This is a genomic window from Nonomuraea sp. NPDC004186, assembly GCF_053603495.1.
This window is the reverse complement of the sequence record NZ_JBSGFQ010000070.1, coordinates 1-56,606: the sequence shown is the minus strand read 5'-3', so window position 1 is coordinate 56,606 and position 56,606 is coordinate 1. Positions and strand designations below refer to the sequence as shown.

Annotated in this window: 48 protein-coding genes (1 of these 48 running past the window's edge); 29 read left to right on the top strand and 19 right to left on the bottom strand. The window is 71.2% G+C overall.

Translation table 11 applies throughout. The features are described from left to right. The 4 genes in view from ACWEPL_RS41960 to argC are tightly spaced (each overlapping or abutting the next) and all read right to left on the bottom strand, a layout consistent with a single transcriptional unit that may run on beyond the window. Positions 1-221, bottom strand: partial view of an acetylornithine transaminase gene (locus ACWEPL_RS41960; protein ID WP_363971998.1) — the beginning only. It extends 946 nt beyond the left edge of the window; the window shows 221 of its 1,167 coding nt (coding positions 1-221); the start codon lies at positions 219-221; its stop codon lies off the left edge, out of view. Then, entirely contained in the window at positions 221-1,093 is an 873-nt protein-coding gene (argB, locus tag ACWEPL_RS41955; RefSeq protein ID WP_363972000.1) for an acetylglutamate kinase, read from the bottom strand. The genes ACWEPL_RS41960 and argB overlap by 1 nt, the downstream gene beginning before the upstream one ends. After that, a complete protein-coding gene (gene argJ, locus ACWEPL_RS41950; RefSeq protein ID WP_363972002.1) occupies positions 1,090-2,241 on the bottom strand; it encodes a bifunctional glutamate N-acetyltransferase/amino-acid acetyltransferase ArgJ in 1,152 nt (383 codons plus the stop codon). The genes argB and argJ overlap by 4 nt, the downstream gene beginning before the upstream one ends. Beyond that, positions 2,238-3,260 (bottom strand): N-acetyl-gamma-glutamyl-phosphate reductase, encoded by a 1,023-nt coding sequence (gene argC / locus ACWEPL_RS41945; RefSeq protein ID WP_452439470.1) that lies wholly within the window; start codon positions 3,258-3,260, stop codon positions 2,238-2,240. Before argC ends, argJ begins: the two co-directional genes overlap by 4 nt. 176 nt (positions 3,261-3,436) lie before the next feature. Here argC and ACWEPL_RS41940 point away from each other — a divergent pair, with 176 nt between their 5' ends. Continuing rightward, complete coding sequence (locus tag ACWEPL_RS41940) at positions 3,437-3,970, top strand: hypothetical protein (protein WP_452439469.1); 534 nt, start codon at positions 3,437-3,439, stop codon at positions 3,968-3,970. 4 nt (positions 3,971-3,974) lie between these two features. On the opposite strand, the gene ACWEPL_RS41935 is transcribed toward ACWEPL_RS41940, so the two are convergent. From ACWEPL_RS41935 to ACWEPL_RS41915, 5 genes are all read right to left on the bottom strand, one after another. Then, the gene (locus ACWEPL_RS41935) at positions 3,975-6,014 is read right to left on the bottom strand and encodes a bifunctional aldolase/short-chain dehydrogenase (RefSeq protein ID WP_452439468.1); all 2,040 of its coding nucleotides are present in this window, start codon (positions 6,012-6,014) and stop codon (positions 3,975-3,977) included. A 6-nt stretch (positions 6,015-6,020) separates the two neighbouring features. Further along, the gene (rhaI, locus tag ACWEPL_RS41930; RefSeq protein ID WP_363972008.1) at positions 6,021-7,178 is read right to left on the bottom strand and encodes an L-rhamnose isomerase; all 1,158 of its coding nucleotides are present in this window, start codon (positions 7,176-7,178) and stop codon (positions 6,021-6,023) included. A gap of 10 nt (positions 7,179-7,188) precedes the next feature. Continuing rightward, on the bottom strand, positions 7,189-7,506 hold the full coding sequence (locus ACWEPL_RS41925; RefSeq protein ID WP_185077046.1) for an L-rhamnose mutarotase: 318 nt from the start codon (positions 7,504-7,506) through the stop codon (positions 7,189-7,191). Positions 7,507-7,683: 177 nt separating this feature from the next. Next, a complete protein-coding gene (locus ACWEPL_RS41920; RefSeq protein ID WP_452439467.1) occupies positions 7,684-10,383 on the bottom strand; it encodes an exo-rhamnogalacturonan lyase family protein in 2,700 nt (899 codons plus the stop codon). A 128-nt stretch (positions 10,384-10,511) separates the two neighbouring features. Continuing rightward, complete coding sequence (locus tag ACWEPL_RS41915) at positions 10,512-12,440, bottom strand: beta-galactosidase (protein WP_363972014.1); 1,929 nt, start codon at positions 12,438-12,440, stop codon at positions 10,512-10,514. 351 nt (positions 12,441-12,791) lie between these two features. Between ACWEPL_RS41915 and ACWEPL_RS41910 the strand changes: the two genes are divergently transcribed. The 7 genes from ACWEPL_RS41910 to ACWEPL_RS41880 all read left to right on the top strand — a co-directional run bounded on the left by ACWEPL_RS41910 (position 12,792) and on the right by ACWEPL_RS41880 (position 20,943). Beyond that, positions 12,792-13,793, top strand: coding sequence for a LacI family DNA-binding transcriptional regulator (locus tag ACWEPL_RS41910; RefSeq protein WP_350727232.1), 1,002 nt, complete (start codon positions 12,792-12,794; stop codon positions 13,791-13,793). Continuing rightward, entirely contained in the window at positions 13,790-15,202 is a 1,413-nt protein-coding gene (locus ACWEPL_RS41905) for a rhamnulokinase (RefSeq protein WP_452439466.1), read from the top strand. The genes ACWEPL_RS41910 and ACWEPL_RS41905 overlap by 4 nt, the downstream gene beginning before the upstream one ends. Positions 15,203-15,274: 72 nt before the next feature. Continuing rightward, positions 15,275-18,502, top strand: coding sequence for a formate dehydrogenase (fdh, locus tag ACWEPL_RS41900; protein ID WP_452439465.1), 3,228 nt, complete (start codon positions 15,275-15,277; stop codon positions 18,500-18,502). Then, the gene (locus ACWEPL_RS41895) at positions 18,502-19,299 is read left to right on the top strand and encodes a 4Fe-4S dicluster domain-containing protein (protein ID WP_363972020.1); all 798 of its coding nucleotides are present in this window, start codon (positions 18,502-18,504) and stop codon (positions 19,297-19,299) included. The genes fdh and ACWEPL_RS41895 overlap by 1 nt, the downstream gene beginning before the upstream one ends. Next, on the top strand, positions 19,296-20,288 hold the full coding sequence (gene nrfD, locus ACWEPL_RS41890) for an NrfD/PsrC family molybdoenzyme membrane anchor subunit (protein ID WP_452439464.1): 993 nt from the start codon (positions 19,296-19,298) through the stop codon (positions 20,286-20,288). Before ACWEPL_RS41895 ends, nrfD begins: the two co-directional genes overlap by 4 nt. After that, on the top strand, positions 20,285-20,410 hold the full coding sequence (locus ACWEPL_RS41885) for a hypothetical protein (protein WP_355198530.1): 126 nt from the start codon (positions 20,285-20,287) through the stop codon (positions 20,408-20,410). Before nrfD ends, ACWEPL_RS41885 begins: the two co-directional genes overlap by 4 nt. Beyond that, complete coding sequence (locus tag ACWEPL_RS41880) at positions 20,407-20,943, top strand: NUDIX hydrolase family protein (protein WP_363972024.1); 537 nt, start codon at positions 20,407-20,409, stop codon at positions 20,941-20,943. The genes ACWEPL_RS41885 and ACWEPL_RS41880 overlap by 4 nt, the downstream gene beginning before the upstream one ends. On the opposite strand, the gene ACWEPL_RS41875 is transcribed toward ACWEPL_RS41880, so the two are convergent. Genes ACWEPL_RS41875 through ACWEPL_RS41865 form a run of 3 tightly spaced genes read right to left on the bottom strand, consistent with a single transcriptional unit; the run spans position 20,922 to position 24,409 of the window. Then, positions 20,922-22,523, bottom strand: coding sequence for an arylsulfatase (locus ACWEPL_RS41875; protein ID WP_452439463.1), 1,602 nt, complete (start codon positions 22,521-22,523; stop codon positions 20,922-20,924). The two genes, ACWEPL_RS41880 and ACWEPL_RS41875, sit on opposite strands and share 22 nt — an antisense overlap. A 58-nt stretch (positions 22,524-22,581) precedes the next feature. Beyond that, complete coding sequence (locus tag ACWEPL_RS41870) at positions 22,582-23,469, bottom strand: sulfotransferase family protein (protein WP_397370975.1); 888 nt, start codon at positions 23,467-23,469, stop codon at positions 22,582-22,584. A 55-nt stretch (positions 23,470-23,524) separates the two neighbouring features. Then, positions 23,525-24,409 carry a MurR/RpiR family transcriptional regulator gene (locus tag ACWEPL_RS41865; RefSeq protein WP_363972030.1) on the bottom strand — a complete coding sequence of 295 codons (885 nt, stop codon included), beginning with the start codon at positions 24,407-24,409 and terminating at the stop codon, positions 23,525-23,527. 85 nt (positions 24,410-24,494) lie between these two features. On the opposite strand from ACWEPL_RS41865, the gene ACWEPL_RS41860 reads away from it, so the two are divergent. From ACWEPL_RS41860 to ACWEPL_RS41825, 8 genes are read left to right on the top strand one after another with little or no spacing between them, the layout of a single operon-like run. Then, the gene (locus ACWEPL_RS41860; protein ID WP_452439462.1) at positions 24,495-26,048 is read left to right on the top strand and encodes an ABC transporter substrate-binding protein; all 1,554 of its coding nucleotides are present in this window, start codon (positions 24,495-24,497) and stop codon (positions 26,046-26,048) included. Continuing rightward, positions 26,048-27,001: an ABC transporter permease gene (locus ACWEPL_RS41855; RefSeq protein WP_452439461.1), complete on the top strand. Its 954-nt coding sequence runs from the start codon at positions 26,048-26,050 to the stop codon at positions 26,999-27,001. The genes ACWEPL_RS41860 and ACWEPL_RS41855 overlap by 1 nt, the downstream gene beginning before the upstream one ends. Beyond that, the gene (locus ACWEPL_RS41850; protein WP_355198520.1) at positions 26,998-27,810 is read left to right on the top strand and encodes an ABC transporter permease; all 813 of its coding nucleotides are present in this window, start codon (positions 26,998-27,000) and stop codon (positions 27,808-27,810) included. The genes ACWEPL_RS41855 and ACWEPL_RS41850 overlap by 4 nt, the downstream gene beginning before the upstream one ends. Further along, the gene (locus ACWEPL_RS41845; protein WP_397370972.1) at positions 27,807-28,970 is read left to right on the top strand and encodes an anhydro-N-acetylmuramic acid kinase; all 1,164 of its coding nucleotides are present in this window, start codon (positions 27,807-27,809) and stop codon (positions 28,968-28,970) included. Before ACWEPL_RS41850 ends, ACWEPL_RS41845 begins: the two co-directional genes overlap by 4 nt. Next, a complete protein-coding gene (locus tag ACWEPL_RS41840; protein ID WP_452439460.1) occupies positions 28,967-30,040 on the top strand; it encodes a serine hydrolase domain-containing protein in 1,074 nt (357 codons plus the stop codon). The genes ACWEPL_RS41845 and ACWEPL_RS41840 overlap by 4 nt, the downstream gene beginning before the upstream one ends. Further along, complete coding sequence (locus ACWEPL_RS41835; RefSeq protein WP_363972040.1) at positions 30,037-31,626, top strand: ABC transporter ATP-binding protein; 1,590 nt, start codon at positions 30,037-30,039, stop codon at positions 31,624-31,626. Before ACWEPL_RS41840 ends, ACWEPL_RS41835 begins: the two co-directional genes overlap by 4 nt. A 29-nt stretch (positions 31,627-31,655) precedes the next feature. Further along, positions 31,656-32,084, top strand: a complete 429-nt coding sequence (locus ACWEPL_RS41830; protein ID WP_452439459.1) for a winged helix-turn-helix transcriptional regulator — start codon at positions 31,656-31,658, stop codon at positions 32,082-32,084. Positions 32,085-32,109: 25 nt separating this feature from the next. Continuing rightward, positions 32,110-32,841: a carbon-nitrogen hydrolase family protein gene (locus ACWEPL_RS41825; protein WP_363972044.1), complete on the top strand. Its 732-nt coding sequence runs from the start codon at positions 32,110-32,112 to the stop codon at positions 32,839-32,841. Between the two features lie 24 nt (positions 32,842-32,865). Here ACWEPL_RS41825 and ACWEPL_RS41820 read toward each other — a convergent pair whose 3' ends face one another. Continuing rightward, positions 32,866-33,669, bottom strand: a complete 804-nt coding sequence (locus tag ACWEPL_RS41820; RefSeq protein ID WP_363972046.1) for an SDR family NAD(P)-dependent oxidoreductase — start codon at positions 33,667-33,669, stop codon at positions 32,866-32,868. Positions 33,670-33,740: 71 nt separating this feature from the next. Between ACWEPL_RS41820 and ACWEPL_RS41815 the strand changes: the two genes are divergently transcribed. Continuing rightward, a complete protein-coding gene (locus ACWEPL_RS41815; RefSeq protein WP_397370968.1) occupies positions 33,741-34,286 on the top strand; it encodes a TetR/AcrR family transcriptional regulator in 546 nt (181 codons plus the stop codon). On the opposite strand, the gene ACWEPL_RS41810 is transcribed toward ACWEPL_RS41815, so the two are convergent. After that, positions 34,271-37,969: a S8 family peptidase gene (locus tag ACWEPL_RS41810; protein ID WP_452439458.1), complete on the bottom strand. Its 3,699-nt coding sequence runs from the start codon at positions 37,967-37,969 to the stop codon at positions 34,271-34,273. The genes ACWEPL_RS41815 and ACWEPL_RS41810 overlap by 16 nt on opposite strands. A gap of 438 nt (positions 37,970-38,407) precedes the next feature. Here ACWEPL_RS41810 and ACWEPL_RS41805 point away from each other — a divergent pair, with 438 nt between their 5' ends. Beyond that, a complete protein-coding gene (locus tag ACWEPL_RS41805) occupies positions 38,408-41,395 on the top strand; it encodes an alpha-mannosidase (RefSeq protein ID WP_452439457.1) in 2,988 nt (995 codons plus the stop codon). On the opposite strand, the gene ACWEPL_RS41800 is transcribed toward ACWEPL_RS41805, so the two are convergent. Beyond that, complete coding sequence (locus tag ACWEPL_RS41800) at positions 41,392-42,564, bottom strand: ROK family transcriptional regulator (protein ID WP_452439456.1); 1,173 nt, start codon at positions 42,562-42,564, stop codon at positions 41,392-41,394. The two genes, ACWEPL_RS41805 and ACWEPL_RS41800, sit on opposite strands and share 4 nt — an antisense overlap. An 87-nt stretch (positions 42,565-42,651) precedes the next feature. On the opposite strand from ACWEPL_RS41800, the gene ACWEPL_RS41795 reads away from it, so the two are divergent. Genes ACWEPL_RS41795 through ACWEPL_RS41780 form a run of 4 tightly spaced genes read left to right on the top strand, consistent with a single transcriptional unit; the run spans position 42,652 to position 46,384 of the window. Next, complete coding sequence (locus tag ACWEPL_RS41795) at positions 42,652-44,010, top strand: extracellular solute-binding protein (protein WP_452439455.1); 1,359 nt, start codon at positions 42,652-42,654, stop codon at positions 44,008-44,010. Next, positions 44,007-44,921: a carbohydrate ABC transporter permease gene (locus ACWEPL_RS41790; RefSeq protein WP_363972058.1), complete on the top strand. Its 915-nt coding sequence runs from the start codon at positions 44,007-44,009 to the stop codon at positions 44,919-44,921. Before ACWEPL_RS41795 ends, ACWEPL_RS41790 begins: the two co-directional genes overlap by 4 nt. Further along, positions 44,918-45,739, top strand: coding sequence for a carbohydrate ABC transporter permease (locus ACWEPL_RS41785; protein WP_350727208.1), 822 nt, complete (start codon positions 44,918-44,920; stop codon positions 45,737-45,739). Before ACWEPL_RS41790 ends, ACWEPL_RS41785 begins: the two co-directional genes overlap by 4 nt. A gap of 39 nt (positions 45,740-45,778) precedes the next feature. Beyond that, complete coding sequence (locus tag ACWEPL_RS41780; RefSeq protein ID WP_363972061.1) at positions 45,779-46,384, top strand: VOC family protein; 606 nt, start codon at positions 45,779-45,781, stop codon at positions 46,382-46,384. 459 nt (positions 46,385-46,843) lie between these two features. Here ACWEPL_RS41780 and ACWEPL_RS41775 read toward each other — a convergent pair whose 3' ends face one another. Continuing rightward, positions 46,844-48,511, bottom strand: a complete 1,668-nt coding sequence (locus ACWEPL_RS41775; RefSeq protein ID WP_452439454.1) for an endo-1,4-beta-xylanase — start codon at positions 48,509-48,511, stop codon at positions 46,844-46,846. A gap of 208 nt (positions 48,512-48,719) precedes the next feature. Here ACWEPL_RS41775 and ACWEPL_RS41770 point away from each other — a divergent pair, with 208 nt between their 5' ends. The 5 genes from ACWEPL_RS41770 (at position 48,720) to ACWEPL_RS41750 (ending at position 53,691) form a co-directional block, all read left to right on the top strand. Further along, on the top strand, positions 48,720-49,226 hold the full coding sequence (locus ACWEPL_RS41770; RefSeq protein WP_363972064.1) for a cupin domain-containing protein: 507 nt from the start codon (positions 48,720-48,722) through the stop codon (positions 49,224-49,226). A gap of 89 nt (positions 49,227-49,315) precedes the next feature. After that, entirely contained in the window at positions 49,316-50,977 is a 1,662-nt protein-coding gene (locus ACWEPL_RS41765) for a class I adenylate-forming enzyme family protein (protein ID WP_452439453.1), read from the top strand. A 194-nt stretch (positions 50,978-51,171) separates the two neighbouring features. After that, positions 51,172-51,582 carry a hypothetical protein gene (locus tag ACWEPL_RS41760; RefSeq protein ID WP_452439452.1) on the top strand — a complete coding sequence of 137 codons (411 nt, stop codon included), beginning with the start codon at positions 51,172-51,174 and terminating at the stop codon, positions 51,580-51,582. Positions 51,583-51,603: 21 nt separating this feature from the next. Continuing rightward, the gene (locus tag ACWEPL_RS41755; RefSeq protein ID WP_225963469.1) at positions 51,604-51,957 is read left to right on the top strand and encodes a nuclear transport factor 2 family protein; all 354 of its coding nucleotides are present in this window, start codon (positions 51,604-51,606) and stop codon (positions 51,955-51,957) included. Positions 51,958-52,401: 444 nt separating this feature from the next. After that, the gene (locus tag ACWEPL_RS41750) at positions 52,402-53,691 is read left to right on the top strand and encodes an MFS transporter (RefSeq protein WP_363972071.1); all 1,290 of its coding nucleotides are present in this window, start codon (positions 52,402-52,404) and stop codon (positions 53,689-53,691) included. A gap of 1 nt (position 53,692) precedes the next feature. On the opposite strand, the gene ACWEPL_RS41745 is transcribed toward ACWEPL_RS41750, so the two are convergent. Continuing rightward, positions 53,693-54,433, bottom strand: coding sequence for a metallophosphoesterase family protein (locus ACWEPL_RS41745; protein WP_452439451.1), 741 nt, complete (start codon positions 54,431-54,433; stop codon positions 53,693-53,695). A gap of 81 nt (positions 54,434-54,514) precedes the next feature. On the opposite strand from ACWEPL_RS41745, the gene ACWEPL_RS41740 reads away from it, so the two are divergent. Further along, positions 54,515-55,117 carry a Uma2 family endonuclease gene (locus tag ACWEPL_RS41740; RefSeq protein ID WP_350727200.1) on the top strand — a complete coding sequence of 201 codons (603 nt, stop codon included), beginning with the start codon at positions 54,515-54,517 and terminating at the stop codon, positions 55,115-55,117. Positions 55,118-55,123: 6 nt separating this feature from the next. Here the strand turns inward: ACWEPL_RS41740 and ACWEPL_RS41735 are convergent, their stop codons facing one another. Then, positions 55,124-55,357, bottom strand: coding sequence for a hypothetical protein (locus ACWEPL_RS41735; protein ID WP_449896212.1), 234 nt, complete (start codon positions 55,355-55,357; stop codon positions 55,124-55,126). Between the two features lie 24 nt (positions 55,358-55,381). On the opposite strand from ACWEPL_RS41735, the gene ACWEPL_RS41730 reads away from it, so the two are divergent. Then, on the top strand, positions 55,382-55,795 hold the full coding sequence (locus ACWEPL_RS41730; RefSeq protein WP_452439450.1) for a Uma2 family endonuclease: 414 nt from the start codon (positions 55,382-55,384) through the stop codon (positions 55,793-55,795). A gap of 43 nt (positions 55,796-55,838) precedes the next feature. On the opposite strand, the gene ACWEPL_RS41725 is transcribed toward ACWEPL_RS41730, so the two are convergent. After that, on the bottom strand, positions 55,839-56,606 hold a 768-nt coding region (locus tag ACWEPL_RS41725; protein ID WP_452439449.1), incomplete at its 5' end, for a phenylalanine--tRNA ligase subunit beta-related protein.

The following is a 56,606-nucleotide window of genomic DNA, read 5'->3' as shown; positions in this document are numbered from 1 at the left end:
AGGTTGCTGGTGTGCGCGATCGTGGCGACCTGCTTGGAGACGGCCTCGACCAGGGCGGGGTGGGCGTGACCGAGCGAGCTGGTCGCGATGCCGCCGATGAAGTCGAGGTATTCGTTGCCGTCCACGTCCCAGACGCGAGTGCCCTCGCCTCGTGCCAGCGCCACCGGCGGCACGCCGTAGTTGGGCATGAAGGCCGTCTCGAACCTCTTGTACAGGCTCATCAGGGCATCACCATCGTTCCGATTCCCTCATTGGTGAATATTTCCAGCAGCAGTGAGTGCGGCACGCGGCCGTCGAGCACGTGAGCCTGCGGGACGCCGCCCTGGACCGCCGTCAGGCAGGCCTCCATCTTGGGGACCATGCCGCTGGACAGCGTCGGCATCAGCGTCTCGAGCTCGTCGGCGTCGAGCTGGTCGATCACGTCGGTGTCGTCGGGCCAGTTGGCGTACAGGCCCTCGACGTCGGTGAGGACGATCAGCTTCTGCGCCTCGAGCGCCACGGCCAGCGCGGCCGCGGCGGTGTCGGCGTTCACGTTGTAGATCTGCCCGTCGTCCCCGCGCGCCACGCTGGAGATGACCGGGATGCGGCCGTTGTCGATCAGGGCCCGCACCGCGCCCGGCTCGACCTTGATGATCTCGCCGACCTGGCCGATGTCCACCGGCTCGCCGTCCACGATCGCGTGCTTGCGCACGGCCGTGAACAGGTGGGCGTCCTCGCCGGACATGCCGACGGCGAACGGGCCGTGCCGGTTGACCAGGCCCACGATGTCGCGGTTGACCTGGCCGACCAGGACCATCCTGACGACCTCCATGGCCTCCGGCGTGGTGACCCGCAGCCCGGCGGTGAACGTCGACTCGATGCCCAGCCTGGCGAGCGCGCTGCTGATCTGCGGGCCGCCGCCGTGCACGACGACCGGGCGCAGGCCCGCGTGCTGCAGGAAGACGACGTCCTCGGCGAAGCCCGCCTTGAGCGACTCGTCGGTCATGGCGTTGCCGCCGTACTTGATGACGACGGTCGCGCCGTGGAAGCGGGTCAGCCAGGGCAGCGCCTCGATCAGCGACTCGGCCTTGGCCTGCGCGCTGAGGGACCTCACGAGGAGTACGCCGAGTTCTCGTGGACGTATTCGGCCGTCAGGTCCGTGGTGTGCACCGTCGCGGTGTGCGGGCCGGCCGACAGGTCGATCGTGATCGTCACGTCCCTGGGGCGCATGTCCACCTTGGAGCGGTCGTCGCCGACCGCGCCGCCGCGGCAGATCCAGATGCCGTTGATGGCCACGTTCAGGCGGTCGGGCTCGAACACCGCGTCGGTGGTGCCGACGGCGGCCAGGACGCGGCCCCAGTTGGGGTCCTCGCCGTGGATGGCGCATTTGAGCAGGTTGGAACGCGAGACCGCGCGGCCGACCTTGACCGCGTCGGCCTCCGAGTCGGCGCCGACGACCTCGATGGCGATGGCCTTGGAGGCGCCCTCGGCGTCGACCAGGAGCTGCCTGGCCAGGTCGGCGCAGACCTCGTGGACCTTCTGCTCGAACTCGGCGAGGTCCGGCTTGACGCCGGCGGCGCCGCTGGACAGCAGGAGCACGGTGTCGTTGGTGGACATGCAGCCGTCGGTGTCGAGGCGGTCGAACGTCCTGGCCGTGGCCTTGCGCAGCGCGGCGTCGAGCTCCTCGACGGTGAGGTCGGCGTCCGTGGTGATCACGCACAGCATCGTGGCCAGGGAGGGGGCGAGCATGCCCGCGCCCTTGGCCATGCCGCCGACCATGTATCCGCTGCCCCGCCGGAACGAGATCTTGGAGACGGTGTCCGTGGTGCGGATGGCGTCGGCGGCGGCCAGGCCGCCGTCGCGGGAGAGCTGGCCGGCGGCGGTCTCGACGCCTCCCAGCAGCGCGTCCATCGGCAGCCGCTCGCCGATCAGGCCGGTGGAGCAGACCGCGACCTCGCCCGCGGAGTCCTGGAGCACCTCGGCCACCTTCTCGGCGGTGGCGTGGGTGTCCTGGAAGCCCTCGGGGCCGGTGCAGGCGTTGGCGCCGCCGGAGTTGAGCACGACCGCTCGCAGCCGCCCGCCGGACAGAACCTGCTGCGACCACAGCACAGGGGCGGCCTTCACGCGGTTGGCGGTGAAGACGCCCGCGGCGGCCCTGCTGGGCCCGTCGTTGACGACGAGGGCCAGGTCACGGGCGCCGCCGGACTTGATCCCGGCGGCGATGCCCGCGGCCCGAAAACCGAGTGGTGCAGTTACGCTCAAGGTGCGACTCCTGTCAGGGGAAGGCCGAGCTCTTCTGGGAGGCCGAGTGCGAGGTTCACGCTCTGGACGGCACCTCCGGCTGTGCCCTTGGTGAGGTTGTCGATGGCGATGACGGCGACCACGCGGCCCGCGCGTTCGTCGAGCGTCACCTGCAGGGCGGCGGTGTTGGCGCCGTAGGTCATGGAGGTGGCCGGCCACGTGCCCTCGGGCAGGAGCTTGACGAACGGCTCCTCCTTCAGCGCGATCTCGTACGCCGTCCGCAGCGCCTCCTTGGTGAGGCCGGGCGCGGCCGGGGCGCTGCAGGTGGCGAGGATGCCGCGGCTCATGGGCGCCAGCGTCGGGGTGAAAGAGACGCGGACCGGGGCGCCGGCGACGGCCGACAGGCCCTGCTCCATCTCGGGAGTGTGCCGGTGGACGCCGCCCACGCCGTACGCGCTGACCGAGCCCATGACCTCGCTGCCGAGCAGGTTGGGCTTGAGCGACTTGCCGGCGCCGCTGGTGCCGCTGGCGGCCACCACGACCACGTCCGGCTCGGCCAGGCCCGCGGCGAACGCGGGCGACAGGGCCAGCAGGACGGAGGTCGGGTAGCAGCCGGGGACCGCGATGCGGGTGGCCGTCCGCAGGACCTCCCGCTGGCCGGGCAGCTCGGGCAGGCCGTAGGGCCAGGATCCGGCGTGCTCGCCGCCGTAGAACTCCTGCCAGGCGGCCGGGTCGGTGAGCCGGTGGTCGGCGCCGCAGTCGACGACGATCGTCTCCGTGCCGAGCTGGGCGGCGACGGCGGCCGAGTGGCCGTGCGGCAGTGCGAGGAAGACGACGTCATGCCCGGCCAGCGTGTCGGCGACGGTGTCCTCGATGATCCGGTCGGCCAGTTGCGGCAGGTGAGGCTGGTGGGCGCCCAGGTGGTTGCCCGCGCTGGACGCCGCGGTGAGCGCGCCGATCTCGAACTCGGGGTGCCCGAGCAGGAGGCGGAGCAACTCTCCTCCCGCGTAGCCGCTGGCCCCCGCGACCGCTGCCCTCATTCCGCCCTCTCTCCTGCATATTCATGCATCATTGCTCATGACCTTACTGTGAAGATAATGCACTTCACGGGATGGACATGCAAGCTGGAGGCGTCCAGATGACCACATGGTGAGACGGTGAGTGTTCCCAGTGGGCTGCAGGTGAATGCCAAGCCGGGGTGGCGACGATGGGGCACATGAGCGACTTCATGCCCGATATCCAGTTCGTCACCCCTGGTGGGAGGGATCCGGGGCGGCTCGGGCGGATCGTCCTCGTGCTGCTCTGGCTGACGGTGTGCCTGGCGCCGGTGGCGTTCGCGATCGGCGATCTGGAGCTGGCCACAGGGCGGGCCGGCACGCCGGGGACGCTGCGGGTGGCCTCGTGCGAGGCGCTGGGCCAGGGTCGCTACGACTGCCAGGGGATCTTCACTCCCGACTCCGGCGGCAGCGCCGTGGCGGTGGACGCCTCGCCGGACTCCGAGGCGGGCGACATGACGCGGGCCCAGCTCACGCCGGAAGGCGACCGCGCGGTCCCGGCCGGGACGAAGGGGGTCCTGGCGGCCTTGACGTTGCCGGCGGTCGGGTTCGGAGGGCTGGGGTTCCTGCCGTACGTGATCATGTACTGGGCGGGCGCGCGCAGGGGGCGGCGGGCCGCCGTGGCCGGGGGTTTCCTGGTCACGGCGGCCGGAATGGCGCTGACGCTGATCGGGATGGTGGCGGCCTACTCCTGAGCGGTCAGCGCAGGAAGGCGGCGGCCACGCCCGCGTCCACCGGGATGTGCAGGCCCGTGGTGTGGGTGAGGTCGTTGCCGGTGAGGGCGAAGACGGCGGCGGCCACGTGCTCGGGCAGGACCTCGCGCTTGAGCAGGGTCCGCTGGGCGTAGAACTCGCCGAGCTTCTCCTCCTCCACGCCGTAGACGGCCGCGCGGTTGGCGCCCCAGCCGGAGGCGAAGATGCCGGAGCCGCGTACGACGCCGTCGGGGTTGATCCCGTTGACGCGGATGCCGTGCGTGCCCAGCTCGGCCGCCAGCAGCCGGACCTGGTGCGCCTGGTCGGCCTTGGCCGCGCCGTAGGCGACGTTGTTCGGGCCGGCGAAGACGGCGTTCTTGGAGGAGATGTAGACGATGTCGCCGCCCAGCCCCTGGTCGATCAGGACCCGGGCCGTCTCGCGCGCCACCAGGAACGATCCCCTGGCCATCACGTCGTGCTGCAGGTCCCAGTCGTCGAGGGTGGTCTCCAGCAGCGCGCGGGACAGCGACAGGCCGGCGTTGTTGACGACCAGGTCCACGCCGCCGAAGGCCAGCACGCCCGCGCGTACCGCCGCGGCGACCTGCTCCTCCGAGGTGACGTCCACGGCGACCGCCACCGCGACGTCGGACACCCGGTACGCGGCCGCGCCGATCTCGGCGGCGACCTTCTCCGCGGCGGCCACGTCGCGGTCGGCGACCACCACGCAGGCGCCCTCGGCGGCCAGGCGGCGGGCGGTGGCCGCGCCGATGCCCGAGCCGCCGCCGGTCACCAGCGCGACGCGGGTGGCCAGGGGCTTCGGCTTGGGCATGCGGCGGAGCTTGGCCTCCTCCAGCTCCCAGTACTCGATCCGGAACTTCTCCGACTCGGGGATGGGCGCGTACGTGGAGACGGACTCGGCCCCGCGCATGACGTTGATGGCGTTGACGTAGAACTCGCCGGCCACGCGGGCGGTCTGCTTGTCCTTGCCGAACGAGAACATGCCGACGCCCGGCACCAGCACGATCGCCGGGTCCGCGCCGCGCATGGGCGGCGAGTCCGGGGTGGCGTTGCGGTCGTAGTAGGCGGTGTAGTCGGCGCGGTAGGCGGTGTGCAGCTCGCGCAGCCGTTCGACGGCCTGCTCCAGGGACGCGTCCGGCGGCAGGTCGAGCACCAGCGGCGCGACCTTGGTCCGCAGGAAGTGGTCGGGGCAGGACGTGCCCAGCGCCGCCAGGCGCGGGTGCTCGGCGCGGGAGACGAAGTCCAGCACCTCGGGCGTGTCGGTGTAGTGGCCGACGACGCGGAGGTCGGTGGAGGCCAGGCCGCGGATGTGCGGGAACAGCGCGGCGGCCCGCGCGTGCCGCTCGGCCTCCGGCAGCGTCTCGTAGATCACCGAGCCGAACGGGTCGGGGCGGCCGTGCTCGGCCAGGTACGCCTCCGCGGCGCGGATGATCTCCAGCGAGCGGGACTCGCACTCCTGCGCCGTGGCGCCCCAGGCGGTGATGCCGTGGCCGCCGAGGATGCAGCCGATGGCCTGCGGGTTGGCCTCCTTGATGGCGGCGATGTCCAGGCCGAGCTGGAAGCCGGGCCGCCGCCACGGCACCCACACCACGCGGTCGCCGAAGACGCGCCTGGTCAGCTCCTCGCCGTCGGCCGCGGTCGCGAGCGCGATCCCGGCGTCGGGGTGCAGGTGGTCGACGTGCGCGGCCTCGACCAGGCCGTGCATGGCGGTGTCGATCGACGGCGCGGCGCCGCCCTTGCCGTGCAGGCAGTAGTCGAACGCGGCGACCATCTCGTCCTCGCGCTCCACGCCCGGGTAGACGTTCACGAGCGCGCGCAGGAGGTCCAGGCGGAGCACGGCGAGCCCGGACTCCTTCAGCGTGCCCAGGTCGCCGCCCGAGCCCTTGACCCAGAGGAGTTCGACGTCCTCGCCGGTGACCGGGTCGGGCGCCGCACCCTTGGCCGAGGTGTTGCCGCCCGCGTAGTTAGTGTTACGCGGGTCGGCGCCCAGCCGGTGCGAGCGCTCCAGCAGTTCCTTAACGACTTCCATGGTTGGTCAGGCCCCCCAGCCGGCCTGGTTGCCGCCGACACGCTCGGTGGCGATCTTCTCGAAATATCCGGACTTGGCGTACGCGGTCATCGGGTCGGGCGCCAGCCCCGACTCCTCCCGCAGCTCGGCGAGCAGCGGCCGCACGTCGGTGTTGTAGGCGTCCATGAACACGGCGTTCGCGCCCAGCACGTCGCCCTCGGACTGGGCGGCGGCCAGCGCCTCCCGGTCCACCAGCAGCGCCTTGGCGGTGGCCTCCTGGACGTTCATGACCGAGCGGATCTGACCCGGGATCTTGGGCTCGATGTTGTGGCACTGGTCGAGCATGAACGCCACGCCGGCCTCGGGGTCGAGCCCGCCGCCGCGGACCACCTCGAACATGATGCGGAACAGCTGGAACGGGTCCGCCGCCCCCACCATCAGGTCGTCGTCGGCGTAGAAGCGCGAGTTGAAGTCGAACCCGCCGAGCTTGCCCTCGCGCAGCAGGAACGCCACGATGAACTCGATGTTGGTGCCCGGCGCGTGGTGGCCGGTGTCCACCACGACCTGCGCCTTGGGGCCGAGCTTGACGCAGTGGGCGTACGCGGTGCCCCAGTCGGGCACGTCGGTGGCGTAGAAGGCGGGCTCGAAGAGCTTGTACTCCAGCAGGAAGCGCTGGCCCTCGCCGAGCCGGTCGTACACCTGCGCCAGGGACTCGGCCAGGCGGTCCTGGCGGGCCCTGATGTCGTCCTGGCCCGGGTAGTTGATGCCGTCCGAGAACCACAGCTTGAGCGTGTCGGAGCCGGTGGCGTCCATGATGTCCACGCACTCGAGCAGGTGGTCGGTGGCCTTGCGGCGCACCCGCGCGTCCGGGTTGGTGACGCTGCCCAGCATGTAGTCGTCGTCCTGGAAGACGTTGGAGTTGATGGCTCCGATGCCCACGCCCAGCTCGCGGGCGTGCCTGGCCAGGTCGGCGTAGTCGTCCACCTTGTCCCACGGGATGTGCAGGGCGACCGTGGGGGCGATCCCGGTGTAGGCGTGCACCTGGGCGGCGTCGGCGAGCTTCTCGTACGGGTCGCGCGGCACCCCCTTCTGTGCGAACACCTTGAACCGCGTGCCGCTGTTGCCGTAGGCCCAGGACGGCGTCTCGATGTGCTGCGCCCGCAGCGCGGCCTTGATGTCAGTCATTACTCCCCGATCAATCCAGGTGGAACACTTCGTCCAGCGGGTGCATGCCCTCGTCGGGCCGCCCGTCGAGGCTCTCGAAGAACGGCGCCATCTCGGCCTGCCAGCGGGCGTTGACCTCGGTCTCGGCCATGGCCTTCCTGGCCGCCTCGAAGTCCTCGGTCTCCAGGTAGCCCACGAGGAGGCCGTCGTCTTTGAGGAAGAGCGAGTAGTTGTGCCAGCCGGTACGCGCGAGCGCCTCTCGCATCTCCGGCCAGACGTCTCGGTGGCGTTCGCGGTACTCCGCCAGCCGCTCTGGGCGGACTTTCAGCAGGAAGCAGACGCGTTGCACTGACACTCCCTTCAAAACGTTTTAATCCTTCGTGCAGGAAACTATGATTCCTGGTGCTCGCTGTCAATGCGCTCCCACCCACGGAACCCGCGGGGTGATCGCGCAGCTACACTGACACGTTTTAATCCCCGGCCCCGCCCGCCGCCCGGCAGCGAACCACCGGGCGGCGTGGCGTGGTCAGGTGGGGAGTTTGTCGCCGACGAGGGCCAGGTTCTGGATGGCCGCCAGACCGTACAATGCCGTGGTGTTGGTGGAGACCCAGGCCGCCTCGTCCGTCGGGTTGAGGGTCGTCGTGACCTTCTCCGACTTCCACGGCAGGTCCGGCGCGTAGCCGTCCCCCGTGGCGAACTCCGTCCACGCCCGGGCGGCGAGGTCGTCGCGCCGGAGCCGGACCGACGCGTACGCCGTGAGCCGGGAGTGCCCCTGCTTGAGGATGAGGTTGCCGAAGTTCGCGCCCGTCTCGGCGGCCTGCTCGGCCTTGGTGGCGTTGAACAGGCGGCAGTACTGGAGCCAGGCCCGCTCGAAGTCCGGCATGTCCACCAGGTCGATGAGCTCGGCGCAGATCTCGACCTGGCCGAACATGGCCGACAGATGGGACACCGCGACCTTGCGCGCGGCCGGGGCGAACTCGCCGGTGCTGAGGTTGTAGAGGCCCTCGCCGGTGACGAAGCCGTTGGGCATGGCGGCGATGGTGCGCATGGTGGCCTTGAGCTTCTTCTCGGCCACCGGGTCCCCGCCGCGTTCCCATTCGGTCAGCCAGGCGGCGGCCAGGCCGCTCCAGTCGGTGCCCAGCCCGATCGCGAGGGCCGACGGATCCGGCGTGTACGGCTCCGTGCGGATCTTGCGGAGCGGGTCGATGGCCAGGAACGTCTTGTCGGAGTCCACCAGGGCCCGCATGAGGTCGCCGGTGCGCTCGTCGGCGGTCAGGAAGTAGAAGATGCGCCGGTAGACCGCGGTCGAGATGCGCTGCTGCTTGGCGCTGCACCCCCAGTGCTGCACGTTGTGCCGGCTGCCGAGCCCGGCCCAGGGCCCGAGGTGGTAGACGTCCACCTCGCCGGTGTGCCGGGTCATCGCCTCGGCGAAGCGGAACACGTCGGCGCGCCCCGAGCGCAGGTACGCGTACCAGAGCCACAGGTCGGGCGAGAGCTCCGAGTTGTCCCAGGCGTAACCGCCGACGTCGTAGCGCCACACGTGCCGGTCCTCGTCGAACGTGTGCATGATGTCGCCGTAGTCCCAGAACCCGTACCAGTGCCGCTGCTCGACCTGCTTGCGGTAGTAGTCGAAGAGGAAGTCGAGGCGGTCCTCGATGGTCTTCCTGCCGGGCGTCGACCGGTCGACGGGGCTGAACAGGCCGCCGAAGACCTTGGCGGAGGCCAGGTGCGCGGGCGGCGCGACGATCAGCGGCGGCGTCCGGACGGCGTCGGCCATCGCCCCGAACCGGGCGGCGTCCGGGGTGGCGGCCAGCGCCCAGAAGGTCAGCTCGCTCGTACGCGCGATCCCGAGCGGCGTGCCGAAGCCGGGCTCGTAGTCCTCGTACGTGATGTTGAGGCCCTCGATCTGCTCCGGGTAGGTGTCCTGGCCCATGCCGTCGTGGTAGAAGCGGGTGTCCATCGGCCCGGCCTCCGGCGACCAGAGCCAGACGGTGACCTCGGCCTCCTCCGACGCGGCCCCGCGGATGTCGAGCTGGGTGGGATGCCGCTGCCAGAAGTCCCGCAGGCCGAACGCGAACCCGCCGCTCGTCCCGCCCACGTACCCGAGCCCGGAGGCCCGCCGGCCCTGGTCGACGGCGACCCAGCCGTACCCCTTCTTGGTGCGCTTCTTGAGCGTGAAGCCCTCGGAGGACAGCTGGGCGAGGGAGTAGTCGCCCCAGTCGGGGATGAGCTGGACGCGGCTGCTGACCCGCGTGTCCCAGGTGGCGATGTCCGGCAGCCGCCGGCCCTCCACCTGCGCCTTCCGCACGGCCGCGCCGGGGTCGCGGCGCAGGCCCGTGATGCCCTTGACGGCCTCGGTGAGCAGGCCGTGCCCGTCGCCGACGAACCGGATGTGCCGGTTGTACGGCTCGTCCCGCATCGGGACGCGGAAGCGCACGCCGAGCCCGGCGACGAAGTCGTGCTGCCCGTCGCGGTCGAACACGAACGTGTGCGTCATCCGCACGCTCTCCGCGCCCGCGTAGAAGTAGAGCCGGATCGTGAACGGCAGCCACGAACGGCCCTTCTTGGAGGTGTGGCGGCCCTCGATCCGGACGACCGCGCGCACCGGGCCGGACTGCTCGACCTCCACCTTCGAGATGTCGCTCAGGTAGGAGTCGACCTCGACCGTACGGTCGTCATCGTCGTCGATCTTGCCCTGGCGGAGGTTGACGAGCTGCCCCTTGCGGGCGATCTCGGTCTCGCCGCGCCAGATCTGGCTGATCAGCTCGCTGCCGCTCTTGCGGACGCGGGCGCGGATCACGCCGGTGTCCACGTCCACGTACTGCTTCTCGTCCTTGACGGTGACCGGCTTGGCGGGGGCGGCGGCGGTGCCGGGCCGCAGCGTGTACGTCTCGGCCGCGGGCGTCGCGGGGCCGACCGCGTGGGCCGTCCACTTCAGGGACCCGTCCGGCCAGTACGCCAGCGGCCACGTCTGCACCGGCACGGCGGCGCCGTCGGCCGCGGTGAGCGCGAACGCCTGCTCCTTGGCCACGGCGCCCTTCGGCCACGGGACGCCCCAGGTGGTGCCGGGCGCCTCGGCGGGCCTGTCCTCCAGCCAGCGCAGGGGGACGTCGGGGACGGCCAGCGCGGCCAGCGCGGGGGACTCCAGCGCCGAGGCCAGCGGGACGGCTGCTCCGGCGACGGCTAACCCCTTCAGGGCGTCGCGGCGTGAGATCTGCTCGGACACAGGTACACCTCCAGGCGGGGAGGGGCGCGCTCGCACGCGCCCCTCAGGGGGGTTGGTCGGTGGCGCCGCTCCCTGAGGGGAAGCGCTTTCCAGAGCCATATGGCGGAACGCCCGCGGGCGCCCCGCCGTCAGGCGGAGATCACGCGGACGTCGCCGGCCGCCACCGTGACCGGGTCGCCGCCGGGCGGGGTCACGACGGCATCCTCGCCCGTGTGGTTGACGGCGAACAGGTAGGAGCGGCCGTCCGCGTGCGAGCGTCGTACGACCTCGACCCCGGCGGGGGCGGCCGCGACGGGTTCGACGCCCGCCTCCGTCGCGACGGCGGCGATGACCTCGGCCAGGCCGTCGTCGTCGAGTCTGGTCGTGAGGTAGTGCGCGAACCCGTCACCCCACTCGTTGCGGGTCCAGGCGGGCTCTCCGGTGGCGTACGTGTCGAGGACCTTCGCGCCGGCGGCGTGCGCCACCTCGCTCCAGGCGGTCCCCGACGCGCCCGAGGTCAGCGCGATCGGCCCGTCGAGGGGGAAGAACTCCTCCACGCTCACCCCGAGCAGGTCGCGCCACGCCCCGGGGTAGCCGCCGAGCCGCACCCGGTCGTGCTCGTCCACGATCCCGCTGTACGGGCCCACGAGCGCGACCCCGCCCCGCTCCACGAACCGCGCCAGGTTGGCCGCCCCCGCGTCGCTCACCAGGTAGAGCGCGGGGACCAGCACCAGGCGGTAGCCGGTCAGGTCGCCCTCGGGGTGGGCCAGGTCGCAGGTGACGCCGGCCCGCCAGAGCGCGGCGTGCCAGCGCTTGGCCTCCTCCACCGGGTCCATGTCCACGGAGGGCTGGGCCGGGTGGTCCTGGGCCCAGACGCTGGAGTGGTCGAGGAGGATCGCGACGTCGGCGCTGACGGTGCTGCCCGCCACGTCGGCGAGCCCGGCCAGCTCGGCGCCGAGCGCGGTCACCTCCCGCCAGATCTTGGTGTCGGTGCCCGCGTGCGGCAGCATCGCCGAGTGCCACTTCTCGGCGCCGGCGCGGGAGGCCCGCCACTGGAAGTACATGATCCCGTCCGCGCCCCTGGCCAGGTGGGTCAGGGAGTTGCGGCGCAGCTCGCCGGGGGCCTTGGCGCGGTTGCGCGGCTGCCAGTTGACGGCGCTGGTCGAGTGCTCCATCAGCAGCCAGGGCCGGCCGCCGTTGAGCGAGCGGGCGTAGTCGGCGGCGAAGGCCAGGTCGATGTGCGGCTCCGCGCGGGCGCCGATCAGGTAGTGGTCGGTGGAGACCACGTCCATCTCGGCGGCGAAGGCCCAGCAGTCCATGTCCCAGTGCGCGCCCGCCATCAGGTTGGTGGTCGCGGGCACGTCCGGCGTGATCTTCCTGAGCAGGTCGCGCTCGGCGGTGTAGAGCTCGATGAGCGCGTCGGAGCTGAAGCGGCGGAAGTCGAGCTGCTGGCCGGGGTTGGGGAAGGTGGGGGTGGCGCGCGGCGGCAGGATCTGGGCCCAGTCGCCGTAGCGCTGGGACCAGAAGGCGGTGCCCCAGGCGTCGTTGAGCGCGTCGAGCGAGGCGTAGTGCGAGCGCAGCCAGGCGCGGAAGGCCGCCGCCGAGGTGTCGCAGAAGCAGCGCGCGTTGTGGCAGCCGTACTCGTTGTGCACGTGCCACAGGGCCAGCGCCTCGTGGTCCCGGTAGCGCGTGGCCAGCTGCTCGGCGATGCGAAGCGCCTTCTCGCGGTAGATCGGCGAGCTGGGGCAGAAGCCCTGCCTGCTGCCGTAGGTCAGCCGACGCCCGTCGGCGTCCACCGGCAGCGCCTCCGGGTAGGTGTCCCCGAACCAGGGCGGCGGCGCGGCGGTCGGCGTGGAGAGGTTGGCCTTGATCCCGTTCGTGGCCAGCAGGTCCATCACGCGGTCGAACCAGCCGAAGTCGAAGACTCCCTCGGCCGGCTCCAGCAGCGACCAGGAGAAGATGCCGACGCTGACCCGGTTGACGCCGGCCGCACGCATCAGCGCGACGTCCTGCTCCCACGTCTCCTCGGGCCACTGCTCTGGATTCCAGTCCCCGCCATAGGCGATGACGTCCGGCATGAAACCTGCCTTTCGCAAGTCTGTTAGCGCTCACAGCGTGTTACGTCAGCGTTTACGGGGGATTAAAACGTTCCTCGCGCGCGTCGCACAAGGCCCGGCTCGCCACCCCGGGCGGGTTCCCGCTGATCAACAGGGGTGATTGCGCAGGCAGGCCCGCCGAATCCAGGCGCGACCCGTGACACGGGGGTTATCTTAACGTTATGAAAAGCGGGGAAAGCGGTCTCCGTGCGCATCGCGATACAAACGTTTTACTCGACACCCGGACAACTCCGCCCACTCCAGACCCGGAAACACCGCTCCACCGGTACCGCGACTGGCGCCCCAGTCGTTAGTACGTTTTAATTGGTCCCCATGGCCATGGTCAGCATCAAGGACGTCGCCGCACACGCCGGCGTCTCCCCGGGCACGGTCTCCAACGTACTGAACCGGCCCGGAAAAGTCGCGCCCGCCACCCGGGAGCGGGTGGAGGCGGCGATCAGCGAGCTGGGGTTCGTCCGGCACGGCTCGGCCTCGACACTGCGCGCCGGGCACAGCAGGACGATCGGCCTGAGCGTGATCGACATCGGCAACCCGTTCTTCACCGAGGTCGCGGCCGGGGTCGAGGACGTGGCCAGCGAGCTCGGCTACGCGGTCATCCTGGGCAACTCGGCGGGCTCGCAGGACAAGGAGGAGCGCAACCTGCGGGTGCTGGCCGAGCACCGGGTGCGCGGCGTGCTGATCACCCCCTCCGGCGAGGACCCGGGCCGGCTCGACCGGCTGCGCGAGCGCGGCATCAGCGTCGTCCTGGTCGACCACCCGGCGCACCGGCCCGACCAGTGCGCGGTGGCCGTGGACGACGTCGCGGGCGGCCGGGCCGCGGTCACCCACCTGCTGGCCAAGGGCGCGCGCACCGTCGCCTACGTGACGGGCCCGATGACGATCAGGCAGTGCGTGGAGCGCTGGGAGGGCGCCAAGGCCGCGATGCGGGGCGCCGGGCTCGACCCCGGCGACCTGAAGGTGGCCGAGACCGCGACGATGACGGCCCGCGCGGGCGAGAAGGCGGCCGCCGACCTGATCGAGAACGGCCTGCCCGAGGCCGTGTTCTGCGCCAACGACCTGCTCGCGCTCGGCGTGCTGCGCGCGCTGCTGCGGTCGGGCGTGCGGGTGCCGGAGGACGTGGCGCTGATGGGCTACGACGACATCGACTTCGCCGCCGCCTCCACCGTCTCGCTCAGCTCGATGCGGCAGCCGACCTACCAGCTCGGCCGGATCGCCACCGAGCTGCTGCTGGACGAGTGCGACAACCCGGAGACGCACGCGCACCAGCACATCATGTTCCAGCCCGAGCTCGTCGCCAGGGAGTCCACACAATGAGCCGCCGTTTCGCCGCCGTCGACCTCGGGGCCTCCAGCGGCCGGGTGATGCTGGCCGACCTCTCCGACGGCCTGGAGCTGACCGAGGTCCGCCGCTTCCCCAACGAGCCGGTGACCGAGGCGGGCCGCCTCCACTGGGACATCACCGGCCTCTACTCGGAGATCCTCGACGGCCTGCGCGACGCGGGCCCGGTGTCGTCCATCGGCGTGGACTCGTGGGCGGTCGACTACGGGCTGCTCGACGAGTCGTACCGGCTGATGGGCAACCCGGTGCACTACCGCGACGACCGCACGCGAGGGGTGGCCGAGCGGGTGGCCGGGTCGGTCGGGGCGGAGACGCTGTACGACGTGTCCGGGCTGCAGGTGCTGCCGTTCAACACGATCTACCAGCTGCTGGCCGACCGGCTCGACGGGGCCGTGACGATGCTGCTGATCCCCGACCTGATCGGCTACTGGCTCACCGGCGAGGTGGGCGCGGAGGTGACCAACGCCTCGACGACCGGGCTCCTCGACGTGCGCACCAGGTCGTGGGCGTTCCCCCTGATCGAGCAGCTCGGGCTGCCGGCCGGGCTGTTCCCGCCGTTGCGCCAGCCCGGCGAGGCGGTCGGAAAGCTGCGCCGGCACGTGGCCGACGTGGTCGGCTGGTCGGCGCCCGTCACGGCGGTCGGCTCGCACGACACGGCCTCGGCCGTGGCCGCCGTGCCCGCCTCCGGTCCGGCTTTCGCCTACATCTCGTGCGGCACGTGGTCGCTGGCCGGGGTGGAGCTGCCGGAGCCCGTCCTGACGCCCGAGAGCCGGGCCGCGAACTTCACCAACGAGGCCGGCATCGACGGCACCGTCCGCTACCTGCGCAACGTCATGGGGCTGTGGCTGCTGCAGGAGTGCCTGCGCGCCTGGCCGGGCTCCGACCTGCGCGAGCTGCTGAAGGCGGCGGCGGGCGAGCGGCCGTTCGCGGCCGTGGTCAACCCGGACGAGCCGGGGTTCCTGCCGCCGGGCGACATGCCGGCCAGGATCGCCGCCGAGTGCCGCCGCACGGGGCAGGCGCCGCCGTCGTCCCCGGCCGCGTACGTGCGGTGCGTGCTGGAGAGCCTGGCGCTCGGGCACCGGCTGGCCGTGCGGCAGGCGATGGAGCTGTCCGGGCGCGACGTCGAGGTCGTCCACCTGGTGGGCGGCGGCTCGCGTAACGAGCTGCTGTGTCAGCTCACCGCGGACGCCTGCGGGCTGCCGGTGGTGGCCGGGCCCGCGGAGGCGACCGCGCTCGGCAACGTGCTCGTGCAGGCGCGCTCGGCGGGGCTCGTCTCGGACCTGGCGGAGATGCGCTCGCTGGTCGCCGCCTCCCAGCCGCTGCGCCGCTACGAGCCCTCCGGCGATCCCCAGGCGTGGGAGAAGGCCGCCGCGCGCCTCGCCTGACCCCCTTCGACCTGCGGGTTTTCGCCTCCCGGGAGCAGGGCAGAAACCCGGCCAGGGGTTTCGGGGGGCGTCATGGACATGCGTTGGCCGCTGCTGCGGCAGCTGACCGGCGAGGACCGCAGCGGGCGGGGAGCGGCGGTGAAGTCGGCCAGGACGGCGGCGCTGCGCGCCCGCACGGCCACGGCCGACCGGGTGGTCAAGTCGATCTGCCCGTACTGCGCGGTGGGCTGCGCCCAGAACGTGTACGTACGGGATGAACGGGTCGTCCAGATCGAGGGCGACCCCGACTCCCCCATCAGCCGCGGCCGGCTGTGCCCCAAGGGCGCGGCCAGCCTCCAGCTCACCACCGCGTCCGGCCGCCGGCACAAGGCGCTCTACCGCCCGCCGGGCGGGGCCGACTGGCAGGAGATCGACCTCGACACGGCCATGGACATGGTGGCCGACCGGGTCATCGCCACCAGGCGCGAGACCTGGGAGTGGGAGCGGGACGGCAAGCGCACCGCCAGGACCCTGGGCATCGCCAGCCTGGGCGGCGCGACGCTGGACAACGAGGAGAACTACCTCATCAAGAAGCTGCTGACGGCGCTCGGCGTGGTGCAGATCGAGAACCAGGCCCGCGTCTGCCACAGCTCCAGCGTGGTCGGGCTCGGCACGTCGTTCGGCCGGGGCGGGGCCACCACGTTCATGCAGGACCTGCAGCACTCCGACTGCGTGGTCATCCAGGGCTCCAATTTCGCCGAGGCGCATCCGGTCGGCTTCCAGTGGGTGATGGAGGCCAAGGCGCGCGGCGCGGTGATCATCCACATCGATCCGCGCTTCACGCGCACGAGCGCGCTGGCCGACCTGCACGTGCCCATCCGCGCGGGCTCCGACGTGGCCTTCCTCGGCGGGATCATCAACCACGTGCTGGACAACGACCTGTACTTCCACGAGTACGTGGTCAACTACACCAACGCGGCCACCATCCTGCGGGAGGACTACCGCGACGCCGAGGACCTCGACGGCGTGTTCTCCGGCTTCGACCCGGAGACCCGCGTCTACGACGACGAGACCTGGCAGTACGAGGGGATGACGGTCTCCCCGGCCTCCGGCGCGCGGGACGTGGACTACGAGCGGCGGGTGGGCAAGCTGCCGCCGGGCCACTCCGAGATGCTCGGCGCCACCGGCCTGCCGATGGACGGGACGCCGCAGCGCGACGAGACGCTGAGCCACCCGCGCTGCGTCATGCAGGTGCTGCGCCGCCACTTCGCCCGCTACACCCCGGAGATGGTGCAGCGGGTGTGCGGGGTGCCGCCCGAGCTGTTCCAGCGGGTGTGCCGCCATCTGACGGACAACTCCGGCCCGGACAAGACCGCCGAGTTCGTCTACGCGGTGGGCTGGACGCAGCACAGCGACGGCGCGCAGTTCATCAGGGCGGCGAGCATCCTGCAGCTGCTGCTGGGCAACCTGGGCCGGCCCGGCGGCGGCATCCAGGCGCTGCGCGGGCACGCCAGCATCCAGGGCTCCAGCGACGTGCCCACGCTGTTCAACCTGCTGCCTGGTTACATCCCGATGCCGCACGCGCACGAGGATCTGAGCCTGCGCAAGTTCCTGCGGGCCGACTCGCCGCACAAGGGCTGCTGGGCGAACATGTCCGCGTACCTGATCAGCCTGCTCAAGGCGTGGTGGGGCGAGTCGGCCCAGCCGGGCAACGACTTCAGGTTCGGCTACCTGCCCAGGCTGACCGGGTCGCACAGCACGTACGACACCGTGCTGGCGCAGCTCGACGGCGTCTGCAAGGGCTACTTCCTGCTCGGCGAGAACCCCGCGGTCGGCTCGGCCAACACCCGGATGCAGCGCCTGGGCATGGCGAACCTCGACTGGCTGGTGGTCCGCGACTTCAATCTGATCGAGAGCGCCACCTGGTGGAAGGACGGCCCGGAGATCGAGACGGGCGAGCTGATCACCGAGGACATCGGCACCGAGGTGTTCTTCTTCCCCGCGGCGTCGCACACCGAGAAGAGCGGCAGCTTCACCAACACCAACCGGCTGCTCCAGTGGCACCACCAGGCGGTCGAGCCGGGCGGTGACGCGCGCAGCGACCTGTGGTTCATGTACCACCTGGGGCGGATCATCCGGGAGAAGCTGGCGGGCTCGGCCGATCCGATGGACGCGCCGGTGCTCGAGCTCACCTGGGACTACCCGCTCGTGGGCGAGCTGTCGGAGCCGTCCGCGGAGGCCGTGCTGGCGGAGATCAACGGCTGGGGGCCCGATCGGCGGCCTCTGTCCGGGGCCGGCGAGCTCAAGGACGACGGCTCCACGGCGTGCGGCTGCTGGATCTACTGCGGCGTGCACGCCGGCGGCGTCAACCGGGCCGCCCGCCGCAAGCCGCACACCGAGCAGGACTGGATCGCCGCCGAATGGGGGTGGGCCTGGCCGGCGAACCGGCGGATCCTCTACAACCGGGCCTCGGCCAGGCCGGACGGCAGCCCGTGGAGCGAGCGCAAGAAGCTCGTCTGGTGGGACGCGGACGCGGGCCGGTGGACCGGGTTCGACGTGCCGGACATCGACGTGGACAAGGACCCCGGCTTCCGGCCCTCGGAGGACGCCCAGGGTGTGGCGGCGCTGTCCGGGACCGATCCGTTCGTCATGCAGGCCGACGGGAAGGGCTGGTTGTTCGCCCCGTCGGGGGTGGTGGACGGGCCGCTGCCGACGCACTACGAGCCCCAGGACTCGCCGGTGGCCAACCCGCTCTACGGCCACCAGCGCAACCCGGCGCGCAAGGTCTACCCGCACGAGGACAACCGCTACCAGCCGAGCGGCGACGAGCCGGGCGCGTCGGTCTACCCGTACGTGGTGACGACGTACCGGCTGACCGAGCACTTCACGGCGGGCGGGATGAGCCGGCACACGCCGTACCTGGCGGAGCTGCAGCCGGAGATGTTCTGCGAGGTGTCGCCGGAGCTGGCCGCCGAGCGCGGGCTCGTGCACGGCGACTGGGCCACGATCGTCACGGCGCGCAACGCCATCGAGGCCAGGGTCATGGTCACCGACCGGATGCCGTCGCTGCACCTGGACGGGAAGGTGCTGCACCAGATCGGGCTGCCGTTCCACTACGGGCCCAACGGCCTGGCCAGGGGCGACGCGGCCAACGAGCTGTCGGCGATCTCACTGGACCCCAACTCCCACATCCAGGAGGTCAAGGCCCTGGCGGCCGACATCCGGCCCGGGCGGCGGCCGCGCGGGCCGGCGCTGCCGGAGCTGGTCAGGTCCTATCAGGAACGCGCGGGCATCGGCGCCGGCACGGGGACGGAGGCGTGATGGGCCGCGTGGGGTTCTTCACCGACACCAGCATCTGCATCGGCTGCAAGGCGTGCGAGGTGGCCTGCAAGGAGTGGAACGCCGTCCCCGAGGACGGTCTGGCCTTCACCGGCATGTCCTACGACAACACCGTGACCCTGGGCTCCGACACCTGGCGGCACGTCGCGTTCGTCGAGCAGCGCCGGCCGCTCGGTAACCAGGAGCCCGGGGTCGGCGACATGGACTTCCGCTGGCTGATGGCCTCCGACGTGTGCAAGCACTGCACGGAGGCGGCCTGCCTGGACGTGTGCCCGACGGGCTCGCTGTTCCGCACCGAGTTCGGCACGGTCGTGGTGCAGCAGGACATCTGCAACGGGTGCGGCTACTGCGTGCCCGCCTGCCCGTTCGGGGTGATCGGCAAGCGGGAGAGCAGCGGCGTGGCCGCCAAGTGCACCATGTGCTACGACCGGCTGGGCGACGGGCAGGAGCCCGCGTGCGCCAAGACGTGCCCGACGGACTCGATCCAGTTCGGGGACCTCGACGAGCTGCGCGAGCGGGCCGAGCACCGGCTCGAGCAGGTGCGCGCGGCGGGGACGGCCTCCGCCCGCCTGTACGGGCACGACCAGGGCGACGGGGTGGGCGGCATGGGGGCGTTCTTCCTGCTGCTGGACGAGCCCGAGGTGTACGGCCTGCCGCCCGATCCCGTGGTGACCACGAGGGACCTGCCGTCGATGTGGCGGCACGCGGGGGTCGCGGCGCTCGCCCTGCTGGCGGGCGTGGCGGCGACGGCGCTGCCGATCTGGAGGAGGCGGGGATGACCAGTCAGACCGACGTGCGCCTGGACGGCTCGGCCGAGCTGCGCACCGAACGCGAGGCCACGCCGGGCTCCGCGGGCGAGCGGCGCAGGCCGCCGGAGGCGGGCCCAGAGAAGGGCCCGGTGAAGGGTTACGACTCCTACTACGGCCGGCCGGTGCTCAACGAGCCGACGTGGCAGGAGCACGACATCGCCGGCTACCTCTTCCTGGGCGGCCTGGCCGGCGCGTCGTCCACGCTGGCGGCCGTCGCCGAGCTCACCGGCAGGCCGCGCCTGGCCAGGGTGGGCAGGGTGGCCGCGCTGTGCGCGCTGGGCGGCTCGTTCTACTCGCTGATCCACGACCTGGGGCGGCCCGAGCGGTTCATCAACATGCTGCGGGTGTTCAAGGTGACCTCGCCGATGAGCGTCGGCACGTGGATCCTCACGGCGTACGGGCCGCAGGCCGTGTGCGCCGGGGCCGCCGACCTGTCCGGGCGCCTGCCCAGGCTGGGCCGGGCCGCCACGGTCGGGGCGGGCCTGGTGGGGCCCGCGGTGGCCACCTACACCGCCGCGCTGATCTGTGACACCGCCGTGCCCGCCTGGCACGAGGGGTTCCGCGAGATGCCGTTCCTGTTCGCCGGCTCGGCCGCCGCGGCGGCGGGCGGGCTCGGGATGCTGGCCGCGCCGCTGTCGGAGGCGGGTCCGGCCCGCCGGGTGGCGATGCTGGGCGCGGCCGTCGAATGCGTGGCCGCCACCCGGATGGAGCGGCGGCTGGGGCCGCTGGCCGAGCCGCTCAAGCGCAGCCCGCTGCTGCGCGCGGGCGAGGCGCTGTCGCTGGCGGGCGCGCTGGCCGGGGTGACCGTCGGCCGGCGCAGCAGGATCGCGGCCGTGGCGGCGGGCGCGGCCCTGCTCGCGGGCTCCGCGTGCACCCGGTTCGGGATCTTCCGCGCCGGGATGGAGTCCGCGAACGACCCCAAGTACACCGTCCAGTGGCAGCGGAGGAAGCTCGCATGAGCCGCAAAGTCATCGCCTACCTGCCGTTCTTCGGCATCGTCCTGGTCACCTGCGCGGCTTCCTGGCTGGCGGGCAGGACCGCTCCCGAGGGCCTGATCCGGGGACGTACGATCAGCAGATGACCGAAAAGACCGAAACCACGCCTGGATGGCTCTCGCGCGACGAACTCGAGTCGGTGCGGGGCCAGCTGCCCATCCTCTACGTCGACGCCGTGCCGGTGCGGGTCGACGACACCGGCGTGGTCACCCGCGTCGGCCTGCTGCTGCGCATCGCGTCAGACGGCACGGTCAGCCGGGCGCTGGTCTCGGGACGGGTGCTGCACCACGAGCGGATCCGCGACGCGCTCCTGCGTCATCTGGAGAAGGATCTCGGCCCCGTGGCGCTCCCCCACATCCCCGCCTCCCCTCAGCCGTTCACCGTCGCCGAGTACTTCCCCACGCCCGGCGTCACCCCCTACCACGACCCCCGCCAGCACGCCGTCTCCCTGGCCTACATCGTCCCCGTCGCGGGCGACTGCCGGCCCCGGCAGGACGCCCTGGACCTGGAGTGGTTCACCCCGGAGGACGCCGCGTCCCTGGCGGTGCAGCAGGAGATGACCGGCGGGCAGGGCGTGCTGCTCAAGCAGGCCCTCGCCTACGTCGGCTGCCTGCCCTGATAGACGGCTTTGCTGAAGGAGAGGGAGCGGCCGCCCGCGTCGAACTCGGCGCGGGCCGTGACCCGCTTCCCGCTCCCGCCGGGCAGCGCGAAGCCGACCGAGATCGCCGTTCCCGGGTCCACGCGCGGCATCGTGCGGGCCCGCGCGCGGTTCAGGCCCAGCTCGACCTCGCGCCAGGGCACCGACGAGCCGTTGTACAGCGTCACCACGACCTGGCCGCCGGTGATCTCGGTCTTCAGCCCGTACGGGATCCGCGGGTCCGGGCCGATCGAGTCGTCCAGCAGGGTCATCAGCTCGTCCACCAGCTCCAGCCGCTCCGCCGCCAGGTCGCGGCGTTCCCCCGGGTCGGTGGCCAGGTCGTACAGCTCGACCCGGCCCTCCGGCCCGGCGCCCGCGATGTGCGGCGCGAAGCGGACCAGCTTCCACCGGCCGCGGCGGATCGCCTGGGCCTTGCGGGGCCGGTTCCACACCAGGTGGTCGTGCCTGGGGGCGCCGGCGCCGGTGAGCAGGCCGCGGAAGGACAGGCCGTCGAGGTGCGCGGGCACCGGCACGCCGGCCAGGTCCGCGAGTGTCGGCAGCACGTCCCACGAGGCCACCGGCTGTTTCACCACGCGCGGGCGTAACGCGGGCGACCAGGCGATCAGCGGCACGCGGATGCCGCCCTCATAGACGTCGCGTTTGTCCCCGCGCCAGGGCCCGTTGGAGTCGAACAGCTCCGGCGTCACGCCCTTCTCGCTGTGCGGCCCGTTGTCGCTGGTGAACAGCACGAGCGTGCGCTCCGCGACACCGGCCGCGCGTAACTCCCGCACCAGCGTGGCCACGTCGGCGTCGAGCCGGGCCACCTGCGCGGCGTGCCGCCGGTTCGGGCCGCTCCACGGCCGGTTCTCGTAGCGCCCGGCGTCGCCGGGGATGACGCTCGGCGAGTGCGGCAGGTTGGTGGGGAAGTAGAGCAGGAACGGGTCGTCGCCGCCGCGCCGGATGAACTCGATCGCCCGCTCGCGGAACAGGTCCGGCGCGTACTGCCTGCCGTCGAGGCGCACCTTGGCGCCGTTGTGCCACAGGTACTTGGGGAAGTACTGGTGGGCGTGGGCGTGGCCGATGTAGCCGAAGAACTCCTCGAAGCCGCGCTCGTTCGGGTGCGAGGCCTGGCCCGGCAGCTCGGGGCCGAAGCCCCACTTGCCGAAGCAGGCCGTGCGGTAGCCGGACAGGCGCAGCAGCTCGGCGAAGGTGAGGTCGGCGTCGGTCAGCGAGCGCTGCGGCCCGCCCTCCGGGTTCTCGCGTACGGTGCCGTGACCCGCGTGCAGCCCGGTGAGCAGCGCGCAGCGCGACGGCGCGCAGAGCGGCGCCCCGGAGTAGGCCGTCTCGAAGCGCACGCCCTCGGCCGCCAGGCGGTCCAGATTGGGGGTGCTGATCAGGCGCTGTCCCTGGCTGCCGATCTCGCCCCAGCCCAGGTCGTCGGCCAGGATCACGACGATGTTGGGCCGTGAAGGCAGGCCTGCTGCCGCGAGAGCGGGTTCGGGCAGGGCGAAGCCGGCGAGACTTCCGGCGAGCAGGGTACGGCGCGAGGGCCCGTCGATCACGAACCGCAACCTATCGGAGCCCAAGGCGAATAGGAGACAAATCGCAGCTGAACTTCCGTCACCGCGTGTAGCCCCACAGGCGGCAGATCTCGCGCAGCTCGTCGGGCACCTCGTCCACCGACGGCAGGGGGCGGCCCGCGACGACCGTCCCGGTGCGGATCTTGTCGCGCCAGTCGCCGATGCCCTTGACGAAGCCGCCGTGGTCCTTGTCGCCGTAGGAGAGCATGGCCGGCTCGAACTCCACGCCCAGGAAGAGGCAGAGCCGCCGCAACTCGCGCTCGGGGTCGGCGACCAGGTCCTCGTAGCGCAGGGTCAGCCCGTCGAGGTGGGTGCGGGCCTCCTCCAGGTACGTCATGTAGCTCAGCGTGCGCGGCACGGCCTCCTCCATGGGCCGCCTTTCCGGGTCGGCCTCGTGCCAGGACTGCACGATGGACATGGGGTGGCGTAGCAGGAAGAGGAAGCGCGCGTCGGGCCAGCAGGTGGCGATGCGCCGCCAGGCGAACACGTTGCTCGGCGTCTTCTCCGCCAGCACCGGCTTGCCGCTGCGGGTCAGCTCGCGGTGCAGCAGCCGGTCCCACACGATGTGCTCGATGTCGCTGTGGGTGTGGCCGAGCGCCTCCATGGCCTGCCGTACGGGCTCGGTGCCGAGCCCGACCGTGAGCCGCCTGAAGTGCGTCTCGATGGGCGAATGCACCTGGGAGTGGCTGTTCAGCATGACCCGCAGGAGCGTGGACCCCGACCGTACGGACGACAGCAGGAAGACCGGCTCGCGCAGCAGCCGGTCGTGCGCGGGATCGGCGGGCGGCCGCACCTCGTCGCCGGGCAGCCGCTGCATCACCAGCGGCGGCGGTGGCGGCGGCTTCGGCGGCTGCTTCCGCGGCCGCCGCGTCAACGTGTATCCCGTCAGGCCCTCCAACGTCGTGTTGGCCCGGTACCTCCAGCTCATGGCCCACAAAGGTAGAGACAGCCCGTGAACCCCAGGTGAATCCGGGCTGTGAACCTCACCCGCGCTTGTGGACGACCCGCTCGTGCACGACCGCGTACGTGTTGCGCAGCGCCGCCATCGACTCGTCGTAGGACGCCTGCGCGACCCCGGTGAACAGGCAGTCCACCACCATGAGCTGGGCGATGCGGCTGCCCAGCGCGCCCGAGCGGAACTTCGTCTCCCGCGCGGCCGTCGTGAGCGTCACGTCGGCGGCCCGGGCCAGCGGCGAGTCGTGGAAGTTCGTGATGGCCACGGTCGAGGCGCCCGACTTGCGGGCGATCGACAGGAACTCGACCGTGTCCACGGTGGCGCCCGTGTGGGACACGGCGACCGCCACGCAGCCGGAGTCGAGCGTGGCCGCCGACGTCCAGGCCGAGTGGGAGTCGTGCCAGTTGATCGCGGTACGGCCGATGCGCGACAGCTTCTGGTGCAGGTCGAGCCCCACGAGGGAGCTCGCGCCCACCCCGAAGCTGTCGATCCGCCGGGCCGCCAGCAGCAGCGACACGGCGGTGGCCAGCGCCTCCATGTCCAGCGAACGGGCCGTGTCGGCGATGGACAGCGTCTCGTTCATGGCCACCTTGGAGACGATGCCCTCCAGGCTGTCGTACCGGTCGATGTCGCCGGACGCCTCCGGCAGGCTCGACCTGGTCAGCTCCTCGCGCGCCACCGCCCTGGCCAGGTCGATCCTGAGGTCCTTGTAGTGGGCGTAGCCCATGCGCTGGTAGAAGCGCACCACGGAGGTCGTCGAGGTCGCGCAGCGGGCGGCCAGCTCGGCGATGGACAGGTTGGCGGCCCGGGCCGGATCGCCGACGAACTCCTCCGCGATCCGCCGCTCCGACGGCCTCAGCGCGGGCATGGCGGCCCGGATGCGGATCAGCACGGTCCCGTCGTCCTCGGACATCCTCACCCATCCCCGCAACGGAAAGAAAGTACCCCAGTGGTAGGGTCTGCGTAATTTTATGACCGACTCCCCCCAGGAGACCAACATGCCCCGTGGCGCACTCTCCGCGGTCGGCATCGCCGCTGCGCTGTCCGTCGCCCTCACCAGCTGCTCGTCATCGTCCTCATCCTCCGGGCCCGCCCCGAGCACCGGCGGCGCGGCCTCCGGCAAGACCCTCGTGGTCGGCGTGACCACCGACCCGGACACGCTCTTCCCCTGGAAGGCCACCCAGTTCCAGGCCGTCAACGTGCTGCAGAACCTGTACGGGACGCTCACGGAGTTCGACAAGGACCTGAACGTGGTCCCCGGGCTGGCCGAGTCGTGGCAGACCTCGGACGACGGCAAGAAGCTCACCCTCAAGCTGAGACAGGGCGTCACGTTCGCCGACGGCAGCGCGTTCGACTCCCAGGACGCGAAGTCGTCGCTGGAGAAGATCATGGACGAGAAGACGGCGGCCGTGGCCAGGGCGTCGCTGTCGTCGGTGAAGTCGGTCGAGGCGCCCGACGCGGGCACCGTGGTGCTGGAGCTGACCGGGCCCGACGCCGCGCTGCCGGCCAACCTGGCCACGGTCAACATGGCGATGCTCTCCTCCGACGACACCGAGGAGAAGCTCAACACCACGCCGAACGGCACCGGGCCGTTCAAGCTGCGCAACCGCGTGGCGAGCCAGTCGATCACGCTGGCCAGGAACGACGCGTACTGGGGCGGCGAGAAGCCCAAGGTGGCCACGGTCGAGTTCCGGGTCATCCCCGACGAGTCGTCCATCGTCTCGGCCATGCAGTCGGGCAACGTGCAGCTCGCGGTCTTCAACGACCCGCTCGTCGCGCAGACGGCGCAGGGCGGCGGCACGCTCACCGTGACCAAGACGCCGCAGCTCAACTACCACGTGCTCCAGCTCAACGCGCAGCACGGCGACCTCAAGGACGTCAACGTGCGCCTGGCGATCCAGTGCGCGATCGACCGCAAGCAGGTGCTCGACACCGCCGCGCTCGGCGAGGGCGAGGTGACCGGGCCGATCACCGCCCCCGCGTTCAAGTCGGACCCGAACAAGCGCCCCTGCCCGGCCCGCGACCTGGCCAAGGCCGCCGAGTATCTCGGCAAGGCGGGCAAGTCCGGCGGGGTGACCGTCAAGACCATCGTCTCCCAGGGCGAGTACGCGACCTCGGTCAACGAGGCCCAGAACCTCAAGGCCCAGCTCGCCGAGGCCAAGATCAACCTCGAGCTGGAGGTGCTGGAGTCGGGCGCGTTCGTGGACCGCTGGGTGGCCGCCGACTTCGACGCGGCCGTAGCGCTCAACGGCGGCCGCCCCGACCCGGACGGCTCCTACGGCCGCTACTTCACCAGCAAGGGCAACCTGAACAAGGTCGCCGGCTACAGCTCGCCCGAGATGGACAAGCTGTTCGCCGAGGGCAAGGCGACGACCGACCAGGCCGCCCGCAAGGCGATCTACGAGCAGGTCTCGGCGAAGCTGGAGGAGAACGCCCCCTGGATCTGGCTGTTCTCCGGCTACACCTACACCGCCACGGCCTCCGGCGTGCAGGGCTTCGTGCCGATGGCCAGCGGCTCGCTGCAGTATCTGCGGACCACCTCCGTCAGCTGATGAGACGTATGCGCAACCGCGTCATCAGCACGGTGGGCACCCTGTTCGGGGTGGCCGTGCTGGTGTTCGTCATGCTGCGGGCGATCCCCGGCGACCGGATCACGGCAGGGCTCGGCACCGAGGCCGCCGCGCTCACGCCCGCCCAGCGGCAGGCCCTGGAGCAGTACTACGGGCTCGACCAGTCGCTGATCGCGCAGTTCTTCTCGTGGCTGGGCAACATGTTCACGGGGAACTTCGGCTACTCGGCCCGCCAGCAGCAGAGCGTGCTCGACCTGACCCTGCACTCGCTGCCGGTGACGTTCGAGCTGGCGGTGCTCTCGATCGTGCTGGCGCTGCTGATCGGGGTGCCGCTGGGCATGCTGGCGGCCTCCAGGGCCAACTCCCCCAGGGACGCCCTCGGCCAGCTGGTGAGCCTGGCGGGGCTGTCGGTCCCGGCGTTCCTGCTGGCCACGGCGCTGCTGTCGATCTTCGCGGCGTCGTTCGGGTTCAACCCCAACGGGCAGGGCTTCGCCATGCTCTTCGACGATCCGCTGCTCAACCTGCAGCAGATGTTCCTGCCGGCGCTGGTGCTCGGCTTCGGCATCGCGGCGCCGATCCTGCGCACCACCCGCACGGCGGTGCTGGAGGTGCGCTCGGACGACTTCGTCCGCACCGCCCGCGCCAAGGGCGTGCCGGAGCGGCGGCTGCAGGTCAGGCACGTACTCGGCAACGCGCTCGTGCCGATCGTGACCATGACCGGCCTGCAGTTCGGCTACCTGCTCGGCGGCGCGGTCGTGGTGGAGCAGATCTTCTCCGTGCCGGGCGTCGGCCGGCAGGTGCTGCTGGGCATCCAGCAGAAGGAGTACGCGGTCGTGCAGAGCACGGTCTTGGTGATCGCGCTGGCGTTCGTGCTGGTCAACCTGCTGACGGATGTGCTCTACCGGGTCATCGACCCGAGGGTGAGGGCCTCGTGAGGAGGAGTCCCGCCCTGGTGGCGGGGTCGGTGATCCTCGTGCTGCTGGCGATCGTGGCGGCGCTGTCGTACGCGGGGCTGCTGCCGTACGACCCGGTCGCGCAGCACCCGCCCTCCCGGTTCGGGGCGCCGTCCGGCGCGCACCTGTTCGGCACCGACCAGTTCGGCCGGGACGTGTTCTCCCGGGTGGCGGCCGGGGTCGGCAACTCGGCGCTCATCGCGGTCGTCGCCGTGGTGTTCGCGACCGTGGCGGGCACGCTGGGCGGGCTTGTGTCCGGCTTCTACCGCGGCGTCGCCGACGGCGCGATCGGCGGGGTCACGAACGTGCTGTTCGCGTTCCCGCCGCTGCTGCTGGCGCTGTCGCTGGCGTCGGTGCTGGACCGGAATTGGTTCACGATCGCCGTGGCCATCGCCATCGTGTACGTGCCCATCTTCGTCCGCGTCACCCGGGGCCCGGTGCTGTCGCTCAGGGAGATCGAGTACGTGAAGGCGGCCGTCTCGACCGGCATGAGCCGCTGGCAGATCATGCTCCGGCACGTCCTGCCGAACATCACCTCGATCGTCATCGTCCAGGTCGCCCTGTCGCTGTCGTGGGCGGTGCTGACCGAGGCGTCGCTGAGCTTCCTGGGCCTGGGCACGCCGCCGCCCGCGCCGTCACTGGGCTCGATGATCTTCGAGGCGCGCAGCCTGGTCTTCGTGGCACCGTGGACGCTGATCGCGCCGGGCGCGCTCGTCGTGCTGCTGGTGGTGGGCCTCAACCTGCTCGGCGACGGTCTGCGTGACACCTTCGACCCGCGAGGAAGACGATGAGAATTCTTGGGATGATCTCCGGCACGTCGCACGACGGGATCGACGTGGCCGTCGTGGACTTCGAGCTCGTCGGCGGCCTGCTCGAAGGCCGGGTGGGTCACACGGCGAGCACGCCGTACCCGGCGGAGCTGCGGGCCCGGCTGATCGCGGCGCTGCCGCCGGCCGAGACGACGCTGGCCGAGGTGTGCGTGCTCGACACGCTCATCGGGCAGAGCTTCGCCGAGGCCGCGGCGTCGGCGATCGCGCTGGGCGGGCCCGTCGACCTGATCGTCTCGCACGGGCAGACGGTGTTCCACTGGGTGGAGGGCACGCACGCGCTCGGCACGCTGCAGATCGGCCAGCCCGCGTGGATCGCCGAGCGGACCGGCGTCCCGGTGCTGTCGGACGTGCGCGTCCGGGACATCACGGCGGGCGGGCACGGGGCGCCGCTGGTGTCGGTGCTGGACGGGCTGCTGCTGCGGGCCCACGAGGGCGGGGCGGCGGCGCTCAACCTGGGCGGCATCGCGAACATGACCGTGGTGCGCGGCGGCGAGCTGTACGCCTACGACATCGGGCCCGCGAACGCGCTGATCGACGCGGTGGTCACGAGCAGAGGGCTGAACGAGCGGGGCTTCGACGCGGACGGGCGGATCGCGGCCTCGGGCCGGGTGGACGAGCGGCTGCTGGAGGTGCTGCTGGACGAGCCGTACTACGCGCTGGCGGCCCCCAAGAGCACCGGCAAGGAGCTGTTCCACCTCGGGTACGTGGAGGCCGCCCTGGCCCGGGCGGGAGGCGCGCCCGGAGACGCCGACCTGGTCGCGACGCTCACCGAGCTGACCGTCCGGACGGTGGCCCGGGACGTGCGGGCCGCCGGGGTGGGCGCGCTGGTCGTCTCGGGCGGCGGCTGCCGCAACCCCGTGCTCATGGACGGGCTGCGGGCCGCGCTGCCCGGCGTGGACGTGGCGCCGTCCGACGACTACGGGGCCCCGTCCGACGACAAGGAGGCCATCGCGTTCGCGCTGATCGGCTGGCTGACCGCGCACGGCCTGCCCGGCACGGCGCCGGGCGGGACGGGCGCCCGGGAGGCCCGCATCCTCGGCACGCTGACGCCCGGCGCGGGGCCGCTCGCGCTGCCGGCGCCGGTCGCCGAGCCGCCCCGCTCGCTGGTGCTGACGCGATGAGCTCTCCTGACCACGGTGCCGCGGGCGACGAATCGGCGAGCGCCCCGGCGGGGGTGGTCATGGCCGCGCGGACGCCGTGGTTCGACCTCGCCGAGTGCGCCGGTCACCGGACCGTGCGCCGGGAGGACGGCCGGCTCGTAGGCGACGCGCCGATGACCCTGGACACCTGCCACGACCTCGCCTCGGTCACGAAGGTCGTGGCCACCACGACGGCGCTCATCCGGCTGGTGTCCGACCGGCTGGTGGATCTGGACGCGCCGCTGAGCGCGTACCTCGCCCACTCGTACGAGGCGATCACCGTGCGGGACCTGCTCCTGCACCGCGGCGGGCTGTGGGAGTGGTGGCCGCTCTACATCCAGCCGGCGCCGCCGCCCCCGCGCTACCGCCCCGGCCGCGCCCGCCACTACTCCGACCTCGGCTTCGTCCTGCTCGGCCGGATCGTCGAGACCGTCACCGGCCTGAGCCTGGACCGGGCCGTGACCGAGCTGGTCACCGAGCCGCTCGGCCTCGGCTCGACCGGGTACGGCCGCCCGGTCGGCCCCGAGGTGGCCATGAGCGCCCTGGACGACCGGATCGAGATGGTCATGCTCGACACCGGCCGGCCGTATCCCGTGCCGTACCGCAGCTCCGACTTCGCGCGCTGGCGGCGCGGGCCGGTGCTCGGCGAGGTCGCCGACGGCAACGCCCATCACGCCTTCGGCGGGGTCGCGGGGCACGCCGGGCTGTTCTCGACCGTGCCGGACCTGCTCGCCTACGGCCTGGCGATGTCCCGGTACGAGGAGCACGACCGGCTGTGGCGGCCCGAGGTGGCCGAGGAGTTCTTCACCCCCGGCCCCGACGCCGGGCAGGCCCTGGGGTTCCGCACGTACGAGCTGCAGCTGTGGGACGAGACCGTGACCGTGCTCGGCCACCCCGGCTACGTCGGCTGCGCGGTCGGCTTCGTGCCCGGCCGCGACATCGCCCTGGCCCTGGCGAGCAACCGCCTGCTCGTCGAGGGCGACCCCACCCCCACCGACGCCCTCTGGGGCGGGCTGCTGCAGACCATCACGCAACGATCGAGGACCGCATGACCCCCCTCCTGGAGATCCGTGACCTCTCGGTCGCCTTCCGCACCCGCAGGCAGGACGTCACCGTCGTCAAGGGCGTCTCGATGGAGATCCTGCCCGGCCAGACCGTCGCGGTGGTCGGCGAGTCGGGCTCCGGCAAGTCCACCACGGCCGCCGCCGTCAACCGGCTGCTGCCGGACAACGGCCGCATCACCGGCGGCCGGATCATGTTCGACGGCCGCGACCTGACCGGGCTCTCCGGGCGCGAGATGACCGCGATCCGCGGCGCGGGCATCGGCCTGGTCCCCCAGGACCCCATGTCGAACCTCAACCCGCTCATGCGCGTCGGCGACCAGATCGCCGAGGCGCTCGAGGTCCACGGCGTGGCCACCGGCAAGGCGGCCCGGGCCCGCGTGCTCGAACTGCTGGACCTCGTCGGCATCCCCGACCCGGCCCGCCGGATCGGGCAGTATCCGCACGAGTTCTCCGGCGGCATGCGCCAGCGCGCGCTGATCGCCATGGGGCTGGCCTGCCGGCCGAAGCTGCTCATCGCCGACGAGCCCACCTCCGCGCTGGACGTGACCGTGCAGCGGCGCATCCTCGACCAGCTCGAACAGCTCACCGCCGAGATGGGCACGGCCGTCCTGCTGATCACGCACGACCTGGCGCTGGCGGCGGAGCGGGCCGACGTGGTGGCCGTCATGCACGACGGCCGGATCGTCGAGACCGGGCGGGCGGCGGAGATCCTCGCCGAGCCCGCGCACGAGTACACCAGGCGGCTGCTGAACGCCGTGCCGAGCCTGTCGTCGGTCCGCGTCGCGGAACCGCCTCAGGAGGCCGAGGACCTGGTGGTGGTCGAGGGCCTGCGCAAGGTGTTCCCGATCAGGGGCACGGGCGAGGAGCTGACCGCGGTGGACGGGGTCTCGTTCCGGATCCCGAAGGGCCGTACCGTCTCGATCGTGGGCGAGTCGGGCTCGGGCAAGTCGACCACCGCGAACCTGCTGCTCGGCCTCGACGACCTCACCTCCGGCAGCATCCGCTTCGACGGCACGGACCTGGCGGCGCTCGGCAGGCGGGAGCTGTTCGCCTTCCGGCGGCGGGTCCAGCCGGTGTTCCAGAACCCGTACGCCTCGCTCGACCCCCGCTACCCGGTCGGGAAGTCCATCGCCGAGCCGCTGCGCGTGCACCGCGTCGGCACCGCCGCCGAGCGCAGGAAGGCCGCCGCCGAGCTGCTGGAGAAGGTGTCGCTGCCCGCGTCCATGGCCGACCGGCTGCCGCACGAGCTGTCCGGCGGCCAGCGCCAGCGGGTGGCCATCGCGCGGGCGCTGGCGCTCTCGCCCGAGCTGGTCGTGCTGGACGAGGCCGTCTCGGCGCTCGACGTGCTGGTGCAGGCGCAGATCCTGGAGCTGCTCGCCGGGCTGCAGCGCGAGCTCGGGCTGAGCTACCTGTTCATCAGCCACGACCTGGCCGTCGTACGGATGATCTCGCACGAGGTGCACGTCATGAGCGGCGGGCGGATCGTGGAGAGCGGCACCGCCGAGGACGTCTTCGACCGCCCGTCCGCGGACTACACCCGCGAGCTGCTCGCGGCGATCCCCGGCAACAGGTAGGTTGGAAATTCGGACTCTCGGAGGTGAGCATGCCCAGGGAATGCTCGATCGCCAACGCGCTGACGGTCGTCGGCGAGCGCTGGAGCCTGCTGGCCATGCGGGAGGTCCTGCTGGGCGTGCGCCGCTTCGACCAGATCGCCCGCAACACCGGTGCCAGCCGCGACATCCTCACCACCAGGCTGCGCAAGCTGGAGGAGGTCGGGCTGCTGGAGCGCGAGCTGTACGAGTCGCACCCGCCGCGCTACGAGTACGTGCTGACCGACGCCGGGCGGGCGCTGCACTCGGTGCTGCTGTCGCTCATGGACTGGGGCGACCGGTACGTCACGAAGGGCGAGCCGCCGACGGTGTGGCGGCACAGCTGCGGCGAGCCGCTGGAGCCGCTCATGGTGTGCGCGCACTGCCGCGAGCCCGTACACGTAGAGGACCTGTCCGTTATACGCGTACACCAGCCGCAGTAGGCCCTTCACCCGTCACAGTGGAAGGGTGAAGATCCTCCTGGTTCAGCCCCCTCACTGGTCTCCCGACGGCCACGCCAACTTCGACGCGATCGAGGAGCTCGTCACCGCCCGCTCGGGCGACGTGGTGCTCCTGCCCGAGCTGGCCGGTGCCGGCCTGCCCCGTGCCGAATACCTGGCCAGGGTGCGCGCCCTGGCCAAGGGGGCGGGGATGGCGGTCGTCGGCGGGTCCCACTACGACGGCCCGGTCAACCGGGGCGCCGTGTTCGACGCCGGGGGCGAGCTGCTGACGGAGTACGACAAGGTCCACCCCTACGACGTCGAGCTGCGCTCGGGCGTGGTCCCCGGCCTCCCGAGCGCGGGCTTCGAGCTGAACGGCCGCCGCCTGCACGTCCTGCTCTGCGCCGACCTGTGGTACTCGGCCAGCCTGGCCGGGCGCGACGGCCTCGACGCGGTGCTGGTGCCGGCCTTCTCGATCACCCGCTGGGACGGCCCCGCCCCGGCGCGCGAGCTGTGGCAGCACATGACCGTGGCGCGGGCGTACGAGTTCATGACGTACGTGGCGGTCAGCGACTGGCACCACGAGACCACCTACCACGGGCATCCCTGCGCGGGCGTCGCCGGGTTCGCCAACCCCTGCCCGCGGACCCGCGCCGGCTTCTTCACCGGCACGGGCGACGACCCGGTCTCGGCCCACGACCTGGACTTCGACCGCCTGGACGCCTTCCGGCGCGACCGCGCGGACCGCGGCTTCCGGTAGGGCTGCCCGTGCCCGCCGCGCGCCTCAGCCATGCCCCGGGGAGGGTGTGAGGGCGTCGGCGACCTGGCGGGTGACGCGGCGGCCGATGAGGGCCAGGAGCTTGCGCGGGCGGCGGGGCATCAGGTGGGCCAGGCCCAGGTTGCCCCGGCCGGGCACCACGTACCCGCGGTCGCGGTCGAACGCGCGCAGGGCGGTCGTGACGACCAGCTCGGGAGTGGCGAACTTGGCGCCGATGGCCGCCTCCCTGGTGCCGATCCGCTCGAAGAACGCGGTCTCGACCGGCCCCGGCGCGACCGCCAGCACCTTCACACCGGTGCCGCGCAGCTCGCTCCAGAGCGCGAGGCTGAAGTTGAGCACGAACGTCTTGGACGAGGCGTAGGTCGCGAAGTACGGGGCGACGTTGAAGCCGGCCGTGGAGCCCACGTTCACCACGCCGCCGGAGCCCCGGGCGAGCATGCCCGGCAGGAACGCGTGCGTCAGCCCCACCAGCGCGACGACGTTGACCATGAGCTCGTCGTGCTCGCGCTCCGGCGCGATCTGCGCGAAGTGCCCGGCCGTGCCGAAGCCGGCGTTGTTGACGAGCAGCTCGACGGCGATCCCGCGGGCGGCCACCTCTTCGGCGACCCGCGTGGCCGCGTCGGGGGCGGACAGGTCCTGGACGAGCACCTCGGCCCGCACCCCGTGGGCCTGGCGCAGCGAGGCGGCGAGGGTTTCCAGCGCTGGGCCGGACCTGGCGACCAGCACCAGGTCATGCCCTCGGGCGGCCAGCCGGCGCGCGAACTCGGCGCCGATCCCGGAGGAGGCTCCGGTGACAAGTGCGTAAGTCATGAGTTGGAAAGTAGCACGTTCTAGTAGAACTGCGCCATTTCGTCTCAGTTTAAGGCTGTACCGTCTCCTTCATGGGAAGACTGCGGGCCGACGCCGAGCGCAGCATGCGCGCGATCATGGCGGCGGCGGAAGACGTGCTCAGCGCCAATCCGGTGGCCACGATGGAGCAGGTCGCCGAGGCGGCGGGGGTGGCCAGGGCGACCGTCCACCGCAGGTTCGCCAGCCGGGAGGCGCTGATCGAGGCCATGGAGGTGGCCGCGTGGCGGGAGATCCAGGACGCCGTGCACGCCGCCCGCCCGCACACCGCGCCCGCCCAGGTGGCACTCCATCAGGCCACGGCCAACATCCTGCAGATCAAGCTCGGCTGGCGGTTCACGCTGGCCCGCCCGGTGCCGCTCAGCAAGGAGGCCCAGGCGGTGCAGTCCGAGGTGATGGAGCTGTGCGAGGCGGTGTTCGGGAAGCTGCTGGGCCCCGGCGCCGACATCGTCTGGGCCCGGCAGGTCTATCTCGCGCTGCTGGGGGAGGCCGCGCACGGCTCTCCCCCAGGCTCCGATCCGGACGCCCTGGCCACGAGGGTGATCGACACCCTCCTGCACGGCGTTCAGCGCACCGCGTAGGCGCGGATCACCTCCTGCGACAGGGTGTTGCCGTTGACGTCGGAGGCCTTCAGCCGCAGCGAGACGAAGCCGGACGGCGAGCGGTCGAGCGTCGTCTCGTAACTCCGCTCGCCCCTGTCACGCAGGCGGGCCGGCTTCCAGGTGGCGCCGTCGTCGTACGACACCTCCAGCGAGACGTCCTTGACCGCGCTCTGCGGCGCGCCCTCCTGGTGGTAGAGCGACAGGCCGAGCCGGTGCGACCTGGCCTGGTTCTTCAGGTCCACGGGCGCGTCGAACGAGGCCAGCAGCAGCGGGATCACCGTCGTCGCCGTGGTCCGCTCCGAGCCGAACGTCCACACCGCCCTCGTGCGGGTGGACAGCTTCGCCCACTCGGCCTCGTTGGCGAGGTCGTACTCGATCCGGTACGTGGCCTGCTCCGGCGGGAGCACACCCGACCCCGAGGGCAGGTAGTTCGTCTGCAGCAGCAGCTTGTCGCCCTGGTAGAGCCGGAAGTCGCTCTTCAGGCCGTGCTCGAACATGCTGGTGTACCCGTCGCCGTAGTTGCGGTCGGCGTCCACGAAGCCCTGCATCGAGATGCGCAGCCGGTCACCGTCACGGCGCAGCGGGTTGCGCGGGTTGATGCCGGGCATCACCGGCTGCTTGAACAGCGTCCGGCCGACCCGCTCCCCCACCTCGTAGGGGCGGAACTCCGGCGACGACATCAGGACGCGCGGCGTGTCCGGGTGCGGCCACATGTTGTTGTAGGACCGCTCCGGGCTGCCCGCCGACGAGCTCCACTTCAGCTCGGGGTCGGGGGTGACGTAGTCGGTGCGGGTGCGCGGCGTCTTGGCCAGGGGGAGGTTCGTGGAGATGGACGAGGTGTCCCACGGCTCGAAGACGAACCTGGCCTCGTTCATCGTCACGTCGTCGGCCAGCTGGCTGTGGTAGCCGGTCTCGATCCTGGCCAGCGACCTAGACCTGACCACGTACGTGAGCGAGTCGCGCACGCGGCCCTTCTCGCGCAGGTAGAGGTCGTAGACGTACGGGCTGGCGACGTTGCCCTTGGCCAGGATCGGCACGGGCAGGTGGCGCAGCCGCGCGACCAGCTTCAGCCCCTCCTCGTGCGTCAGGCGCACGGTCGGGACGGCGAGCTTCACCATGTTGCCGCCGGTGGTGACGTCGGCGCCCGGCCGGTCGCTGTAGACGGCGACCATCTTGGCCCCGGCCGCCGCGGCGGCGTTGGACTGGGTGGAGACGGGCACGCCGTCCGTGCGGCGGATGACGGCGAGCTTGCCGCGCAGGTCGCGGGCCTTGATCTCCTCGGCGCCGCCCCGCCCCGCGTCCACGGCCATGAGCAGCTGGGTGCCGTCCAGGCGCGGGTACTCGGTGGAGAAGTCGCTGAACTGGACCGGGTCGACGTACTGCGGCTCCAGGTCCAGGCCGGGCGTGGACAGCTCGATCTCGGGGGCCGCCAGCCGCCAGCGGGTGGCGACGGTGAAGGTGCCCTTGGTGACCTTCCTGGTGGGCTGGACGAACAGCCGCTCCTGGATCTGCGCGCCGGGCGAGATCGTGGTGCCGCCGCGCAGCGCGGTGCCCTGCTCGCCGGAGCGGTACCACATGAGGGCCCCGGCGGCGCCGGTGTTCCGCTTGGTCCGGTGGTCGGGCGTCTCGACCTTCACCTCGACCGCCTTGCGGGCGTCCAGCACGACCTCGGTGTTCTCCGTGATCTTCATTTCCGGGTCGCCGAGCAGGCTCTCGTTGAGCGGCTTGCCGCCGGCGGTGCTGTCCTGCGTGGCGGGCATGGTGAAGATGTGGCCGAGCACGGAGTAGGTGCCGGGCTTGACCAGCAGGCAGGTGCCGGTGCCGTACTTCTGGTCGGTGCAGGGCTGGGAGGGGTCGCCGGGGAGCAGGCGGCCGACCAGGGTGCCTTCGTCCAGGTTGAGGACGGTGAAACCGCCGCGGCCAGGGCGGCCGTCGCGGGCGATGCCGCGTACGCGCAGCTCGACGCGCTTGTCGTCGACACTGGCGGTCAGCAGCGTGCGGACCGGGCTGCCGCCCGCGACGGCGGCCGTCAGCTCCTGGCGCACCAGCCCGCTCTCGGCCGCCTTGGCCGTGACCGTCACCTCGGCCTTCCCGCCGGCGGGCACGGTGAGCTTCGACGGCTCGACGGTGAATGCGTCGCCGGCCGCCAGGTCCAGCTCGGCGGGCGCCTGGCCGAGGTTGTGGTAGCCCACGGTGAGGCTCTTCCGCTCGCCGGTGGTGAGCTTGCCGAAGCTCGCCGAACCCGTCGAGGCCACGACCGAGCCCTTCAGCGCGGCGGCCACATCGATGCGGCCCGCGCCCTGCTCGTCCACGGAGATGTCCTGGCCGGGCCTGGCACTGGCCATGAGCAGCGACTTCAGCTCGTTGCCGGCGATCCCCGGGCGGGCCTGGCGCAGCAGCGCCGCCGCGCCCGCGACGTGCGGGGTCGCCATCGAGGTGCCGGACAGCGTGAGGGTGCCGCCGCCGGCCTTGGCGGCGGTGATGTCCACGCCGGGGGCGGTGACGTCGGGCTTGACCGACTGGTCGGCCGTGATCGGGCCCCTGCTGGAGAACGGCGCCAGCGCGTCCCGCTTGTCCACCGCGCCGACGGTCAGCGCCTCGGGGGCGTCGCCCGGGGCGCCCACGCACCCGTCGCAGCCGTCGTTGCCGGCGGCCACCACGAACAGCGTGCCGTACTGCTTGCTGAGCTGCGTCACCGCCGCGGTGAGCGGGCCGCCGGGCTCGCGGCCGCCCAGGCTCATGTTGACGACCTCGGCGTGCTTCTCGCCGGCCGCCCACTCCATGCCGTCGATGATCCACGACAGCTGGCCGTAGCCGTCGGCGTCGAGCACGCGGCCGTTGAGCAGCCGCGCGCCGGGCGCGACGCCCTTGCCGACGCCGCCCGAGCCCGTGCCCGCGATGGTGCTGGCGACGTGGGTGCCGTGCCCGTGGGGGTCGCCGGCGACGCTCTGGCCGGTGAAGTCGCGCTGGTCGGCGACCTTGCCCGCCAGGTCGGCGTGCGCGGCGTCCACGCCGGTGTCGAGGACGGCCACGGTCGTGCCGGTGCCGTCGTACCCGGCCGCCCACGCCTCGGGGGCGCCGATCTGCGGCACGCTCTGCTCCAGGTCCGGCTTCACCTTGCGGTCGAGCCAGATCTTCCGCACGCCCGCCAGCGGGCCCGCCGCCCGCAGGCTCGGGGTGGCCAGCTTGGCCAGCTCGGCCCCGAACGCCGCGGCGTCCCGGGTGGCCACCGACACGCCCGCGCCGCCGATGCTCTCCAGCGTGCGGGCCTGCTTGACGGCGGGGATGGCGGCCTTGGTGGCGTTGCCCTCGTAGGTGAGGATGAGCGGGATGGCGCCTCCCGCGTAGCCCTGCTCGGCCAGCTCGGTCACGTTGAACAGCGCGGTGTCGAGCCGGTCGGGGACCAGGGCGGCGACGTCGTCGGGGACGACGGTCACGCCGGTGTCCGTCTCCAGCACCTGGAACGTCGGCACGGAGCCGTCCGCCCGCGGCGCGGGGGTGACCGTCACCGCACGGTGCTCGCCGTCCACGGCCCGCACCTGCACCTGGTCACCGGTGATCAGCGTGATCTCGCCGGCCGGGGCGCTCGTGAACGCCATCGGCGGGCCGGCCGCCTCGGTGCCGGCGTGCGCGCCGGGTGCCGAGAATAACGATGCGACCATGACCATGGAGACGGCCGCAACCCGCCATCGTCCCATGGACGACCTCCAGAGAATCGGTAAGCACGAATACCGAATTACTAGTCATCCGGATGGACGTTGTCTATGAGGTTGGTGTGGCCAGATCCCGACTTGTCGGGAATCCGCCACCGTCCTCCCGCGCTGCCGCCACCCTGCCGCCACCCTGCCGCCACCCTGCCGTCACCCTGCTGCCACCCTGCTGCCACCCGACGGCGCACCCAAGGGATCTCCGGCCGAAGTGCGGGCCGCACTTCGGCCGGGGTCTTGTGGAGAGGGGAGGGATCGAGGAAGCCCGGCCGCGCCGCAGCGGCGTGCGGCGGCCCGCGCTGAGGTGATGGGGTTTGTGCATTGCCGGGCGCGATCAAGTTGCTTAACGTGCTAAAGGCTGATCTGTCGCCTTTCCGTGGGGAGCCGCCTGACATGCATGATGACCGCAACCTGGTCGAGGCCCGCCTGCAGCGGGTGCTGGACGAGCGCATCCGCCCGGCCGTGTATCCCGAGTCCGTCCCGCTGGAGGTGGCGGTCTGGCACGCGCCGGGCGAGCCCGTACCGGTCGCGGAGGGGCTGGCGGCGACGCCCGAGCCGATCGCGACCGGCACCGCGTGGGGCGCTCCTTGGGGCACGAGCTGGTTCACGGTCACCGGCACGGTGCCCGCCGAATGGGCGGGCAGGACCGTGGAGGCCATCCTCGACCTGGGCTTCAACGAGAACATGCCGGGCTTCCAGAGCGAGGGCCTGGTCTACCGCCCCGACGGCTCGCCGGTGAAGGGCCTCAACCCCCGCAACCAGTGGGTACGCATCGGCTCCCCCGTCGAGGGCGGCGAGCGGGTGCGCCTGCACGTCGAGGCCGCCTCCAACCCCGTCATCCTCGGCTACCCGCCCTTCCGGCCGACGCACCTGGGCGACAGGGAGACGGCCGGTGGCGACCCGCTGTACCGGCTGGCCCGCATGGACCTGGCCGTCTTCGACGAGACCGTGTGGCAGCTCGTGATGGACCTGGAGGTGCTCGGCGAGCTGATGCTGGAGCTGCCCGCCGACGGCACCCGCCGCTGGGAGCTGCTGCGGGCCCTGGAGCGGGCGCTGGACGCCGTCGATCTCCAGGACGTCAACGGCACGGCGGCCGCCGCCCGGGCCGAGCTGACCGGCGTGCTGTCGTCCCCGGCGGTGCCCTCGGCGCACCGGATCAGCGCCGTCGGCCACGCGCACATCGACTCGGCCTGGCTGTGGCCGCTGCGCGAGACCGTGCGCAAGGTGGCCCGCACCGCCTCGAACATGACCGCCCTGCTGGAGGACGAGCCGGACTTCGTGTTCGCCATGTCGCAGGCGCAGCAGTGGGCGTGGATCAAGGAGCACCGCCCCGAGGTGTGGGCGAAGGTGACCAAGGCGGTGGCCGCGGGCCGGTTCGTCCCGACGGGCGGCATGTGGGTGGAGTCCGACACGAACATGCCCGGCTCCGAGGCGATGGCCCGGCAGTTCGTGCACGGCAAGCGGTTCTTCATCGACGAGTTCGGCATCGACAACGAGGAGGTGTGGCTGCCGGACACGTTCGGGTTCGCGGCGGGGCTGCCGCAGATCATCAAGGCGGCCGGGTCGAAGCGGCTGCTCACGCAGAAGATCTCGTGGAGCCAGACGAACACGTTCCCGCACCACACGTTCCTGTGGGAGGGCATCGACGGGACGCGGATCTTCACGCACTTCCCGCCGGTGGACACCTACAACTGCTCGATGACCGGCCGCGAGCTGGCACACGCGGCCCGCAACTTCAAGGACAAGGGCGTCGCGCGGCACTCGCTCGCGCCGACGGGCTGGGGCGACGGGGGCGGCGGCACGACGCGCGAGATGGTCGCCAAGGCGGCCAGGGTGCGCGACCTGGAGGGCTCGCCCGCCGTCACGTGGGAGCCGCCCGCCCACTTCTTCGCCAAGGCCGAGGCCGAGTATCCGAACCCGCCGGTCTGGGTGGGCGAGCTCTACCTCGAGCTGCACCGCGCCACGCTCACCAGCCAGGCCAAGACCAAGCAGGGCAACCGGCGCAGCGAGTCGCTGCTGCGGGAGGCCGAGCTGTGGGCGGCCACCGCGGCCGTGCGCGCCGGGGCCTCGTACCCGTACGAGCGGCTCGACCGGATCTGGAAGACGGTGCTGCTGCACCAGTTCCACGACATCCTGCCGGGCTCGTCGATCGCGTGGGTGCACCGGGAGGCGCGCCGGACGTACGAGGCGGTGGCCGCGGAGCTGAACGAGATCATCGACACCGCGCAGCGCGCCCTGGCCGGCGACGGCGACCGCGGGGTGGTCTTCAACGGCGCCCCGCACACCCGCCACGGCGTTCCGGCAGGAGGCGCCCGGGCCGTCTCCGGCGCGCGGTGGACGGAGACGCGCGAGCGCGACGGCGGCGGTTTCGTCCTGGAGAACGACCTGCTCAGGGTGGAGATCGACGCCCGCGGCCTGGTCGTGTCCGCCCGCGATCTGACGGCGGGCCGGGAGACCGTCCCGCCCGGCCAGGCGGCGAACCTCCTGCAGCTCCACCCCGACTTCCCCAACAAGTGGGACGCCTGGGACGTGGACGAGTTCTACCGCAACACGGTCACCGACCTCGTGGACGCCGACGAGGTGAGCCTCGACGGCGACGGGGTCCGCATCCGGCGCTCGTTCGGGTCCTCCACGGTGACGCAGGTGCTCACGCTGGCCGGCGGGCGGCTCGACATCCTCACCGAGGTCGACTGGCACGAGACGGAGAAGTTCCTCAAGCTGGCGTTCCCGCTGGACGTGCGCGCCGACCGGTACGCCTCCGAGAGCCAGTACGGCCACGCCTACCGCGCCACGCACACCAACACGAGCTGGGAGGCGGCCAAGTTCGAGGCGTGCAACCACCGCTTCGTGCACGTGGAGGAGCCGGGCTGGGGCGTCGCGCTGGTCAACGACTCGACGTACGGCCACGACGTCACCCGGGCCGTCCGCCCGGACTCGGGCACGACCACCACCGTGCGCGTCTCGCTGCTGCGGGCCCCGCGCTTCCCCGACCCGGAGACCGACCAGGGCGTGCACCGCTTCCGGCACGCGCTCGTGCCGGGTGCGACGATCGGCGACGCGGTGCGCGAGGGCTACTTCGTCAACCTGCCCGAGCGCCTGGTGGCCGGCGCGGCGGCGGAGGTGGAGCCGCTGGTCACGGTGGACGACGACGCCGTCGTGGTGACCGCCGTCAAGCTGGCCGACGACGGGAGCGGCGACGTGATCGTACGCTTCCACGAGTCGAGGGGCGGCCGGGCCCGCGCCACGCTGACGCCGGGCTTCCCCGTCGCCGAGGTCGTCGCCACCGACCTGCTGGAGCGGCCCACGGGCGCGCCGGGGCAGGGGCTGTCGGTGTCGCTGCGCCCGTTCGAGCTGGTCACGCTCCGGCTGAAGCGGGCCTAGTCGCTGAGGAGGGCGCCCAGGCGGGGCGCGTACGTGGCGTGAAAGACCAGTGAGGCCGCGCCGATCGCGGCGGCGTCGGCCGCGATCGGCGAGGTCTCCACGCGGACGGCGTGCAGCCGCCTGGCCAGCGTCCTGGTCGACACGGCCCGCGCGATGACCTCGCGGTAGAGCTCCCCCACCTCCCTGAGCGCGGGCCCGCCGAGTACGAGCAGGTCGATGTCCAGCATGTTCACCACGCTCACGGCGGCGTCGGCCAGCCGCTCCGCCACCCGTTCGATCACCCGCCGCGCCTCGGGCTCCCCCCTGGCGGCGGCCGCGCAGACGGCCTTGTGGGAGACGCGCCCGCCCATGGCGGCCTCGATGGCGCTCGGGCAGCAGACCGCCTCCACGCAGCCGCGGTTGCCGCAGTAGCACTCGGGCCCGTCGGGCTCGAGCGTGATGTGCCCGAACTCGGCCGCGTTCAGCGACCGCCCCCGATATACCTGGTTATCCAGAAATATCCCGCCACCGATGCCCGTCCCCAGGTACAGGTAGGCGAAGCTCGGCGTGGTCCGCGCGATCCCGGCCCACCGCTCCCCGATCGCCGCGGCGGTGGCGTCGTTGTCCACGGTCACCGGGAACCGCGTGTGCTCGTGCAGCAGCGCCTTGATCGGCACCTGGTCCCACGCGGGCAGCCTGGGCGGCGAGACCATCACCCCGTCCCCGTCCAGCGGCCCCGGGCAGGCCAGCCCTACCCCCAGCACCTTGCCGTCCGCCACCCCCGCCTCCCGCAGGATCCGCCGCGCGGCCCTGGCCATCTGCCGGATCACCGCCTCGGGCTCCAGGCCGGGCCGTACGGGCCGGCGCAGCCGCTCGACCGGCCGCCCGGCCAGATCGGCCAGCACGCAGGAGATCTCCTCGGGATCGAAGTGCACCCCGATCGCGTAGCCGGCGTCCGGGTCCACGCGCAGGATCGTGCGCGGCTTGCCCCCGCCCGACGGCACGGACCCGTCCTCGACGACGAGCCCCTCCTCCAGCAGCCGGCGCACGATCACGGACACGGTCTGCGCGGTCAGCCGGGTGCGGGCGGCGATCTGCACCCGGCTGATGCCGTCGGACGCCTGGATCGCCTCCAGGACCACGGCCCGGTTGTAGCTCCCCACCTTGGGCAGGTTCGTGCCCAGTCGCATGTGAGCCATGTCACCACAGAGTGTTGACTTAGTAAATCAAATAGATTTACGTTCTCCGCAAACCCAAGGAAACACGGGGAGCGCGTGATGAAACGTACGCTGGCCGGTTCTCTCCTCCTTCTCCTGACCGCCGTCGCCGGGTGCGGTGGCGGCACCCCGCAGAACGCCTCAGGCGCCAAGGAACTCGAGGTCCTCTACAAGGTCGAGACGACGTGGCCGTACCTGGAGAAGATGCTCGCCGCCGCGAAGCAGCAGTACGAGTCCGCCCATCCGGGCGTCAAGATCAAGCTCACGGCCGTCCAGGGCAACAACGAGGCGTACTACACGAAGCTGGCGCTGCTCAACCGCTCCCCCGACTCGGCTCCGGACCTCTACTACCACGACACGTTCCAGGTCAACGCGGACGTCGCGGCCGGCAAGCTGGCCCCGCTCGACGACTACCTGGCGAAGTGGCCCGACTGGAGCGCCCAGTTCCCCGACTCGGTCAAGCAGGCCGCCAAGGGTGGCGACGGCAAGATCTACGGCGTGCCGATCAGCACGGACACGCGCGGCCTCTGGTACCAGAAGGACGTCTTCGCCAAAGCCGGCCTGCCGGTCCCGTGGGAGCCGAAGACCTGGAACGACGTGCTGACGGCGGCCCGCACGATCAAGCAGAAGCTGCCCGGCGTCGTCCCGTTCAGCATGTACGCCACCAAGATCCATGGCGAGGCGTCGACCATGCAGGGCTTCGAGATGCTCCTGTACGGCACGCCGGGCGGCACCCTGTACGACGACGCGCAGAAGAAGTGGGTGGCCGGCGGCAAGAACTTCACCGACGCCCTGACCTTCGTCAACACCGTCTTCCGGGAGGAGCTGGGCCCGAAGCAGGCCGACGCCCACAACGCCAAGCTCGGCGACAAGGTGACCATGGAGTGGTTCCCCGAGGCCAAGCTCGGCATCTCCCTCGACGGGGCCTGGGCGAGCTCGGCCTGGAGGCCCACCGGGACCAAGCCGTGGCCCGAGTGGACGGAGAAGATCGGCTGGACGCCCATGCCGACGCAGAACGGCGAGGCGCCGGGTGCGGTCAGCATGTCGGGTGGCTGGGTCATGGCGATGAGCGCGTACACCAAGCACAAGCAGGAGGCGTTCGACTTCATCACCACGGCCACGAACAAGGAGAACTCGATGGCGTACTCGGTCGGCACGGGTGACCTGGCCGCCCGCAAGGACGTGGCCGCCGACCCGAAGTACAGCGCCGACAACCCGAGCGTCAAGTTCTGGACCGACCTGGCCTCCGTCACCCACTACCGGCCCGCGTACGAGGTGTACCCGAAGGTGTCCACCCAGGTCCAGGAGGCCATGGAGGCGGTCGTGACCGGCTCGCGGACCCCTGAGGAGGCCACCGCGAACTACGCCAAGGCGCTCCCGGCCGCGGTCGGCGGCCCCGACAAGGTCCTGTCGCGATGACGATCGTCACCGCCCCGCCTCCGCCCGTGACGAGCCGCCCGGTACGCGGCTCGTCACGGCGGAACGCCATGCGCTGGCTCCTGCCCCTGGGTCCCGCCCTGGTCCTGCTCGCGCTCTTCCTGGCGGGGCCGATCCTGTGGAGCGTCTACATAGCCTTCACCAACGAGACGTTGACGGGCTCGGCCTCGGTTCACTCGCGGTTCGTCGGCGTGGCCAACTTCGTCAAGCTCTTCGGCGACCCGAACTTCCTGAACTCGTTCCTCCTGACGTTCGTCTTCGTCATCGGCTCGGCGGTCATCGGCCAGAACACCCTCGGCCTGATCATCGCGCTCCTCCAGCGCGGCCGCGGCCGGGTGACCCGCAGCGTCGTCAACGGCGTGGTGATCGCCGCCTGGGTGGTGCCGGAGGTCGTGGCCGCGGCCTGCTGGTTCTCGTTCCTGGCCGAGGAGGGCACGCTCAACAGGGTCCTGGGCCTCTCCCAGGAGTGGCTCTACACGGCCCCGATGCTGGCGGTGATCCTGGCGAACATCTGGCGCGGCACGGCCTTCTCCATGCTCGTCTACTCGGCCGCGCTCTCCGAGGTGCCCGCCGACCTGGTGGAGGCCGCCGCCGTGGACGGCGCGGGCCCCGGCCGCCGGCTCCTGCACATCACGCTGCCGCTGATCCGCCGCTCCATCATGGCCAACCTCATGCTGATCACGCTGCAGACCCTGGCCAGCTTCGGCCTCATCTACGCCCTGACGGGCGGCGGCCCGGGCACGGCCAGCCAGACGACGCCGCTGTACATGTACGAGCAGGCGTTCCGCTACTTCGAGATCGGCTACGGCTCGGCGATCGCGCTGGTCATGCTGGTGATCGGCGCGCTGTTCTCGCTGGTCTACCTGCGCCTGATCAAGGTGGAGGACTCATGACGAGGCTCGCCGGCCGCGCCGCCGCCCTGCTCTCGCTGGCGCTGATCACGCTGGCCTTCCTGGGCCCGTTCCTCTGGGTCCTGCTCGCCTCGGTCCAGTCCGAGGCGAGCCTGGCCGCCAAGCCGACGCTCTCCTTCTCGCTGGACAACTTCAAGGCCGTCCTGACCTGGGACACGATCATCCTGCCCCTGATCAACTCGATCGTCATCTCGGGCTCGACGGCGGTGCTGACGGTCCTGGTGGCGGGGCTGGCCGCGTACCCGCTGTCGCGCTACCAGCTCCGCTACCGCCGCCACTTCATGCTGAGCCTCCTGTTCACCACGGGCCTGCCGGTGACGGCGATCCTCGTGCCGGTCTACGCGATGTTCTTCCGCTTCAACCTGTACGGCTCCGTGCCGGCCATGGTGCTGTTCCTGACGGCGAGCTCGCTGCCGTTCTCGATCTGGATGATGAAGAACTTCATGGACGGCGTGCCGGTGAACCTGGAGGAGGCCGCCTGGGTGGACGGGGCCGGCTGGCTCCGCTCGCTGACGACGGTGGTGGGCCCGCTGATGGCCCCGGGGATAGCCGTGGTGGCCATCTTCGTCTTCGTCGGCCAGTGGGGGAACTTCTTCGCCCCCTTCGTCCTGCTGGACACCCCGGAGAAACAGCCGGCGGCGGTCACCGTCTACACGTTCTTCTCCCAGTACGGGCAGGTGGCCTACGGCCAGCTGGCCGCCTTCTCGATCCTCTACACGGCGCCGGCGGTGGTCCTCTACGTGGCCGTCAACAAATACCTGGCCAGTTCCTTCAGCTTCGCCGGCTCGGTGAAGGGCTGACGGCTTACCAGAGGTAGTTGAAAGGCGTACGGTTGACGCATGGCTGCGACCCCGGACACCGTGCACTGGCGCGGCGTGCACCACCTCGCCCTGGTGACCGCGGACATGGACGCCACCGTGCGATTCTGGCACGGCGTGCTCGACGCCCGCCTCGTCACCACCCTCGCCGTCCCCGCGTTCAAGCACTACTTCTTCGAGGTGGCGCCGGGTAACACCGTCGCCTTCTTCGAGTACACCGACCAGCCGCTCGACAGCTTCGCCAAGCCCGCCGGCGTGCCCTACCCCAAGGCGGCGCAGTTCGACCACCTGTCGCTGCACCTGCCGGACGAGGACGCGCTCAACCGGCTGCGCGACCGGCTCAAGGCGCACGGCTGCGAGGTCACCGACGTCATCGACCACGGCTTCCTGCGGTCCATCTACTTCAGCGACCCGAACGGGATCGCGCTCGAGGCCTCCTGGTGGACCGTCGATCCGACCGGCCGGCCGGTGGACTACTCCGACGAGCGCCTGTTCGCCGACCCCGACCCGGTCCCCGCCGTACGGGAGTTGCGGGAGGAGGGGCGGCTGCGCCGGACGGTGGCCACGCGCCTGGTGGACGGCATCGTGGAGGACCTCAGGCGTGAGGGGATCACGCTGGATCCTTGAGTTTCACGAAGGCATCACGTGGGGAAGGTCGACGCTTGACCTGCCCCACGTTAGCCTGACCTCAGTTCGCATGTATGCCACTACATGCGGCGGCCGTTTAGTCGATCATGGCTGTGGTAGCGCCGATCGCTATGACAACGGCGGCAAGTATGACGAGAAACCGTACGGTCCGGGGTGTTGACTTGATCGCATCCCGGACTATGCGTCCGAGCTCTTGCACGATCGTGGTCCCAAAGCCCGATGGATCGCACATCGCAGGTTTCACCTCCCCCCAAATCGGGCCCCTGACCTGCACCGTCCCTCCTTTCTTAATCTTGGTTCCACGGTGCATGAGGGTCTCCCAATCTGCAAGTAGGCTTCACGTGGTTCTCCGAGTGTGAAAGTAAATTTCAGTCCACAGGCGCGCCACGACCTGCCGGTCAGAAAACCGGCAGGTCGTGAAGGCCCGGGAGATCGGGCCTATGCGCAGGCGTAACCGGAGGGCGTCTGCGTGTTGCCGCTCGGCCGGCTGACCTGGAAACCGAAGGTGGTACTGGCGTTCGGGGCCAGGTTTCCGTTGTAGGCGAGGTTCTTGGCAGTGACGGTCTGCCCGCTGACGGTGAGGGTCGCGTTCCACGAGCCGGTCAGCGTGTGCCCGGCGGGCAGGGTGAAGGTGACGGTCCAGCCGGTGATGGCGGAGGTCCCGGTGTTGGTGACGGTCACGGGCTGGACGACGTACCCGGTGGCCCACTGGGTCTGCACGGTCCCGGCGGCCGTGCAGCCACCGCCGCCGCCGGGGCCGGCCGTGGTGGTGAAGGTGCCGAGGGCGGAGTTCGCCGAGACGTTCCCGGCCCCGTCACGGGCCCGGACGTACACCTGGTACTGGGTCGAGGGGCTGAGCCCGGTGAGCGAGATCGAGTTGGTCGTGGACTGGCCGAGGAGCTGGTCGGTCGCGCCCTGCTCGCGGTAGACGTCGTACCCGGCGAGCCCGCTCCCGCCGCTGTCGGTCGAGGCGGTCCAGGTGAGCGAGGCCGAGTTCGAGGTGACGCTGCCCGCCGAGGGCGTGCCCGGCGTGGTCGGCGGGGTGGGGTCGGTGGTCGTGCCGCCGGCCAGCGCGTCGTGCACGGCGGTGTACGACGACTTCTGCTGGTAGCTCTCGTCGTAGATCAGGGCCGCGCCCTGCCCGGAGAACGTGTCGGGCACCCAGGAGTACTTGTCGGTGAAGCCCCAGATCGTCACGCCGGCGCAGGCGGTCACGGCCAGGCAGGCGTTGACGACGTTGCGGTAGTAGGTGGCCTGCGTGGCGTCCTTGGTGGCGTCCCTGGGCATCACCATGCGCACGTCCAGCTCGGTGATGCGGACCTGGACGCCGAGGGCGGCGAAGCGCTGGAGGTTCTGCTGGAAGTCGTTCGGGAAGCCGTACTGGATCGCGAGGTGCGTCTGGAAGCCGACGCAGTCGACGGGCACGCCCTGCTGGCGCAGCGACGAGACCAGGTTGTAGATCGCGGTGCTCTTGGCGTTGATCCCCTCGGTGTTGTAGTCGTTGATGCACAGCCGGGCGTCGGGGTCGGCGGCGCGGGCGGCCCGGAAGGCGTCGGCGATGTAGCTCTGGCCCAGCGTGTTGTACCAGAACGACGTGCGCAGGTTGCCACTGTCGTCGAAGACCTCGTTGACCACGTCCCAGGAGACCACGGCCGGGTTACTGGCGTAGTGGCCGACGACCTGGCTGATGTGGTTCTGCATGGCGCTGCGCATGGCGGTGGCGCTCAGGCTCTGCACCCAGCCCGGGGTCTGGTTGTGCCAGACGAGCGTGTGGCCGTGGACCTGCTGGTTGTTCTGGGTGGCGAAGTTGACGATGGCGTCGGCGCCGGAGAAGTTGAACTGGCCCTGGCTCGGCTCGGTCGAGTCCCACTTCATCGCGTTCTCGGCGGTGACCTGGCTGAACTCGGTCGCGGCGATGTTGCGGTAGGCGGTCTCGTTGGCGAGCGGGCTGGTCGCGAGCGCCGCCCCGATGAACTTGCCCTTGGCCGCCGCGTGGGTGCGTAAGGGCGCGGAGGCGTGGGCCGGGCCGGCCGGCAGGAGGAAGGCTGCGAGCATCCCCACGAGGGCGAGGAGGACTCTGACGGGCGAGGACGAATGCACGGACATCTACCTCCGAAAGCTTTCGATCCCGGTGGATCGCATCGAAGACGGTATTGACATGCTGGATCAGGGTCAATGCCGACCTCGTGCGGCCACTAAACAAGCAGCTAAACGATAGAAACTATCGGAAAAGAAATGAAACTTTCATGAGCCTTGCCCCCGCCGGGGCCCTCAGGAACATTGGTAGCAATCACCCTCATAGAAGGGCAGACCAATGGCAGACGGGCTCGTCTTACCCCCCGGCGCCGGGCAGTCGCTCGGGTCCATGGGGATGACGCTGAAGGTCGGGGCGGAGCACTCGAAGACCTGGTCGGTGTTCGAGAACACGATCGCACCGGGCTTCGACGTCGGCGCCCATTTCCACCACCACGCCGAGGAGCTGTTCTACATCCTCGACGGCGAGCTGGACCTGCTGGCCTTCCAGCCGCGGGAGATCACCGGCGAGCCCTGGCAGACGTGGGAGTCGGAGGGCGGCGCCCGGACGGTGCGCGGCGGCCCCGGCAGCCTCATGTACGTGCCCGCGGGCTGCCCCCACGCCTTCGCCAACCCCGGCGCCACGCCCACCCGGATGCTCTTCATCGTCACCCCGGCGGGCCATGAGCACTACCTGCGCGAGCTGGGCGAACTGCTGTCCCGCCCGGGGCCGCCCGACCAGGCCGCCGTGATCGAGCTGCGGACCCGGTACGACATCCAGCAACTGTCCCCCATCGGCCTCGGCTGAGCCCGTTCCCGGCGAGCTAGCGCAACGTACCTACCGGTCGGTACTGTGATTTATCCAGAATAATCGTCCACTAGCCGGGAGTTCGGTGTATGTCCCTTTCGCACGCCCAGGTCGTGGCCCAGCTCACCGGACCCGGTCAGCTGTTCGAGATCGAGGAGATCGGCGACACCGGGATCCGCACCTGGAAGCACGCGCCCACCCACTTCCGCGCGCTGCTGGAGATGAGCCGCTTCCACGGCGAGAAGGTCTTCCTCGTGTACGAGGACGAGCACATCACGTTCGAGGACCATTTCCGCCGCGCGGCCACCCTCGCCAACCGCCTGGTCGAGGAGTACGGGGTGCGGAAGGGCGACCGGGTGGGCGTGGCCATGCGCAACTACCCTGAATGGGTCGTCTCGCTGTCGGCCGCGCTGGCGGCGGGGGCCGTCGCCGTACCGCTCAATGCCTGGTGGACGGAGGCCGAGCTGGCCTACGGCGTGCGGGACTCCGGAGCCAAGGTGCTGATCGCGGACGGCGAGCGCGCCGCCCGGCTCGCCGCGACGGGCGTCCCCCTGATCGTCGCCCGGGGCGAGGTCCCGGAGGGCGCGCGCGGCTTCGACGACGTGCTGGGCGAGGTCGCCGCCGACGTCACGCTCCCCGCCGTCGAGCTGGCCCCCGAGGACCCCGCCACGATCTTCTACACCTCCGGCACGACCGGCAGCCCCAAGGGGGCGCTGGGCAGCCACCGCAACCTGGGACAGTCCCCCATGACCGTCGCCTTCGGCCTCATGCGGGCGGTGGCCATGGCGGGCAAGGACGTCGGGGCCGCGGCCGGCACCCGCCGGGTCACGCTCCTGACCGTCCCCCTGTTCCACGTCACGGGCTGCTTCTCCGCCCTGACCACCACGATGTTCGCCGGCGGCGGCCTCGTGCTCATGTACAAGTGGGACCCCGAGCAGGCGCTGCGGCTGATCGAGCGGGAGCGCGTGACCGCCATGATCGGCGTGCCCACGAACGCCTGGCAGCTCATGTCCCACCCCGACTTCGGCAAGTACGACCTGTCGTCCCTGACCACCCTCGGGTACGGCGGCGCCCCCGCCCCGCCCAAGCTCCTGGAGCGCATCACCCACAACCTCCCCGACCGCGCCCCCTCCAACGGCTACGGCATGACCGAGACGACCGCCCTGGCCATCGGCAACGGCGGCGCCGACTACCAGGCCAAGCCCGACAGCATCGGCCTGCCCTCGCCCGTCGTGGACGTGCGCGTGGTCGACCCCATGGGCGCCGAACTGCCGCCCGGCGAGGTGGGCGAGCTGTGCGTACGCGGCCCGAACGTCATCCTGGGCTACTGGAACAAGCCGGAGGCGACGGCGGAGACGTTCGTGCACGGCTGGCTGCACACCGGCGACCTGGCCAAGATCGACGAAGAGGGCTTCGTCTACATCGTGGACCGGGCCAAGGACATGGTGATCAGGGGCGGCGAGAACGTCTACTGCGCCGAGGTGGAGGCGGCCCTGTTCGAGCACCCGGCGGTCGACGACGCCGCCGTGATCGGGGTGCCGCACGAGGAGCTCGGGGAGGAGGTCGGCGCGGTCATCCGCCTGGCGCCCGGCACCTCGGTCGCCACCGAGGATCTCCAGTCGTTCCTCAAGGACCGCATCGCCAAGTTCAAGATCCCGGCGCACATCTGGTTCCGGGAGGGCGAGCTGCCCCGCAACCCCGGCGGCAAGATCCTCAAGACCCACCTGCGCAGGGAGATCCTGGGCGCGTAACCCCGCTCTTTCCGCCTCCCGGCACCTTGCTCTCGCCGGGAGGCTTTCGCGTGACCACCGTCACATTATGAGCGTTACCGCAGGTGGAACGGACTTCCGACCGTCCCCTTTACGTGGCGGGTAATCGCGCCCCCTACGTGGCGGCTGACATCTTTCAGGTGTCGCGAAAAACCGCCACCAAGGGAGCCCGAGACATGAGCACCGCCCTGACCATCACCGCCGACCGGATGAAGTTCCTGCGCCTCGCGCTGGCCGCCGACGCCGTCGTCACCGGCGGCAACGGGCTGGTCTACCTCGCCTTCGCCGGCCCCGTGAGCGACCTGCTCGGCCCCGCCGCGGCCCTGCTGCGCGGCATCGGCGTCTTCCTGCTGGTGTACGGCGCCGCCGTCGGCCTCCTCGCCACCCGCCGCGCCATCAGCCCCGCCGCCACCAGGGCCGTGATCGCCCTGAACATCGTCTGGACCCTCGGCAGCATCGCCGCCGTCGTCACCGGCGCCGCCGATCTCACCACGATCGGCGCCATCTGGACCATCGCCCAGGCCCTGGTGGTCGGCGTGTTCGCCGAACTCCAGATCGTCGGCCTCCGCAAGACCCGCAACAACTGACAAAAAGAAGGAATGACCATCATGAACCTCATCGAGCGCTACGTCGCCGCCTGGAACGAGACCGACGCCGACGCCCGCGCCAAGGCCGTGGCCGAGCTGTGGACCGAGGACGGCACGTACACCGACCCCCTGGCCGACGTGAAGGGCCACGACGCGATCGCCGCGGTGATCGCGGGCGCCCAGGGCATGTTCCCCGGCCTGGTGTTCACCCCGGGCGAGGTGTACGACGCCCACCACCACATCGCCCGCTTCACCTGGCACCTGGGCCCGGAGGGCGGGGAGGCGGTCGCGGTCGGGTTCGACGTGGTGGAGCTGGCCGAAGACGGGCGGATCCGCACGGTCCTCGGCTTCCTCGACAAGGTCCCCGCCGCCTGACCCTCCCCCTCTTTCCGCCGAAGGCTCCCGCTCCTCGCGGGAGCCTTCCGCATGCCCGCCCACTCCCCACACACCAAAACCAGCCCCCGCCCGCCCAACGCCCCCTCCCGACCCGCCATCTCCCAACCCAGCACCCCGGACCCGGCGCCTCCCGGCCCGCCACCGCCTCGGGCACCCTCCCGGCACGGCACCGCCTCGGCACCTCCTGGCCCGCCACCCCCGGCCCGCCCCCTCGGCCTGGGGTTCTCCGGCCCGGGACCCTGCCCATCCCGCAGGCCCCTTCCGCAGGCCTCCTCCCATGGGCCGCTCCTACAGACGACGACCCCCTCCCCTTCCATGAGCAGGCCCCGAGGGACATCAACCCCGGTCGGCGGCGAAGGGACCCGACAGACCCGCCGAAAACGATTTGCCCCGATCATCACCCGAGCCGGAAAATTGACGCTCGTGCTGCCCACCGGACTGAAGCGCTTCCTGCGTCACTTCACCATCGACCTGAGCCCCCTGCGCGACTCCCGCGACTACCGCCTCCTCTTCGCCTCCGGCGTCATCACGATGTTCGGCACGTTCATCACCATGGTCGCGGTGCCGTACCAGATGAAGGAGCTGACGGGCTCCTACCTGGCGGTCGGCCTGGTGAGCCTGGCGGAGTTCGTCCCGATGGTGGTGTGCGGCCTGTGGGGTGGGGCGATCGCCGACGCGCTCGACCGCCGCAAGATCATCGTCCTGAGCGAGCTGGGCCTCCTGGTCACCACGGGCGCGCTCACGGTCAACGCGATGCTCCCCGACCCCCAGGTCTGGGTCCTGTACGTGATGGGCGCCGTCTCCACGGGCATCTCCTGCCTGCAGCGTCCCAGCCTGGAGGCCGTGTTCCAGCAGGTGGTCAAGCACGAGCAGCAGGGCGCGGCGGCGGTGCTGTCGAGCATGCGCTGGAACTTCGGCGCCATCGTCGCCCCGGCGCTGGGCGGCCTGCTGGTGACCGCTTTCGGCTCGGCGGCGGCGTACGGCATCGACACGCTGAGCTTCGTGGTGTCGCTGGCGCTGCTGTGGCGGATCAGGTCACTGCCGCCGGCCGAGGACGCCGCCCCCGCGTCACTGAAGTCGCTGGCCGAGGGCATGCGGTACGCGGTGCGCCGCCCCGACCTGATGGGCACGTACCTGGTGGACATCGCGGCCATGGTGTTCGCGATGGGGACGTCGCTCTTCCCGTTCCTGGCCGACGAGCTGCACTCCCCGCAGGCGCTGGGGCTGCTGTACTCGGCGGGGGCGGTGGGCGCGCTGGCCGCCTCGATCACCGGCGGCTGGGCGGCCCGCGTACACCGCCAGGGCCTGGGCGTGATCATCGCGGCCGCCCTCTGGGGCGTGGCGATCGCCGCGTCGGCGCTGGCCCCCAACGTCTGGATGCTGTTCGTCTGCCTCGCCTTCGCGGGCGCCGCCGACATGATCAGCGGCATCTTCCGCATGACGATGTGGAACCAGACGATCCCGCCGGAGCTGCGCGGGCGGCTGGCCGGGATCGAACTCCTGTCGTACGCGTCCGGCCCGATGCTGGGCAACGCCCGCGCCAGCCTGATGGCCAACTTCGGCGGCACCCGCTTCTCCCTCGGCGCGGGCGGCCTGCTGTGCGTGGGCGCCGTGCTCGGCCTGGCCGCCGCGCTGCCTGGGTTCCGCACGTACGACGCCAGGACCGACGACCACGCCCTGGCGGAGAAGCTCCGCAGGGAGGCCGCCGTCTAGGTCACCGGTTTTCCGCCTTGGCGAACACCCGCAGCGCCTCGGCGTCGGAGTGAACGTTCGTCACGTAGTCGGCCACCCACTCCTCGATCCCGCCGAACCCGCTCTCCCGCACCAGCCGCTCCCCCACCAGGGCGGCGTCGAGCGGGGTCCGGCGCAGGGTCACGGCGCCGGTGTCGCCGTCCAGCAGCGCCCAATGCGCCCCGCTCTGCCCGTACGGCATGCCGACCGACCCGGGGTTCACGACCAGCACCCGATCGGCCAGCCGTACGAAGGGCATGTGCGTGTTGCCCAGCACCACGGTGCCGGCACTCTCCCCGGCCAGCACCTCGGCCCACCGCTCCAGCGAGCTGTCCGCGAGGATCATCTCCTCGTCGCTGCGCGGCGTCGCGTGCACGAACAACGTGGTCCCCAGCCGCCCCAGCTCGACCACCTGCCGATCGGGCAACCCGGCCAGCAGCTCGACCTGATCCTCCCGCAGTTGCTCGGCCGCCCACTGGGACACGGGATAGGGGCTGGCCTTCCCGCGCACCGCCTCCACCAGCTCCCTGTCGGCGTTCCCATTGACCCACAACGCCCGCTCCCCCAGCGAGACGAGCACGTCCAGCGTCCGCACCGGCATCGGCCCGGCGGCCATGTCCCCGGTCAAGACGATCACATCGGCCCCGGCCACCTCAGGCTCGGCCAGCACGGCTTCGAGCGCGGGCAACACTCCATGAATGTCGGACAACACGGCGATACGCATACATCCACTCTCCCCCAAGGATCGTGCTGTGTATGCATGCATTCACAGGGCGTGAGCGCATTAGATTAGTAGCGTTGGTTCATGACTGCCGAAGCGGTGATCGTTAAGATGACGTATCCCTCGCTGCCCGACTGGGTGTTTCCTCCACCTGGAGGGTTTGTCGCCGAAGCTCTCGATCACATTCCGGATTTGCCTGCGCACACAGAGTTGATTGATGGAAGCTTGGTCTTCGTGAGCCCCCAAGGGGCCTTCCACATGCGCGTCGTCTCGTTCCTTGAGAACGAGCTGCGCCGTGCGGCAGCGCCAGATCTACGTGTGCGTCGCGAGATGACCATTATTCTCGGCCCCACCCAGCGCCCGGAGCCCGACCTCACGGTCGTCAGGGCCGATGCCGTGCACGACGACGAGACCTTCTACCAGGCTCGAGATGTGATCCTCGCCGTAGAGGTCGTCTCCCCCGAGTCCAAGGACCGCGACCGTCACCGCAAACCGCAGCTCTACGCTGAAGCCGCGATTCAACACTTCTGGCGGATCGAGAAGAACTCCGGCAAGCCCGTGGTCTACGTCTATGAACTGGACCCCGCCACCAGTTCCTATACGCTCACCGGCATCCATCACGAATGCCTCAAACTATCCGTCCCCTTCGATCTGGCCATCGACCTCACCGAGATCGACCGGCTCTGAGCCGCCTCAGCCCACCTCCCGCCACCCTTCATACCGCTCCACCAGCTCGTCCACCTTGGCCAGCGCCCCCTCGTCCAGCCCTTCGACGACGACCAGCCACTGCGCGTCCTCGGCGTCGTCCTCCCCGGCCAGCGTCTCCCGCACCACCCGCGGCACCCCGAGCGCCGGAAACCACTCCCCGAGCGTCTCCGCGACCTCCTCGGCGTCATCCCGCTCGGCGAACACCAGCAGATGCTTCATCTTCCTCCTCCCACCTTGCGAGTGATGCTCATGATGCCGCCTTCAACATCGCTTCCCGAGTGGGTCGTCCAGCGGATGAGCGTCAAGCTAGCCCCCCGGCAGCGTCCAGAGCCTGACCTCATCGTCCTGGGACGCAATGCCCCGATCGGCCCCGACGTCACGTGTTTCCACGCCGAGGACGTGGTCCTTGCTGTCGAAGTGGTCTCACCCGACTCAGAGGTGCGCGACAGGAAACGCAAACCCGTCCTCTACGCAGAGGCCGGGATCCCTCATTTCTGGCTGATCGAGAAGATCAACGGCAAGCCGGTCGTCCACGTCTACTCACTCGATCCCGTCACAGAGGCCTACGTCACCACCGGCGTCCACTACGACAGGCTGAAGGTCCCGGTCCCCTTCGACATCGACCTCACCAAACTGTGCAAGAGCAGAACGCGATAGGGGCCGAAACGGCGGCGTTCCGCCGTACCGGCCCCTTCCCAGCTCAGGAGCTACGGAGCTGGGCGCCCACGCGGTCCGTCGCCATGGCCACCGCCGCGTCGCGCGCCGCCGTCGTCTCCTCCACCGTCAGTGTCCGGTCCGCGGCGCGGAAGCGCATCGTGTAGGCGAGCGACTTGTTCCCCTCGCCCACCTGCTCCCCCGCGTAGACGTCGAACAGCCGGATCGACTCCAGCAGCTCACCGGCCCCGTCGCGCAGGGCGGCCTCCACGTCGGCCACCGGCGTGAAGTCGGGCACGATCAGCGCGACGTCCTGCGTGGCCACCGGGTAGGCCGACACCGACGGCGTCTGAACGGGACCCGGCATGGCGGACTCCAGCCGTGACAGCTCCAGCTCCATGGCCGAGGTGCGCGGCGGCAGCCCGTACGCCTCGATGACGCGCGGGTGCAGCTCGCCGGCGTGCCCCACCAGCGTGTCGCCCACGTAGAGGGCGGCGCACCGGCCGGGGTGCCAGGGCTCGTGCTGGTCGGCGCTGATGGACAGCTCCAGCCGCGCCTCGCCCGCGACCAGCCGCGCGGCCTGCACCGCGTCGGCCCAGGAGGCGGTGCGACCGCCGCCCCACCAGCCGGACCGCTCGAACTCGCCGGCCAGCACCACCGCGACCCGTACCGGCTGGTCGGGCAGCGCCGCCTCGATCGAGGCCAGCTCCTCGGCGGTCGGCCCCCGCGTGCCACGCGCAGATCTCCCGAGCCGGTCAGGAGAGCGATGGCCGTGCCGGCCATCTGCCCCGGGCCGCCCGCCAGATAGGCGATC

Excerpts from the sequence above, each read along its gene's own strand:
- argC (WP_452439470.1), bottom strand. The coding sequence starts at position 3,260 with ATGAGGGCAGCGGTCGCGGGGGCCAGCGGCTACGCGGGAGGAGAGTTG.
- ACWEPL_RS41940 (WP_452439469.1), top strand. The coding sequence starts at position 3,437 with ATGAGCGACTTCATGCCCGATATCCAGTTCGTCACCCCTGGTGGGAGG.
- ACWEPL_RS41935 (WP_452439468.1), bottom strand. The coding sequence starts at position 6,014 with ATGGAAGTCGTTAAGGAACTGCTGGAGCGCTCGCACCGGCTGGGCGCC.
- rhaI (WP_363972008.1), bottom strand. The coding sequence starts at position 7,178 with ATGACTGACATCAAGGCCGCGCTGCGGGCGCAGCACATCGAGACGCCG.
- ACWEPL_RS41915 (WP_363972014.1), bottom strand. The coding sequence starts at position 12,440 with ATGCCGGACGTCATCGCCTATGGCGGGGACTGGAATCCAGAGCAGTGG.
- ACWEPL_RS41910 (WP_350727232.1), top strand. The coding sequence starts at position 12,792 with ATGGCCATGGTCAGCATCAAGGACGTCGCCGCACACGCCGGCGTCTCC.
- ACWEPL_RS41905 (WP_452439466.1), top strand. The coding sequence starts at position 13,790 with ATGAGCCGCCGTTTCGCCGCCGTCGACCTCGGGGCCTCCAGCGGCCGG.
- fdh (WP_452439465.1), top strand. The coding sequence starts at position 15,275 with ATGGACATGCGTTGGCCGCTGCTGCGGCAGCTGACCGGCGAGGACCGC.
- ACWEPL_RS41895 (WP_363972020.1), top strand. The coding sequence starts at position 18,502 with ATGGGCCGCGTGGGGTTCTTCACCGACACCAGCATCTGCATCGGCTGC.
- nrfD (WP_452439464.1), top strand. The coding sequence starts at position 19,296 with ATGACCAGTCAGACCGACGTGCGCCTGGACGGCTCGGCCGAGCTGCGC.
- ACWEPL_RS41885 (WP_355198530.1), top strand. The coding sequence starts at position 20,285 with ATGAGCCGCAAAGTCATCGCCTACCTGCCGTTCTTCGGCATCGTCCTG.
- ACWEPL_RS41880 (WP_363972024.1), top strand. The coding sequence starts at position 20,407 with ATGACCGAAAAGACCGAAACCACGCCTGGATGGCTCTCGCGCGACGAA.
- ACWEPL_RS41870 (WP_397370975.1), bottom strand. The coding sequence starts at position 23,469 with ATGAGCTGGAGGTACCGGGCCAACACGACGTTGGAGGGCCTGACGGGA.
- ACWEPL_RS41865 (WP_363972030.1), bottom strand. The coding sequence starts at position 24,409 with ATGTCCGAGGACGACGGGACCGTGCTGATCCGCATCCGGGCCGCCATG.
- ACWEPL_RS41860 (WP_452439462.1), top strand. The coding sequence starts at position 24,495 with ATGCCCCGTGGCGCACTCTCCGCGGTCGGCATCGCCGCTGCGCTGTCC.
- ACWEPL_RS41855 (WP_452439461.1), top strand. The coding sequence starts at position 26,048 with ATGAGACGTATGCGCAACCGCGTCATCAGCACGGTGGGCACCCTGTTC.
- ACWEPL_RS41845 (WP_397370972.1), top strand. The coding sequence starts at position 27,807 with ATGAGAATTCTTGGGATGATCTCCGGCACGTCGCACGACGGGATCGAC.
- ACWEPL_RS41840 (WP_452439460.1), top strand. The coding sequence starts at position 28,967 with ATGAGCTCTCCTGACCACGGTGCCGCGGGCGACGAATCGGCGAGCGCC.
- ACWEPL_RS41835 (WP_363972040.1), top strand. The coding sequence starts at position 30,037 with ATGACCCCCCTCCTGGAGATCCGTGACCTCTCGGTCGCCTTCCGCACC.
- ACWEPL_RS41830 (WP_452439459.1), top strand. The coding sequence starts at position 31,656 with ATGCCCAGGGAATGCTCGATCGCCAACGCGCTGACGGTCGTCGGCGAG.
- ACWEPL_RS41820 (WP_363972046.1), bottom strand. The coding sequence starts at position 33,669 with ATGACTTACGCACTTGTCACCGGAGCCTCCTCCGGGATCGGCGCCGAG.
- ACWEPL_RS41815 (WP_397370968.1), top strand. The coding sequence starts at position 33,741 with ATGGGAAGACTGCGGGCCGACGCCGAGCGCAGCATGCGCGCGATCATG.
- ACWEPL_RS41810 (WP_452439458.1), bottom strand. The coding sequence starts at position 37,969 with ATGGTCGCATCGTTATTCTCGGCACCCGGCGCGCACGCCGGCACCGAG.
- ACWEPL_RS41805 (WP_452439457.1), top strand. The coding sequence starts at position 38,408 with ATGCATGATGACCGCAACCTGGTCGAGGCCCGCCTGCAGCGGGTGCTG.
- ACWEPL_RS41800 (WP_452439456.1), bottom strand. The coding sequence starts at position 42,564 with ATGCGACTGGGCACGAACCTGCCCAAGGTGGGGAGCTACAACCGGGCC.
- ACWEPL_RS41795 (WP_452439455.1), top strand. The coding sequence starts at position 42,652 with ATGAAACGTACGCTGGCCGGTTCTCTCCTCCTTCTCCTGACCGCCGTC.
- ACWEPL_RS41790 (WP_363972058.1), top strand. The coding sequence starts at position 44,007 with ATGACGATCGTCACCGCCCCGCCTCCGCCCGTGACGAGCCGCCCGGTA.
- ACWEPL_RS41785 (WP_350727208.1), top strand. The coding sequence starts at position 44,918 with ATGACGAGGCTCGCCGGCCGCGCCGCCGCCCTGCTCTCGCTGGCGCTG.
- ACWEPL_RS41780 (WP_363972061.1), top strand. The coding sequence starts at position 45,779 with ATGGCTGCGACCCCGGACACCGTGCACTGGCGCGGCGTGCACCACCTC.
- ACWEPL_RS41775 (WP_452439454.1), bottom strand. The coding sequence starts at position 48,511 with ATGTCCGTGCATTCGTCCTCGCCCGTCAGAGTCCTCCTCGCCCTCGTG.
- ACWEPL_RS41770 (WP_363972064.1), top strand. The coding sequence starts at position 48,720 with ATGGCAGACGGGCTCGTCTTACCCCCCGGCGCCGGGCAGTCGCTCGGG.
- ACWEPL_RS41765 (WP_452439453.1), top strand. The coding sequence starts at position 49,316 with ATGTCCCTTTCGCACGCCCAGGTCGTGGCCCAGCTCACCGGACCCGGT.
- ACWEPL_RS41760 (WP_452439452.1), top strand. The coding sequence starts at position 51,172 with ATGAGCACCGCCCTGACCATCACCGCCGACCGGATGAAGTTCCTGCGC.
- ACWEPL_RS41755 (WP_225963469.1), top strand. The coding sequence starts at position 51,604 with ATGAACCTCATCGAGCGCTACGTCGCCGCCTGGAACGAGACCGACGCC.
- ACWEPL_RS41745 (WP_452439451.1), bottom strand. The coding sequence starts at position 54,433 with ATGCGTATCGCCGTGTTGTCCGACATTCATGGAGTGTTGCCCGCGCTC.
- ACWEPL_RS41740 (WP_350727200.1), top strand. The coding sequence starts at position 54,515 with ATGACTGCCGAAGCGGTGATCGTTAAGATGACGTATCCCTCGCTGCCC.
- ACWEPL_RS41735 (WP_449896212.1), bottom strand. The coding sequence starts at position 55,357 with ATGAAGCATCTGCTGGTGTTCGCCGAGCGGGATGACGCCGAGGAGGTC.
- ACWEPL_RS41730 (WP_452439450.1), top strand. The coding sequence starts at position 55,382 with ATGCTCATGATGCCGCCTTCAACATCGCTTCCCGAGTGGGTCGTCCAG.